This is a genomic window from Kribbella sp. C-35 (genome assembly GCF_046549195.1).
Classification (GTDB): domain Bacteria; phylum Actinomycetota; class Actinomycetes; order Propionibacteriales; family Kribbellaceae; genus Kribbella.
Genome location: NZ_JAJPWG010000003.1, coordinates 1 through 52,944 on the forward strand (window position 1 = coordinate 1; position 52,944 = coordinate 52,944).

65 protein-coding genes and 1 pseudogene (1 of these 66 only partly in view) are annotated in these 52,944 nt (G+C 68.3%); 34 read left to right on the forward strand and 32 right to left on the reverse strand.

Annotated elements, in window-relative coordinates:
• Positions 1-204 precede the first annotated feature (204 nt).
• From ACLJOO_RS19885 to ACLJOO_RS19895, 3 genes are read right to left on the reverse strand one after another with little or no spacing between them, the layout of a single operon-like run.
• Positions 205-726 (reverse strand): nucleotidyltransferase domain-containing protein, encoded by a 522-nt coding sequence (locus ACLJOO_RS19885; RefSeq protein ID WP_410788696.1) that lies wholly within the window; start codon positions 724-726, stop codon positions 205-207.
• A 4-nt stretch (positions 727-730) separates the two neighbouring features.
• A complete protein-coding gene (locus ACLJOO_RS19890) occupies positions 731-1,762 on the reverse strand; it encodes a hypothetical protein (RefSeq protein WP_410788697.1) in 1,032 nt (343 codons plus the stop codon).
• A gap of 9 nt (positions 1,763-1,771) precedes the next feature.
• The gene (locus ACLJOO_RS19895) at positions 1,772-2,314 is read right to left on the reverse strand and encodes a GNAT family N-acetyltransferase (RefSeq protein ID WP_410788698.1); all 543 of its coding nucleotides are present in this window, start codon (positions 2,312-2,314) and stop codon (positions 1,772-1,774) included.
• Between the two features lie 113 nt (positions 2,315-2,427).
• Here ACLJOO_RS19895 and ACLJOO_RS19900 point away from each other — a divergent pair, with 113 nt between their 5' ends.
• Both ACLJOO_RS19900 and ACLJOO_RS19905 read left to right on the forward strand, forming a co-directional pair.
• A complete protein-coding gene (locus tag ACLJOO_RS19900; protein ID WP_410788699.1) occupies positions 2,428-3,093 on the forward strand; it encodes a Type 1 glutamine amidotransferase-like domain-containing protein in 666 nt (221 codons plus the stop codon).
• Between the two features lie 36 nt (positions 3,094-3,129).
• Positions 3,130-3,255, forward strand: a complete 126-nt coding sequence (locus ACLJOO_RS19905) for a hypothetical protein (RefSeq protein ID WP_410788700.1) — start codon at positions 3,130-3,132, stop codon at positions 3,253-3,255.
• Here ACLJOO_RS19905 and ACLJOO_RS19910 read toward each other — a convergent pair.
• Both ACLJOO_RS19910 and ACLJOO_RS19915 read right to left on the reverse strand, forming a co-directional pair.
• Positions 3,252-3,917 (reverse strand): DUF6036 family nucleotidyltransferase, encoded by a 666-nt coding sequence (locus tag ACLJOO_RS19910; protein ID WP_410788701.1) that lies wholly within the window; start codon positions 3,915-3,917, stop codon positions 3,252-3,254. The two genes, ACLJOO_RS19905 and ACLJOO_RS19910, sit on opposite strands and share 4 nt — an antisense overlap.
• Positions 3,914-4,495, reverse strand: coding sequence for a helix-turn-helix domain-containing protein (locus tag ACLJOO_RS19915; protein ID WP_410788702.1), 582 nt, complete (start codon positions 4,493-4,495; stop codon positions 3,914-3,916). The genes ACLJOO_RS19910 and ACLJOO_RS19915 overlap by 4 nt, the downstream gene beginning before the upstream one ends.
• 117 nt (positions 4,496-4,612) lie before the next feature.
• Here ACLJOO_RS19915 and ACLJOO_RS19920 point away from each other — a divergent pair, with 117 nt between their 5' ends.
• Positions 4,613-4,747 carry a hypothetical protein gene (locus ACLJOO_RS19920; protein WP_410788703.1) on the forward strand — a complete coding sequence of 45 codons (135 nt, stop codon included), beginning with the start codon at positions 4,613-4,615 and terminating at the stop codon, positions 4,745-4,747.
• A gap of 563 nt (positions 4,748-5,310) precedes the next feature.
• Here ACLJOO_RS19920 and ACLJOO_RS19925 read toward each other — a convergent pair.
• Entirely contained in the window at positions 5,311-5,745 is a 435-nt protein-coding gene (locus ACLJOO_RS19925; RefSeq protein ID WP_410788704.1) for a VOC family protein, read from the reverse strand.
• A 72-nt stretch (positions 5,746-5,817) separates the two neighbouring features.
• Here ACLJOO_RS19925 and ACLJOO_RS19930 point away from each other — a divergent pair, with 72 nt between their 5' ends.
• Complete coding sequence (locus ACLJOO_RS19930; RefSeq protein WP_410788705.1) at positions 5,818-6,567, forward strand: phosphotransferase; 750 nt, start codon at positions 5,818-5,820, stop codon at positions 6,565-6,567.
• Between the two features lie 364 nt (positions 6,568-6,931).
• Positions 6,932-7,576: a nucleotidyltransferase domain-containing protein gene (locus ACLJOO_RS19935; RefSeq protein WP_410788706.1), complete on the forward strand. Its 645-nt coding sequence runs from the start codon at positions 6,932-6,934 to the stop codon at positions 7,574-7,576.
• On the opposite strand, the gene ACLJOO_RS19940 is transcribed toward ACLJOO_RS19935, so the two are convergent.
• Positions 7,562-7,960, reverse strand: a complete 399-nt coding sequence (locus ACLJOO_RS19940; protein WP_410788707.1) for a cytidine deaminase family protein — start codon at positions 7,958-7,960, stop codon at positions 7,562-7,564. The two genes, ACLJOO_RS19935 and ACLJOO_RS19940, sit on opposite strands and share 15 nt — an antisense overlap.
• 55 nt (positions 7,961-8,015) lie before the next feature.
• Between ACLJOO_RS19940 and ACLJOO_RS19945 the strand changes: the two genes are divergently transcribed.
• Positions 8,016-8,870, forward strand: a complete 855-nt coding sequence (locus ACLJOO_RS19945; protein ID WP_410788708.1) for an alpha/beta fold hydrolase — start codon at positions 8,016-8,018, stop codon at positions 8,868-8,870.
• Here the strand turns inward: ACLJOO_RS19945 and ACLJOO_RS19950 are convergent.
• Both ACLJOO_RS19950 and ACLJOO_RS19955 read right to left on the reverse strand, forming a co-directional pair.
• Positions 8,858-9,442, reverse strand: coding sequence for a histidine phosphatase family protein (locus tag ACLJOO_RS19950; RefSeq protein WP_410788709.1), 585 nt, complete (start codon positions 9,440-9,442; stop codon positions 8,858-8,860). The two genes, ACLJOO_RS19945 and ACLJOO_RS19950, sit on opposite strands and share 13 nt — an antisense overlap.
• A gap of 4 nt (positions 9,443-9,446) precedes the next feature.
• A complete protein-coding gene (locus tag ACLJOO_RS19955; protein ID WP_410788710.1) occupies positions 9,447-9,791 on the reverse strand; it encodes a ClpX C4-type zinc finger protein in 345 nt (114 codons plus the stop codon).
• Positions 9,792-9,887: 96 nt separating this feature from the next.
• Between ACLJOO_RS19955 and ACLJOO_RS19960 the strand changes: the two genes are divergently transcribed.
• Positions 9,888-10,307 carry a hypothetical protein gene (locus ACLJOO_RS19960; RefSeq protein WP_410788711.1) on the forward strand — a complete coding sequence of 140 codons (420 nt, stop codon included), beginning with the start codon at positions 9,888-9,890 and terminating at the stop codon, positions 10,305-10,307.
• A complete protein-coding gene (locus ACLJOO_RS19965) occupies positions 10,304-10,816 on the forward strand; it encodes an AAA family ATPase (RefSeq protein WP_410788712.1) in 513 nt (170 codons plus the stop codon). Before ACLJOO_RS19960 ends, ACLJOO_RS19965 begins: the two co-directional genes overlap by 4 nt.
• Positions 10,817-10,833: 17 nt before the next feature.
• On the opposite strand, the gene ACLJOO_RS19970 is transcribed toward ACLJOO_RS19965, so the two are convergent.
• Positions 10,834-11,214 carry a VOC family protein gene (locus ACLJOO_RS19970; protein ID WP_410788713.1) on the reverse strand — a complete coding sequence of 127 codons (381 nt, stop codon included), beginning with the start codon at positions 11,212-11,214 and terminating at the stop codon, positions 10,834-10,836.
• 66 nt (positions 11,215-11,280) lie between these two features.
• Here ACLJOO_RS19970 and ACLJOO_RS19975 point away from each other — a divergent pair, with 66 nt between their 5' ends.
• On the forward strand, positions 11,281-11,655 hold the full coding sequence (locus tag ACLJOO_RS19975) for a hypothetical protein (RefSeq protein WP_410788714.1): 375 nt from the start codon (positions 11,281-11,283) through the stop codon (positions 11,653-11,655).
• Positions 11,656-11,738: 83 nt separating this feature from the next.
• Here the strand turns inward: ACLJOO_RS19975 and ACLJOO_RS19980 are convergent, their stop codons facing one another.
• A complete protein-coding gene (locus ACLJOO_RS19980) occupies positions 11,739-12,677 on the reverse strand; it encodes a phosphotransferase (protein WP_410788715.1) in 939 nt (312 codons plus the stop codon).
• Positions 12,678-12,697: 20 nt separating this feature from the next.
• Here ACLJOO_RS19980 and ACLJOO_RS19985 point away from each other — a divergent pair, with 20 nt between their 5' ends.
• Together ACLJOO_RS19985 and ACLJOO_RS19990 are read left to right on the forward strand one after the other, a co-directional pair.
• Positions 12,698-13,540 carry a DUF72 domain-containing protein gene (locus ACLJOO_RS19985; RefSeq protein ID WP_410788716.1) on the forward strand — a complete coding sequence of 281 codons (843 nt, stop codon included), beginning with the start codon at positions 12,698-12,700 and terminating at the stop codon, positions 13,538-13,540.
• Between the two features lie 19 nt (positions 13,541-13,559).
• Positions 13,560-14,015 carry a hypothetical protein gene (locus tag ACLJOO_RS19990; protein ID WP_410788717.1) on the forward strand — a complete coding sequence of 152 codons (456 nt, stop codon included), beginning with the start codon at positions 13,560-13,562 and terminating at the stop codon, positions 14,013-14,015.
• A gap of 11 nt (positions 14,016-14,026) precedes the next feature.
• On the opposite strand, the gene ACLJOO_RS19995 is transcribed toward ACLJOO_RS19990, so the two are convergent.
• From ACLJOO_RS19995 to ACLJOO_RS20005, 3 genes are all read right to left on the reverse strand, one after another.
• The gene (locus tag ACLJOO_RS19995) at positions 14,027-14,527 is read right to left on the reverse strand and encodes a methylated-DNA--[protein]-cysteine S-methyltransferase (RefSeq protein ID WP_410788718.1); all 501 of its coding nucleotides are present in this window, start codon (positions 14,525-14,527) and stop codon (positions 14,027-14,029) included.
• A gap of 37 nt (positions 14,528-14,564) precedes the next feature.
• Positions 14,565-15,404 (reverse strand): carbon-nitrogen hydrolase family protein, encoded by an 840-nt coding sequence (locus ACLJOO_RS20000; protein WP_410788719.1) that lies wholly within the window; start codon positions 15,402-15,404, stop codon positions 14,565-14,567.
• 325 nt (positions 15,405-15,729) lie between these two features.
• On the reverse strand, positions 15,730-16,053 hold the full coding sequence (locus ACLJOO_RS20005; protein WP_410788720.1) for a hypothetical protein: 324 nt from the start codon (positions 16,051-16,053) through the stop codon (positions 15,730-15,732).
• Between the two features lie 94 nt (positions 16,054-16,147).
• Between ACLJOO_RS20005 and fgd the strand changes: the two genes are divergently transcribed.
• From fgd to ACLJOO_RS20030, 5 genes and pseudogenes are all read left to right on the forward strand, one after another.
• Positions 16,148-17,152, forward strand: a complete 1,005-nt coding sequence (fgd, locus tag ACLJOO_RS20010) for a glucose-6-phosphate dehydrogenase (coenzyme-F420) (protein ID WP_410788721.1) — start codon at positions 16,148-16,150, stop codon at positions 17,150-17,152.
• A gap of 10 nt (positions 17,153-17,162) precedes the next feature.
• Positions 17,163-17,738 (forward strand): GNAT family N-acetyltransferase, encoded by a 576-nt coding sequence (locus ACLJOO_RS20015; protein ID WP_410788722.1) that lies wholly within the window; start codon positions 17,163-17,165, stop codon positions 17,736-17,738.
• A gap of 53 nt (positions 17,739-17,791) precedes the next feature.
• Positions 17,792-18,373 carry a GNAT family N-acetyltransferase gene (locus ACLJOO_RS20020; RefSeq protein WP_410788723.1) on the forward strand — a complete coding sequence of 194 codons (582 nt, stop codon included), beginning with the start codon at positions 17,792-17,794 and terminating at the stop codon, positions 18,371-18,373.
• A gap of 140 nt (positions 18,374-18,513) precedes the next feature.
• Positions 18,514-18,642 (forward strand): annotated as a pseudogene (locus ACLJOO_RS20025) (VOC family protein); the annotation flags it as partial.
• A 22-nt stretch (positions 18,643-18,664) separates the two neighbouring features.
• Complete coding sequence (locus ACLJOO_RS20030) at positions 18,665-18,805, forward strand: VOC family protein (protein ID WP_410788724.1); 141 nt, start codon at positions 18,665-18,667, stop codon at positions 18,803-18,805.
• 118 nt (positions 18,806-18,923) lie between these two features.
• On the opposite strand, the gene ACLJOO_RS20035 is transcribed toward ACLJOO_RS20030, so the two are convergent.
• The gene (locus ACLJOO_RS20035; protein ID WP_410788725.1) at positions 18,924-19,685 is read right to left on the reverse strand and encodes an IclR family transcriptional regulator; all 762 of its coding nucleotides are present in this window, start codon (positions 19,683-19,685) and stop codon (positions 18,924-18,926) included.
• 112 nt (positions 19,686-19,797) lie between these two features.
• Here ACLJOO_RS20035 and ACLJOO_RS20040 point away from each other — a divergent pair, with 112 nt between their 5' ends.
• The 8 genes from ACLJOO_RS20040 (at position 19,798) to ACLJOO_RS20075 (ending at position 25,872) form a co-directional block, all read left to right on the forward strand.
• A complete protein-coding gene (locus tag ACLJOO_RS20040; protein WP_410788726.1) occupies positions 19,798-20,997 on the forward strand; it encodes a DUF6986 family protein in 1,200 nt (399 codons plus the stop codon).
• Positions 20,998-21,006: 9 nt separating this feature from the next.
• Positions 21,007-21,246 (forward strand): thiamine-binding protein, encoded by a 240-nt coding sequence (locus tag ACLJOO_RS20045; protein ID WP_130386770.1) that lies wholly within the window; start codon positions 21,007-21,009, stop codon positions 21,244-21,246.
• Positions 21,239-21,625, forward strand: coding sequence for a helix-turn-helix domain-containing protein (locus ACLJOO_RS20050; RefSeq protein ID WP_410788727.1), 387 nt, complete (start codon positions 21,239-21,241; stop codon positions 21,623-21,625). Before ACLJOO_RS20045 ends, ACLJOO_RS20050 begins: the two co-directional genes overlap by 8 nt.
• Positions 21,626-21,712: 87 nt before the next feature.
• A complete protein-coding gene (gene uraD, locus ACLJOO_RS20055) occupies positions 21,713-22,198 on the forward strand; it encodes a 2-oxo-4-hydroxy-4-carboxy-5-ureidoimidazoline decarboxylase (protein WP_410788728.1) in 486 nt (161 codons plus the stop codon).
• Positions 22,195-22,512 (forward strand): hydroxyisourate hydrolase, encoded by a 318-nt coding sequence (gene uraH / locus ACLJOO_RS20060; RefSeq protein ID WP_410788729.1) that lies wholly within the window; start codon positions 22,195-22,197, stop codon positions 22,510-22,512. Before uraD (ACLJOO_RS20055) ends, uraH begins: the two co-directional genes overlap by 4 nt.
• A 6-nt stretch (positions 22,513-22,518) precedes the next feature.
• Positions 22,519-23,424, forward strand: a complete 906-nt coding sequence (gene pucL / locus ACLJOO_RS20065) for a factor-independent urate hydroxylase (RefSeq protein WP_410788730.1) — start codon at positions 22,519-22,521, stop codon at positions 23,422-23,424.
• A 2-nt stretch (positions 23,425-23,426) separates the two neighbouring features.
• Positions 23,427-24,770 carry an 8-oxoguanine deaminase gene (locus tag ACLJOO_RS20070; protein ID WP_410788731.1) on the forward strand — a complete coding sequence of 448 codons (1,344 nt, stop codon included), beginning with the start codon at positions 23,427-23,429 and terminating at the stop codon, positions 24,768-24,770.
• 118 nt (positions 24,771-24,888) lie between these two features.
• A complete protein-coding gene (locus ACLJOO_RS20075; protein WP_410788732.1) occupies positions 24,889-25,872 on the forward strand; it encodes a type IV toxin-antitoxin system AbiEi family antitoxin domain-containing protein in 984 nt (327 codons plus the stop codon).
• Here ACLJOO_RS20075 and guaD read toward each other — a convergent pair whose 3' ends face one another.
• The 6 genes from guaD to ACLJOO_RS20105 form a co-directional block, all read right to left on the reverse strand.
• Positions 25,873-27,150, reverse strand: a complete 1,278-nt coding sequence (gene guaD, locus ACLJOO_RS20080; RefSeq protein WP_410788733.1) for a guanine deaminase — start codon at positions 27,148-27,150, stop codon at positions 25,873-25,875. It abuts the gene before it with no gap.
• A complete protein-coding gene (gene xdhC / locus ACLJOO_RS20085; RefSeq protein WP_410788734.1) occupies positions 27,147-28,070 on the reverse strand; it encodes a xanthine dehydrogenase accessory protein XdhC in 924 nt (307 codons plus the stop codon). Before xdhC ends, guaD begins: the two co-directional genes overlap by 4 nt.
• Positions 28,058-30,397, reverse strand: a complete 2,340-nt coding sequence (gene xdhB, locus ACLJOO_RS20090) for a xanthine dehydrogenase molybdopterin binding subunit (protein WP_410788735.1) — start codon at positions 30,395-30,397, stop codon at positions 28,058-28,060. Before xdhB ends, xdhC begins: the two co-directional genes overlap by 13 nt.
• Entirely contained in the window at positions 30,394-31,830 is a 1,437-nt protein-coding gene (locus ACLJOO_RS20095) for a xanthine dehydrogenase small subunit (protein WP_410788736.1), read from the reverse strand. The genes xdhB and ACLJOO_RS20095 overlap by 4 nt, the downstream gene beginning before the upstream one ends.
• Positions 31,827-33,752: a 2-oxo-4-hydroxy-4-carboxy-5-ureidoimidazoline decarboxylase gene (gene uraD / locus ACLJOO_RS20100; protein WP_410788737.1), complete on the reverse strand. Its 1,926-nt coding sequence runs from the start codon at positions 33,750-33,752 to the stop codon at positions 31,827-31,829. The genes ACLJOO_RS20095 and uraD (ACLJOO_RS20100) overlap by 4 nt, the downstream gene beginning before the upstream one ends.
• A 140-nt stretch (positions 33,753-33,892) precedes the next feature.
• Positions 33,893-35,425, reverse strand: coding sequence for a PucR family transcriptional regulator (locus tag ACLJOO_RS20105; protein WP_410788738.1), 1,533 nt, complete (start codon positions 35,423-35,425; stop codon positions 33,893-33,895).
• Between the two features lie 163 nt (positions 35,426-35,588).
• On the opposite strand from ACLJOO_RS20105, the gene ACLJOO_RS20110 reads away from it, so the two are divergent.
• The 6 genes from ACLJOO_RS20110 to ACLJOO_RS20135 are packed head-to-tail and all read left to right on the forward strand — an operon-like array spanning position 35,589 to position 42,290.
• On the forward strand, positions 35,589-36,401 hold the full coding sequence (locus ACLJOO_RS20110) for a hydroxypyruvate isomerase family protein (RefSeq protein WP_410788739.1): 813 nt from the start codon (positions 35,589-35,591) through the stop codon (positions 36,399-36,401).
• 19 nt (positions 36,402-36,420) lie between these two features.
• Complete coding sequence (locus tag ACLJOO_RS20115) at positions 36,421-37,305, forward strand: 2-hydroxy-3-oxopropionate reductase (RefSeq protein ID WP_410788740.1); 885 nt, start codon at positions 36,421-36,423, stop codon at positions 37,303-37,305.
• Entirely contained in the window at positions 37,305-39,080 is a 1,776-nt protein-coding gene (gcl, locus tag ACLJOO_RS20120; RefSeq protein WP_410788741.1) for a glyoxylate carboligase, read from the forward strand. Before ACLJOO_RS20115 ends, gcl begins: the two co-directional genes overlap by 1 nt.
• Positions 39,080-40,141, forward strand: coding sequence for a glycerate kinase (locus tag ACLJOO_RS20125; RefSeq protein WP_410788742.1), 1,062 nt, complete (start codon positions 39,080-39,082; stop codon positions 40,139-40,141). Before gcl ends, ACLJOO_RS20125 begins: the two co-directional genes overlap by 1 nt.
• A complete protein-coding gene (gene allB / locus ACLJOO_RS20130; RefSeq protein ID WP_410788743.1) occupies positions 40,138-41,478 on the forward strand; it encodes an allantoinase AllB in 1,341 nt (446 codons plus the stop codon). Before ACLJOO_RS20125 ends, allB begins: the two co-directional genes overlap by 4 nt.
• Positions 41,475-42,290: a bifunctional allantoicase/(S)-ureidoglycine aminohydrolase gene (locus tag ACLJOO_RS20135; protein ID WP_410788744.1), complete on the forward strand. Its 816-nt coding sequence runs from the start codon at positions 41,475-41,477 to the stop codon at positions 42,288-42,290. Before allB ends, ACLJOO_RS20135 begins: the two co-directional genes overlap by 4 nt.
• On the opposite strand, the gene ACLJOO_RS20140 is transcribed toward ACLJOO_RS20135, so the two are convergent.
• From ACLJOO_RS20140 to ACLJOO_RS20150, 3 genes are read right to left on the reverse strand one after another with little or no spacing between them, the layout of a single operon-like run.
• A complete protein-coding gene (locus ACLJOO_RS20140; RefSeq protein WP_410788745.1) occupies positions 42,280-42,705 on the reverse strand; it encodes a GNAT family N-acetyltransferase in 426 nt (141 codons plus the stop codon). The two genes, ACLJOO_RS20135 and ACLJOO_RS20140, sit on opposite strands and share 11 nt — an antisense overlap.
• Before the next feature lie 53 nt (positions 42,706-42,758).
• The gene (locus ACLJOO_RS20145) at positions 42,759-43,298 is read right to left on the reverse strand and encodes a GNAT family N-acetyltransferase (protein ID WP_410788746.1); all 540 of its coding nucleotides are present in this window, start codon (positions 43,296-43,298) and stop codon (positions 42,759-42,761) included.
• A 50-nt stretch (positions 43,299-43,348) separates the two neighbouring features.
• Entirely contained in the window at positions 43,349-43,708 is a 360-nt protein-coding gene (locus tag ACLJOO_RS20150; RefSeq protein ID WP_410788747.1) for a hypothetical protein, read from the reverse strand.
• Between the two features lie 18 nt (positions 43,709-43,726).
• On the opposite strand from ACLJOO_RS20150, the gene ACLJOO_RS20155 reads away from it, so the two are divergent.
• Entirely contained in the window at positions 43,727-44,494 is a 768-nt protein-coding gene (locus tag ACLJOO_RS20155) for an SDR family NAD(P)-dependent oxidoreductase (protein ID WP_410788748.1), read from the forward strand.
• On the opposite strand, the gene ACLJOO_RS20160 is transcribed toward ACLJOO_RS20155, so the two are convergent.
• Positions 44,484-45,278, reverse strand: a complete 795-nt coding sequence (locus tag ACLJOO_RS20160; protein WP_410788749.1) for an FkbM family methyltransferase — start codon at positions 45,276-45,278, stop codon at positions 44,484-44,486. The genes ACLJOO_RS20155 and ACLJOO_RS20160 overlap by 11 nt on opposite strands.
• Before the next feature lie 147 nt (positions 45,279-45,425).
• Here ACLJOO_RS20160 and ACLJOO_RS20165 point away from each other — a divergent pair, with 147 nt between their 5' ends.
• Positions 45,426-45,746, forward strand: coding sequence for a hypothetical protein (locus ACLJOO_RS20165; protein WP_410788750.1), 321 nt, complete (start codon positions 45,426-45,428; stop codon positions 45,744-45,746).
• Here ACLJOO_RS20165 and ACLJOO_RS20170 read toward each other — a convergent pair whose 3' ends face one another.
• Together ACLJOO_RS20170 and ACLJOO_RS20175 are read right to left on the reverse strand one after the other, a co-directional pair.
• Positions 45,747-46,541 (reverse strand): ABC transporter permease, encoded by a 795-nt coding sequence (locus tag ACLJOO_RS20170; protein ID WP_410788751.1) that lies wholly within the window; start codon positions 46,539-46,541, stop codon positions 45,747-45,749. It lies immediately after the preceding gene.
• On the reverse strand, positions 46,538-47,485 hold the full coding sequence (locus ACLJOO_RS20175) for an ATP-binding cassette domain-containing protein (protein ID WP_410788752.1): 948 nt from the start codon (positions 47,483-47,485) through the stop codon (positions 46,538-46,540). Before ACLJOO_RS20175 ends, ACLJOO_RS20170 begins: the two co-directional genes overlap by 4 nt.
• 96 nt (positions 47,486-47,581) lie before the next feature.
• On the opposite strand from ACLJOO_RS20175, the gene ACLJOO_RS20180 reads away from it, so the two are divergent.
• Positions 47,582-48,355 (forward strand): TetR/AcrR family transcriptional regulator, encoded by a 774-nt coding sequence (locus ACLJOO_RS20180; protein WP_410788753.1) that lies wholly within the window; start codon positions 47,582-47,584, stop codon positions 48,353-48,355.
• On the opposite strand, the gene ACLJOO_RS20185 is transcribed toward ACLJOO_RS20180, so the two are convergent.
• The 5 genes from ACLJOO_RS20185 to ACLJOO_RS20205 form a co-directional block, all read right to left on the reverse strand.
• On the reverse strand, positions 48,341-48,943 hold the full coding sequence (locus ACLJOO_RS20185; RefSeq protein ID WP_410788754.1) for an FMN reductase: 603 nt from the start codon (positions 48,941-48,943) through the stop codon (positions 48,341-48,343). The genes ACLJOO_RS20180 and ACLJOO_RS20185 overlap by 15 nt on opposite strands.
• Positions 48,940-50,070 carry an LLM class flavin-dependent oxidoreductase gene (locus ACLJOO_RS20190; protein WP_410788755.1) on the reverse strand — a complete coding sequence of 377 codons (1,131 nt, stop codon included), beginning with the start codon at positions 50,068-50,070 and terminating at the stop codon, positions 48,940-48,942. Before ACLJOO_RS20190 ends, ACLJOO_RS20185 begins: the two co-directional genes overlap by 4 nt.
• A 118-nt stretch (positions 50,071-50,188) precedes the next feature.
• Complete coding sequence (locus ACLJOO_RS20195) at positions 50,189-50,524, reverse strand: tetratricopeptide repeat protein (protein ID WP_410788756.1); 336 nt, start codon at positions 50,522-50,524, stop codon at positions 50,189-50,191.
• Positions 50,525-50,575: 51 nt separating this feature from the next.
• The gene (locus ACLJOO_RS20200) at positions 50,576-51,451 is read right to left on the reverse strand and encodes an aldo/keto reductase (RefSeq protein WP_410788757.1); all 876 of its coding nucleotides are present in this window, start codon (positions 51,449-51,451) and stop codon (positions 50,576-50,578) included.
• Between the two features lie 445 nt (positions 51,452-51,896).
• A complete protein-coding gene (locus tag ACLJOO_RS20205; RefSeq protein ID WP_410788758.1) occupies positions 51,897-52,739 on the reverse strand; it encodes a helix-turn-helix transcriptional regulator in 843 nt (280 codons plus the stop codon).
• 86 nt (positions 52,740-52,825) lie between these two features.
• On the opposite strand from ACLJOO_RS20205, the gene ACLJOO_RS20210 reads away from it, so the two are divergent.
• Positions 52,826-52,944, forward strand: partial view of an SDR family NAD(P)-dependent oxidoreductase gene (locus ACLJOO_RS20210; RefSeq protein ID WP_410788759.1) — the 5' end (the start) only. 628 nt of this gene lie beyond the right edge of the window; the window shows 119 of its 747 coding nt (coding positions 1-119); the start codon lies at positions 52,826-52,828; the stop codon falls past the right edge of the window.

Genomic DNA, 52,944 nt, shown 5'->3' on the forward strand with positions numbered 1-52,944 from the left:
CAGTCCGAACAAGCTGCGCGTGGCGGCACCAATGAGACCATGAGTGCGTGAGGCGGTGAGGGCGTGACTGAGTTGTGCAGGCTCCTACGGATCAGAAGGTTGGGGGTTCGAATCCCTCCGAGCGCGCTTCGTAAAAGCCCAGGATCAGTCCGCTGACCTGGGCTTTTGTGTTCTTCGCGACGTGCTTGGCCGGCCGGCAGGTCGCTAACTGAGGTTCTCGGGCGGTTGGAGTCCGAAGCGCTCGCAGAGCACAGCGATATCGTGTCGGTCGACCTCGCGCAACTCGTAGCCGGTGTGGTTCTGCAGCGCGAACTCAAGACGTTCGCATCGAACCGAGACGCCGGCAATCTCACCCGCACCCGAGAGGTCCTCGGGGGTGAACATGAACGGCGCGTTGAGACTGCCGTAGTGGAGCCGGCCGTCGCCCAGGGTCTCGTAGAGGTGGAGATCTACGCGACGACTGTGGCCGTCATGCAGGACGAAGTTCCACGGACGGTCGCCGGGCCACGAGTAGAGCCGATCGACTCCCTGGTCGGCGAAGGCTGCGACGAGACCTTCGAACTCAACCGCGTCGACCCAGATGTCGAGATCCAGATGTTCCCGAGTCTGTTTGCCCACCAGTGCATCGACAGCCCATCCTCCGCCGACACATGCTGCGACTCCATGCACCTGTAGGGCCGCAATCAATGTGCACGCCGCTTCCGGCGGCATAGCGTATTCCGTCACGCCCTCAGACTCTCAGTGCGACGGTGGTCAGGTAGTGGCGGGGGATCTCGGCGCGGGCCTGGAGCTCAAGGGGATCGGCGTACGGGATGAGGCGTAGCCAGGAGACGAGTCTGTGTACGCCGACCAGTGCCTCGGTCGCGGCGAGGTCGTGCCGGAGGAGGTGCGGGTCGGCGTCGAGGTGGTCGCGCCATACGGCCAGATAGGCGTCGAACAGTGCGTCTCGGTGTGCGGGCGACAGCGGCGCGTTGGTCCACTCCACGACCGAGTCGAGGAAGCCGTGCAGCGAGACGAACGGATGGCCCCAGAGCGCGTTGCCGAAGTCGAAGAACCGTGGGCGCAGTACGCCGGTTGAACGGTCGGCGAAGATGTTCGCGGGGTACACGTCGTTGATCTCCAGGTCGAGCGGAACGACCTCGCTGAGGGACGCGGTTCGTCGATCGAGTACGTCGGCAGCCCGAGCAGCTCGTATGAGCAGCTCCCGCTCGGCACGCAGCGGATGCCCGGGCTGCAGGTCCGCCCACTCCTGCGCCACGGCGCGCACTCGATCGCCGGCCATGGTGGGTGCCAGCTCGATGATGCCCGGATGTTCGGTCGCATCGAGGCGGCCGAGGAGAGTGCACTGAAGACGGGCCAGGGCTCGTACGACGGTGCATCGGGTGGACTGATCGGCGACGTCCGGATGCGTCAACGTCGAACCTTGATCATTGGTGAGCAGCCGGCTGCGTTCGCGGTCCACGGCGATCGGCACGATCACGTCATCCGGCGCGACCTGTGCCAACGCCGCGACGAGACCCGCCTCGAACCGATGCCCCGGATTGTTTTCCTTGAACCACACCAGGCCCTCGGCGGTCGGATAGCAGCGGACGACAGACCAGAACCGGGCCCGGTAGGTGACCGGTACGCCGCAGATCCGGCGACCGTACTCCGCGAGTCGGGCACCCACCCAGGTATCCGCGGTCTCCGTCCACTCCGCCGACATCCAACGCCGAACCCACTGACCCTCGGCATCCGGGCCTGGTGGTCTCGCAAGCAGCATCCGGCGACGCTAACGCCCGGCTCCGACAGTTCTGGAGGAACGCATGCCGAGCCATTGCTCGGCGCCCCAGGCCTCGAATCGCTCTACCTCGGTGAAACCCAGCTTGGCCGCGAGGCGCATCGAGCCGACGTTGGCGGTCTGGGTGGCGAGCACCACCGGCTCGCCCGGAAGTACGCCGTCGAACCAGTCGAGGGCCGCCGCGCACGCCTCGGCGGCGTACCCGAACCCCCACGCCCGCGGCAGGAACAGGTAGCCGAGATCGGCCTTCCCCACGGCCGCCGGGCGATGCCTGGCTGCTCTCCTGAGCAGGATCTGGCCGATCATCGTCCCGTCGAGTTCAACGACGAAACTCCCGGGCCACCGCTCGGGCACCGCCGGCGTCCCGCGCTCGACCTCGTCACGTGGGCGGGGACCACCGAGGTACGTGTTCACTTCCGGCGAGGCGAGCAGTTCGACGAACGCCGTACGGTCCCTCGCCTCGGATTCGCGGAGCACGAGCCGCTCGGTCTTGATCGGCTCCGGCGGCCACGTCACGAATCCCAGGGGTTCCATCCGCGCACGCTAACAGGGTCCGTACTTCTGGCAGAGTGTCGGATCTGGAACGCGGCGTTCGTAGAACAGGTGAACGACGGCCGGTCGAGGTCGCCAAGACAAGGAGTCAGGGTATGCGTCTTCTTCTTACCTCCGGGGGCATTACGAACCCGAGCATCAGCGACGCGCTCGTCGAGCTGCTGGGCAAGCCGATCGCCGAGTCCCGAGCGCTGCTCATCCCGACGGCGATGTGGGGCCATCCGAAATGCGGGCCTACCTTTGTACGAGGCTCCGTCACCGGCGCACCTCCCTGGCACATGCCCAGCCTGGGTTGGGAATCCGTCGGCGTCCTCGAACTCACCGCGTTGCCCAGCGTCGGCGAGGAGCGGTGGGTGCCGTGGGTACGTGAGGCCGACGTACTGCTGGTGGACGGCGGCGACGCGACGTACCTCTGCCACTGGATGCGGGAGTCAGGCCTGTCCGACCTCATGCCGTCGCTGCCCGACACGGTGTGGGTGGGGGTGAGCGCCGGAAGCATGGTGATGACACCGCGGATCGGCGACGACTTCGTCTCGTGGCCGTCGGCGCCGGACGACCGCACGCTCGGGGTCGTCGACTTCTCGATCTTCCCGCACCTGGACCACGAGAGCATGCCGGAGAACACCCTGGCCGACGCGGAGCGCTGGGCGGCCGGCATCGACGGTCCGTCGTACGCGATCGACGATCAGACCGCGATCAAGGTGGCCAACGGCAGCACGGAAGTGATCTCCGAAGGTCACTGGAAGGCCTTCCCCGCCTAGCCCTCAGACGTGCAGGGTGGGCCGATAGGTGAGTTCTTGGGTACGGCCGTCGAACGTCCGGCTCTCGATCAACTCGAGGTCGAAGTCCGCCGCGCCCTGGAGCGCAACGGTACGCCGGACTCCTCCTTGAGCCGGGCGATCACGTCGACAGCTCTCCCCTAACCCCGCTCGCGGGAGGTCGGGCGATCCAGGCGACGTACGGCTGGAGTTTCCGCACGACCAGTGGGTGTCGCGGGTGACGAGTCTGCCTGGCTATTTGCCAGCAGCCGCTCCGCCCTGACTGCGAGCAGATGGATCTCGCGCTCGATGTCATTGCCGCCGAGGATGAATTCGAGCGAATCCTTGTCGGTGTAGTAGCGGTGGATCACCTGTTCGAGGTCGGCAGCCGACGCGTTCTCCAGGTCGAGGCGCCTGGCGAGAGTGACGATGTCGGCAGCGTCCTTGCGGCGCTGGGCAACCAACTTGGTAGCCAAGAGGAACTCGTCGGTGGCGTACGTAATGTGCAGACCGGGCGCATCGCCGCGTTGCAACGCGTCTTCCGGCAGCGGCGGCATCCACGGGCCGGCTCGGGTGTTGAGCCAGTCTTCGGGGAGCTTGCGTTGGCTTGCCATCGCGCGGGCTTCGTCGACTACAGCCTGGTCGCGGGTGATGGCGTCGACATCTTCCGTACGGCGTGGATCGTCGTTCGAGGTGACGGCAATCGCGGCGCCTCCCACGACGAAGATCGATGCAGAGATGCCACGCGTTTTCAGGCGCTTGTCGAGTTCGGAGAGGAGGTCGACGATTTCGCTGCGTCTGAATTCGTTGCGGGCGTCGTTCGTCATGCGGTTGCCAGGTCGCGGGCGGGGACGAAGATATTGGCCTGCGCCAAGTACTCCGGGGTTTGCTCGATGATCTCGTCGCGGTCCAGGAACGGATGTTCAGGAATCCAGCGGTCGGGGAGCGGCTCGACCTTGGTCCACTCGGGTGGGTCCTCGCCGGCTGCCTCGAACTCGTGCGCGGTCAGGACGGCGAGGAGTGCGTCGAAGCCTGCATCGCCGGTCGTGCCCGGCGCTGCCTCCCAGGCTGCTTCGGAGCCATCGTGACGGCGTAGCAGCAAGCGCAGGTGGTCACGGCCCTGAAGCAGCATTCGCCACGCCCACTCCTCATCGCTCGCCTCACGGATAGCCGTCGCGGTAGCCGGGGCTGTCATGATCCGGTACTCCCGCGCCGCGTGCAGGGCATGCGCAATCCGCCCAGCCCGCAGGAAGAACTGCGCCGTCGGCTTGGTCCTGCCAGAACGGTAAGTGGAGAAGCGTGAAGCGGAAGTGCCGAGGGCAGTGGCGAACGCAGCCTGAGACAGCCCGCTCTCGGCGAGGGCGCGGTTGAGCAGTTCGCTGACCGCCTGGCTGTCCTTGTCCATGTCAGCACCTCTCGAGGCTGTTATCTAATCAGATAATAGCTCCGCTGGGTCGCTGAGCCAACGTCAGGAATTCTAGTCGCCGTCGGAGCGGCCCGGGGGTGATTTACGGTTCGGGGCATGGCTGGTCTCAACGACTGGCCCGCGGACGTGTTCGACGTCGAAGCCGACGGTGTCCGAGTGGCCAGCGCAGCGGCCGTCACTGGCTATCGGGCGGGTTGGGAGGAGCTGCAGGCGAAACTGCAGGGCCGGTGACGGCGTTTGGCTAGCGGTCGTACGGAAAGCTGGCCGGCCAGTTCTCGGGTGCGATTGAGAGTAGCTGCAGGGGCCTGCCGACGGAGGTGTTCGTCGAGCAGGCGGGCCGTCCGGCGCCGCGGTGTTTCCCACGATCGGTCGCTGGTGACGCGGCGTACCTCTGAGAGGTATTGCCCCCGGTCGAAATGGATGTCCGGTAGGTCCCAGGGCCGACCTTCGTGATCGGCGGCCGTCAGCGAGACGGGATGCATGAAGACGCCGGTGTAGTCGCGGAAGTCGACCCAGGAGATGCTTGTGCGGTCCGGGGAAGGGACGACGTACGGCGCGATGACGCCGCAGCCTGCCTCGCCGCAGGAGCACCGGTAGACGGCCACGCGGCGGCCGCCGTCGTCGGGAACGAGCGGCGAACCCGCCCCGAGAATCTCGCCGGGATCAAACCCTCGCCATTCCTTCGCGACCTGCTCGAAAGGGTTCTTGCCGTCGACCGAGATGCTGACAACCGGCCAGTCAGGCCTGTTGTCGACGACCTCGAGTCCCAACGTGAGAACAGAGACGCGCATCGGTCAGTCGAGGCAGAATTCGTTGCCTTCGACGTCTTGCATGTTGAGGCAGGACTCGTTTTCTTCGTCGGCCAGGAGTAGTTGGCCGCGGGTTGCGCCGAGGGGGAGTAGGCGGGCGCATTCGGCTTCGAGGGCTGCCAGGCGCTCTTCGCCGACGAGGCCGGTGCCGACGCGTACGTCGAGGTGTACGCGGTTCTTGACGACCTTGCCTTCGGGGACGCGCTGGAAGAACAGTCGCGGGCCGACGCCGGTGGGATCGACGCAGGCGAACGCGGAGCCCTGACGCTCGGGTGGCTGCGCGCGGTCGAACTCATCCCAGTTCTCGAACCCGGGCGGTGGCGGCGGTACGACGTACCCCAGCACCTCGCACCAGAAACGAGCGACGCGCTCAGGATTCGCGCAGTCGAAGGTGACCTGAACCTGCCTGACCGTTGCCATGCGACCACCGTAAAGGGTGTGGCGGGCAAATGTCTGTCGAGAAAACGCGACCGGCCGGGCATCATGTCGGGCGTGGAAGCCGAAGAGGTGCTGACCGGAGGAAACGTCGCGGATCGGGTTGTGCGGGTCGGTGCGACGGTGCGGAAACCTGCGCTCGTTCAGACGGCCGGGGTCGAGGCGGTGCTCACTCACCTCGCCGACTTCGACGGAGCGCCGCGCACGTTAGGCCGGGACGAGGAGGGGCGCCACGTCCTCGAATTCATCCCGGGCGCGTTGGCCGACACGCTGCCGCCGTTCTCGCTGGATGAACTGGCTCGTATCGGTCGGCTGATTCGTGAACTCCACGACGCGATGGAGAGCTTTCAACCGCCGGCCGACACGGTGTGGGACGTGGTGGTCCCCGACCCGAGCGGCGGCGAGCTGATCTGCCACAACGATCTCGCTCCGTGGAATCTGGTGCGCGACGGTGAACGCTGGGTGTTCATCGACTGGGACAACGCGGGGCCTGCGTCGCGGTTGTGGGATCTCGGGTACGCCGCTCACGGGTTCGTACCGTTTGTGGCGCGAGGCAACGTCGACGTAGACGGACCGCGGTTGCGTGCGCTCGCGGACGGGTACGGGCTCGACCCGGAGCAGCGCCGCGCCTTCCCGGCGCAGATCGCGGCCCACACGCGAGGCATGTACGACCTGTTGGTCCACGGCCACCGCACGGGCGAGCAGCCCTGGGCCCGCCTGTACGACGAGGGCCACGCCGATCACTGGGGCCCGACGGCCGAATACATCGAGGCCCACCACGACGACTGGGTCAAGGCGCTGCTGTAGGCGGACCTCCACCACTCACCAACCCTGCTCCGAGCCCACCGGCCCCGCGTGAACCTGCACCGCGGACCGGGGTTGATGAGTGGCGCACGTCCGCCGTAACGCTCGACGGGCGCCTGCCGATCTAGCGGGTAGGGGGTGGGGGAATGACTGTCATGCGAACGTTGCTTGCTGTGTTCTTCGTTCTCGCCGGACTAGGAGGCACCGTCTCGGCGGTTCGCCGGGGCAATCTGTTCGACCTGGTCGCAGCCGTGGCACTCTTCGCGATCGCCGCCGCACTGTGGCCACGAAGAGACCGAAGCCGCATTTAGAGCACTCCCCGAAAATGCATTTGCCGCGCTGGGTGCACCCCGGGATCGTTGCGAGCATGACTCCTGAGCCGGTGATGCGGTCGGCAGCCGAAGCCGAGGAGGCCCGGTACTGGGCTCGCCTCTACGGGCGTTGGGAGCCGTTCGATCTGGCTCAAGCGGCGGCGTTCATGGACGGGTTCGATCGGCCGTGGTGGGTGGTCGGCGGGTGGGCCGTGGATGCGTTCACCGGCGTACGTCGTGAGCACGATGACGTCGACGTGTCGATCCTCGCGTCCGACGTACCTGCGCTGCGGGACCATGTCGGCGACCGGTGGCATCTGTGGAATCTGGCCGGCGGTGACATGCGGCCGTTGACGCGACAGCACCCGGACGTGTTCAGCCCGGCGAGTCAGCTGTGGGTTCGCGCGCACGGCGATGCTCCGTGGGTACTCGATCTGCCGCTGACCCCGGATCGCGACGGGCTGTGGACGAACAAGTTCGTGCCGGATCACATCGGCCCGCTCGACGAAGTCACGTGGGTGGCGGACGATCACATCCGCTACCTGAATCCCGAGATCGTCCTGCTGTTCAAGGCGCGGAAACGGCGTACGAAGGATGAGCAGGACTTTGCTTGCGTGTGGCCGATGCTTGCGGAGGGCAAGCAGATCTGGCTGCGGAAGATGATCCCCGGGCACCCTTGGTTGCGTTCAGTCGACGGGTGACGGCCATTCGGTTTCGGGGAGGAGGGTGCGGAGCGGCGCCGTACGGCGTTTGCCCAGGATCACCTCGGTGTCGAGGTTCGACGGGTCGATCTGGCGGATGAACTCCCGGCAGCGGCCGCACGGGGCGACGACGTGCAGCGGGCCGTCGCCGCGCCAGACGGCGACGATCTTCGCGATCTTGTACTCGCGCGCCGTCACCATCGCGGCGATCGCGGCGTGCTCGGCGCAGAAGCCCGTACCGGACGCGGTGTCGATGCACACGCCGACGTACACGTTGCCGGCGTCGGTGACCAGCGCCGACGCCACGTCGCCGAAGATCCGATCGTCGACGTGATACGGATGCAGGACGGCCGCGGCCGCCTCGATGAGCTCGTCGTTGATCACCCACGCGAACCTAGCAACGTCGTACGGGGTGAACCACCAGATTTAGACTGCGGTGATGGCCGAGTCGTATGTGGTGCTCAACGGGGTGCGGCATTGGGTGCGCGTGGTCGGTGATCCACAGGCGGGTACGCCGATTGTCGTCGTACATGGCGGGCCCGGCGGCTTCATCTACGACTTCGAACGGTTGACGGGCCCGCTGCTCGAGGAGCTCGGACCGGTTGTGTACTACGAGCAGCGCGGCTCCGGTCGCAGCGATCAGGACGGGCGGTACGCCGTACCACTGCTGGTCGACGATCTGGAACAGCTGCGGCGGCATCTCGAGCTACCGCGGATCACGCTGCTCGGCATCTCGTTCGGTGGAGACCTCGCGGCCGAGTACACCGTTGCGTATCCGGACCGCGTCGAGAGGCTGATCCTCCAAGGCACCGCGCTGGCTGGCCCGCTCACCCCGTCGCCATGGGGATCCGGTTTCGAGACGGTCGCCACCAGCGACGAGATGCGGGCCGCGATCCGTACGGCGGTTGCGGAATCGGGGCCGCGCGCCGTCTGGGACGTCGTCGACCGGCCGACCATCGATCGCTTCCTCTTCCACCAGCCCGCGGCCGCCGAGCGGGTCCGCGACCTGTGGGCGGCGAGCGGGCTGACCAACACCGGCGACATGGCGGCCGCGCTGGCGAAGGAACCTCCCCGACCGGTGCCGCTCGTCGACGAGCTCGCCGCGCTCGACGTACCGGTCCTGGTGCTGATCGGATTCTGGGATCGCAACGCGGGCGTCGACGCATGCCGCGATCTCGCCACCCGCCTCCCGCACGCGCAACTTCGTGTCTTCGACGAGAGCGCCCACTTCCCGAACGTCGAGGAGCCCGAGCGGTACGTCGCCGAGCTCGCCGCCTTCCTTCACGCGGACTGACGCGGCAGGAACGGCTCCGCAGAGTCATGCTGTACGACGTCGCTCAGGTCGATCTCGTGTACGCCGCAGAACTCCACGCGGTGCGCGTCCGTGAGCGCCTCGATCACCATGCTGTGGCACACGGCAACGAACGGTTCGTCGTCGACGGCGGCCTGTCGACGGAGCGCTCCGAGTGCGCGTCGACGTACCGAGGACTTCGGCTCCCACGTACGCGTCTCGCCCGGCGGCCACTCGCCCCCGTGGCGGTGGAAGTCCTCGGTCGCCGTGATCGCCTCCGCCGAACGCCACGAGAGCGTCGCATCCGGAAGCCACTCGCGAAGATCGAACTCGACCGCCGTCAACGGAAGCCGCGTCTCCGCCGCGATCAGGCTCGCGGTCTGCATCGCCCGCGTCATCGGCGAGGCGACGATGCGCCGCGCCCCGCAATCCCGAAGCCGGCGCCCAGCCTCCTTCGCCTGCTCGATCCCTCGTGCGGACAACGGCGAGAGATCGCGCGCCGGCCCCCACCAGCCCTCCGCGTTCAGCTGACTGCCGTCGACCTCCCCGTGCCGAACGAGCAACACTCGAGTCACTCGCCTACTCCTCGCCCGAGAAGCGTTCCCAGGCCGACTGCCGGCTGATGCCGAGCGCCTCACCGATCCGGGCCCAGGTGACCGACCGGGAGCGCAGACGCAGTACCCGATCCTGTACGGCAGCCTCGACCTGCCCGCGCGACTTGTCGAGCCGAACCATGTCCGCCAGCAACTCCTCGTCACTCTTCCCGTCCAACGGCGGAAACGACGGAATCGGCTGCTCGTTCATCACCCGCACCGACAGATCCACGCACTCGTTACAGATGAACACCCCCGGCCCCGCGATCATCCGCTCGATCTCATCCTTGGCCTTCCCACAAAACGAGCACCGCAACACGTTGTCCGGCATCTCCGAACCTCCGCATCTGTCAGGCTCACCCTGACACATCTGTCAGGCTAAACCTGACAGTCCGAGCGGGTCAACGGGCGAGGCAGAATCTGCGGGGTGGATTTGTTTGTGCGGTATCAGAGTCCGGTGCCGGATCGGCGGGGGCGGCGGATCGGGATCTTCGGGTTGGTGAACATGCTCGGGAACCGGGGGTATCTGAGTGCGGAGGAGGAACGGTTCCGGCGTACGACGAACGACTGGTACGACGCGACGTACGTGAATCCGGCTAGCGTCGACCCGACTGTCTATGAGGACAATCTGCTGGCGGCGGCGTGGTTCAAGACGTCGGCGGCGTTTCTGATGGAGCCGATCCCTGGGTACCTGGCGATCCTTGCCTCGCACAACCTTCCGTGCGAGCGGTACGAGTCGGCCGCGCCGGGCCGGGTGCTGTATGAGGACGAGCATCAGGTGGTCGTCGTACCGGACGAGGACCTCGACTTCGCCTCGATGATGTGGCTCCGCCCCAAGCTGCCATGAGGTTGGTGTATCTGACGGGGTCCTCCGGGGTGGGGAAGACGTCCGTGGGTGAGGAGCTGCGACGGCGAGGGTTTGCCGTGTACGACGTTGACGCGGACGGGCTGGCGCGATGGTTCGAGAACGGGACGGGGACCGAGGTGCGGATGCCGACGTACCGCGACGACACCTGGTTCGCCGAGAACACGTACCGCCTGCCGGTCGAGACCGTGCAGCGCATCGCCGGCGAGGCTGAGGGCGTGGCGTTCATCTGCGGGACGGTCGGCAACGACAACGAGATCTGGGATCTGTTCGACACCGTGATCAGCCTCAGCGTCGACACCGCGACATTACGTCGCCGACTCGTGGGGCGTGGTGCATTCGGATCGAGCAGGCCCGAGTTGGAGCGCGTGCTCGCGTGGCACGCGCAGGTCGACGCCGACAACAGCCGGTACGGCGCTCTCCTGGTCAACGCGGACGCCCCGATCCCCGAGGTCGCCAACCGCCTACTCGACGCGCTCGGCATTCGCTGAGTTCTCCCCCTGGACGACTACCCCGGGACCCAGCAGAGGCAGAACGGGTGGCCGGCTGGGTCGGCGTAGACCTGTACGCCGCGGGCTGCCGAGGGATCGTCGGCGGGTTTCAGGAGGCGGGCGCCGAGGGCGAGCGCTCGATCGTGGGCGGTGGCGTGGGCCTCGACGCCTTCGAAGTAGAAGTCGAGGTGGATCTGCTGCGGCGTACCGTCCGGCCAGTCCGGCGGTACGTGGTCCGGGGCGTGCTGAACCCCGAGCGCCCACCCGCCGTCGACCCAGATCGCGTGCCAGCGGTCGCTCCACCTGTCGACCGTGCCGTCGAGGAACATGGCCCAGAAGCTGCTCTCGGCCTCGATGTCGGCGGCGTCGAAGACGATCATCCGGTGCTTGATGTCCATCCGCGCAGTCTGGTGTACCCGCCGGGTGAGGTGAAGTGGGCTGGTGGATCACTTACCGTGATCCTCATGGCGTTTGCTGCGAAGGGGAGCAAGGGGGAGTCGTTCCTTGCGGTGGTGGTTGGTGGTGGGGCGGCGTTCGGGCTGGTGGTGCTCACGTCGCGGGCCTGGAAGGCGTGTCACGTCGACATCACCGGGAGCATCCCGAACGGGCTGACGCTGCTGTTCCTCGGCGTACCGATCGCACTGATCGTCAACCTGGTGCTGTTCAACGTCGTGTTCCGGTACGCCGGGAAGGCGTTCCTGTTCTCGCTGATCGCCGCCTCCATCGCGATCGCGATCGCCGACCTCGCGCTCTTCTCCTGGCAAGGTACGCCGGCCGCCTCACCCGGCACCTGCCCGGGCAACGTCCCGCCGTGGTGGCCGACCTGGATCCCGACCTGATCGCCAGGCCATCACAATCGCGCCGTCGCCGGCGCAGTCAGGCGTGAGCGCGCGGGATCGCGGCAATTGTGATGGCCTGGAGATCAGAGCAACCGGAGTAGCGCGGCGGCGCGTTCCGGGTCGCCGAGGTGGGCCGACGTGGGGAACAGGCGGGCCCAGGAGCCGGCGCGCGTCAGCTGACTGAGTCGGCGGGCGAGCTCGGCCGCGCGGCGGAGGTCGGCCAACGTGTGACCCGTCCATCCTTCGAGGTACGCGTCCTCCAGCCGCGCGACCACGTCCGAACCGTGCTCCTCCGCGACCCGCTCGAGCGCCACGAGCAGGCTGCAGAACGGATGCCCGACGTTCGCGTCACCCGAATCGAAGAACGTGTACCGCCCAGCCCCAGCGACCAGGATCTGACCGTCATGCAGATCGGCATGGTCCAGCGAATCCGGTACGCCGATCGCAGCCAGCTCCTCGCACCACGCGACCAATCGCGGCCGGAACAACCGCAACCGTTCACGATCCGCCGCGTCCAACGTCCCGTTCCCAGCGACCGCATCGTCGAAGACCACCGGCAGCCCCGCAACCCGAGCATCAGGTACGCCGAGACGCAGCAGCTCCTCCGCCCGCGGTACGAGCGCCCGCTGCAAGTCGGCGTACTGCGTCAACGCCGCCTCCCACTCACGCGGCCCAGCTCCCAGACCGCGCAGCACCGGCCCGCCGGACGGCAGCAGCGACCAGCCGCGGCCGGCGTCGACGGCGTACGGCGTGAGGACGTGTCGGGGCGTCCACCGCGACAGCGCCTCGCCCAGCCCGGCCTCGAACGCGCTTCCGGGCGAGGCCGCCTTGAACCACACGGGGTCCGCCGCCTCGACCCGGACGAGCACCGACCACGGCCGGACCCGTACCTGCCGCGGTCCGGTCTCGCGGACGCCGAGCTCGTCGAGCCGCGCATCCAGCCAACCGAGCGCCGCCGTACGCCAGGACGGATCCTCCCAAGGCGTCAACGCGTCCGGGTACGCGCCGCGGTTGATGTCCATGCCGGGACCATAATCGAGGGATGACGCGCTGGCCGGACTCCCCGTACCGAGTAGGGATCTCGGGCTGGCGCTACCCGCCGTGGCGGAAGGTCTACTACCCCGACGGGCTGCCGCAACGGGCCGAACTCGAGTACGCGTCGTCCCGGCTGAACTCGATCGAACTGAACGGCTCGTTCTACGCCCTCCAGCGTCCCGAGTCGTACCAGCGTTGGTACGCCGAGACGCCCGACGGCTTCGTCTTCTCAGTCAAGGGGCCGCGGTTCGTCACTCATCTCAAGCGACTGGCCGACGTGGACGCGCCGCTGGCGAACTTCTTCGCATCCGGAGTTCTTGCGCTAGGCAACAAGCTCGGCCCGGTGCTGTGGCAACTGCCGCCGAATTTCCAGTACGACGCGGAACGCTGCGCGAACTTCTTCGCCCAGTTGCCGCGGACAACAGCCGCGGCGGCCGAACACGCCAAGCGTCACGACGAACGGATGGAAGGCCGGGCGCTGCTCGAGCCTGCCGTCGACGGGCCGCTCCGGTACGCGATCGAAGTACGGCACGACAGCTTCAAGACCGAAGGATTCGTCGAGCTCGCCCGGGAGCACGACATCGCGGTGGTCTGCGCGGACACCGCGGGCAAGTGGCCGATGTTCGACGACGTCACGGCGGACTTCGCCTACGTCCGGTTGCACGGCGCCGACGAGCTCTACGTGAGCGGGTATGACGACAAGTCGCTCGACCGCTGGGCGGGCAAGATCCGCTCCTGGAACTGCGACGCGTTCGTGTACTTCGACAACGACGCCAAGGTGCATGCGCCGTACGACGCCGAGCGGCTGTCCGAACGCCTCGGCATCAGTTCGCCCGCGGCCGAAGTGTGACGGCCTTAGCGTCGGCCACATGACACAGAACCCCGGAGAACTCGTCGAGCAAGCCGTCGAGCGGTGCCTCAAACTGATCGTCACCTGGCCGGCCTGGGACGGCGTACCGCGGACGTCCGACGACGACCGCATCTTCACGCCGCACAAGGCGGTTCGCCGGATCGCCGACCATCTGATCGATCACCTGGCCGAGGTCGAGGCGCTGCTGGCCGGCGTACCGACGCAGCCCGACGAGTGGCGCGCGAGCGCACTCACGTCCGCCGCGGACCTCGCGCCGTTCACCGAGGAGGACGTCCGCGAGGCCGAGCAGCGACTGCGACGGCTCGGGCGGACCTTCGCCCTGCGGTACGCCGCCCTCGACCCGGCGGAGTGGGACCAGGACCGTGCCCCGAACTGGACCCTCCGCCAGATCGCCGAACACCTCACCGAACTCGACTGGTACGCCGAGCAGGTCGGCCGGTTACAACCGAACTAGTTACAATGTAACTAGAAGAGGCGGGCTCCGACCGGCTCCTCCAGGTCGAGCAGGAACTGCTTGCGCTTCAACCCGCCGGCGTACCCGGTGAGCGACCCGTTCTTCCCGATCACCCGATGGCACGGGACGACGATCGACAACGGGTTCTGCCCGACCGCCTTACCGACGGCCTGTGCGACGTGGGCGGGTTCGCCGAGCCGCGCCGCGATCTCGCTGTACGTCGTCGTCTCGCCGTACGGGATCTCCTCGAGTACCGACCAGACCCGCCGCTGGAACTCCTCGCCCTCCAGCCGGGTCGGCAGGTCGAACGTGTGCCGCGAACCGTCGAAGTACTCCTCCAACTGCGCGACGACGACCGCGATGAGCGGGTCGGACGCCTCGACCCGCTCACCCAGCGTCTCCGCCGTCGGCTTCACCCAGTGGTGCGGGAAGTAGACGCCGACCAGCACGTCCTCCGACACCACCACCGTGAGCTCCCCGATCCGAGTGCTGACCACCGCATGCCTGTTCATACAGATAGAACGCGCCAGCACCCGAACCTGTGAGGGCTTACGAGGAGATCCGCTCCCGCGTCCGACGACGGAACTCACGGCCAACCTGCGTCGTCTCGGCGTGGTGCACGTCGGTCACCACAAGTGCCGGCGATCCATCCAGTGGGGCCTGCGCTACCCACTCGCCCCGGGGATCGGCGACACCTGCAGCCAGCCCAGCCTCGGGGTTCGCCGGTACGGCGAGGCTGATCCAGGACGTGTTGTTCACCGCGCACCCACGCGCCTGCACCGCGATGTGCTCATGTCCCGAGACGCGGTGCGTCGCGTAGGACACCAGGACGCCGTCGGCGCCGAGCCCGTCGTACTCCACGAACAGCTCCGGGAACAGCACGTCCAGTCCGAGCGCGAGCCCGAAACGGAATCCGTCCACGTCGAACGTCACCGGCTGCTTCCCCGGCGTGTACATCCAGGTCACCTTGGAGGTCGACAGCGTGCGCTCGTCGTACCGGGCGACAACTTTCCCCTGGTCGGACACGACGTACATGCTGTTGTGCGGGCGCCCCTCCGGCAGTTGGTGCACCGAGGGGATCACCACCCAGATCCCGAGCTCTCGCGCGAGTGCGTTGATCTGGTCGAGCTCGGACTGCAACACCGACCACTGCGCCTTGGTCCAGTCGGACGGGCCCACCTCGCCCGGGCCGAGCGACGACAGCACCCGCTTACTCGGGAAGCAGAGCGCGCCCTCGGTGAAGTGCACCAGGCGGGCACCAGCCGCGGCCGCCTGCCTGATGAAGTCGCGGAGTTCGGCACCGCCCGCGCGCAGCTCGTCGGCGTTCGTCGGATCGTGGCGCATCGTCGACTGGACGACGGCGAACAGCAGTGTGGTTTCTTCCGGCATGTCTGGTTCTCCTTGTGGAGTCGGACGGAAGTGCCGGAGGGCAGCCGTGTAGGACTCGCCGGTTTTCGCGGCGCGGGCTCGTACCCGTTGCTTGAAGTTCCTGTGCGCTGTCATCTGGCCTTCCACGCACTCGCACGCGATCCCCCAGCGATCCCGTCGAGGCGGATGACCAGGACGAGCGGCCCGAGACAGGAAGTCCCTTTGCCTTCTCGTAGGTGACCGCGCTGGGGCCGGTCGACGAAGGTGAGGCGCGGGCCGCGCCGGACCAACATCCTCTCCGAGCCCCGCGACCGGAGTCAATCAGACTCTCCGAGGCAGCCCAGAGTCAGCGCAGATGTACGTCGTCGGCCGCGTCCATCGCGACCCCGACCAGCTCCGGGTTGAGGTCGACGACGGTGTTCCCGTCGGCGTCCAGCTGCCCGCGTTTGGCGATCGTGAGACCGATCAGCGCGAGCGTCCCGGCGCGCTGGCGACGTACCCGATCTTCCGGGCGCTCCAGCTCAGGTACGGCGTCCTCGGCGTCCCGCTGCCACGCGGCGACAGCCCGCTCGGCGAGCGCGGCCGGCACCGTGACACGGATCGTCGGCAGCTGCGCCGCGCGGAACGTCGTACCGATCAGACCTAGCACTCGGGCTTCACTTGCATTCACGACTCTGGATGCTAGCGCGACCACGGGCGGCATAAAGTCGGACCTGGGCGCGGTTGTCCTTCGGAGTACGCGCAGACGACGTTTGGAGCAGAGGGTGAGCATTCGGGTCGGGTACAAGGCTTCGGCGGAGCAGTTCGGGCCGCGGGATCTCGTGGAGTACTCCGTTCGGGCCGAGGAGCTCGGGCTCGACAGTGTGACCGTTTCGGACCACTTCCTGCCGTGGCGGCACGAGGGCGGCCACGCGCCGTTCGCGCTCGCCTGGCTGGCGGCGGTCGGCGAGCGGACCAACCGGGTGCTGCTCGGTACGTCGGTTTTGACGCCGACGTTCCGGTACAACCCGGCGGTGATCGCGCAGGCGTTCGCGACGCTCGGTGAGCTGTACCCGGGGCGCGTGATGCTCGGCGTCGGCACCGGCGAGGCGCTCAACGAGATCGCGGTGTCGGGGCGCGAGTGGCCCGAGTTCAAGGAGCGGTTCGCCCGGCTGCGGGAGGCTGTCCAGCTGATCCGCGACCTGTGGACGAAGGACGGCGTCAGCTCCGAGGGGCCGTACTACAAGACCGTGGACGCGTTCATCTACGACCGTCCGGAGACCCCGCTGAAGGTGTACGTCGCCGCGGGCGGGCCGCTCGTCGCGCGGTACGCCGGGCGCGCCGGTGACGGGTTCATCGCGACGTCCGGGAAGGGCATGGAGCTCTACACGGAGCAGCTGATGCCCGCCGTACGCGAAGGGGCCGAGAAGGCTGGGAAGAAGTTCGAGGACGTCGACCGGATGCTCGAGGTCAAGCTCTCGTACGACCGCGACCCGGCGCTCGCGCTGGAGAACACCCGGTTCTGGGCTCCGCTGTCGCTGACCGCGGAGCAGAAGCACAGCGTCACCAGCGCGACCGAGATGGAGCGGCTCGCCGACGAGCTGCCGATCGAGCAGGTCGCGAAGCGGTGGATCGTGGCGTCGGACCCGGAGGAGGTCGTGAAGCAGTTCCAGCCGTACCTGGACGCCGGCTTCAACCACTTCGTCGTACACGGTCCGGGGAACGACCAGGAGCGGTTCCTCACCCAGTTCACGGAGGATGTCCTTCCGCTGCTGCGCAAACTGGGCTGACAATCAGCCCGTGGCCGAATACGAGATCGTTCAGGAAGGTGACCCGCGGTGCGCCGAGCTGGAAGCAGCCGGGTATCGCGTGGTCGCCGAGTCCTGGGCGGTGCGGCTGTTCGACCCGGACCGTGAGCTGCTGGAGACCGCCGTACGCCGGGCTACCGCCGGCGGACTGACGCTCCGCGAACTCGGGTCCGAGTCTGCCGCGGACCTGTACGCGCTGGAGAAGACGAACGAGGCGGACTATCCCTACACGCCCGCGACCCACCGCGTGGTCGGCGAGCTCGCCGACGTCGCGGGGCTGTGGCCGGAGTACCGGGTCTTCGGCGCCTTCGACGGCAACCGCTTGGTCGGTGCGACAGTGATGCGCGAGAAGGACGGCTACGGCGACACCGCCTTCACCTCGGTCCTGGCCACCCACCGCCGCCGCGGCGTCGCCCAGGCCGTCAAGGCCGCCTCCATCCTCGCGTTCCTCGACATCGGCATCACCCGCTTCAGCACCGGCGGAGCCGCCGCCAACCAAGCCAGCCTCCAAGCCAACCAGTCCCTCGGCTACCAACTAACCGAACAATGGCGAACCTACGCCCCCTGAACCCGGCCGGCGCGATGCACTTGGGAGTCTTGATCGCGCATTAGCATCGCGGCATGCCTTTGCTTGTGGGTGCGGTTTTGGCTCGGGGTGTGTTGCGGGATGCGGCTCAGCCGCGGTTGGCGACGTACGACGGGCTGGTGCTTCGACCGTGGCAGGCGCGGGATGCTGCCGCGGTGCGGACTGCGTTCGGGTGTCCTGACATTCAGCGCTGGCATGTTCGGCGGCTCGACACTCTCGAGGAGACGGGCGAGTGGGTCGCGCAGTGGGTCGACCGGTGGGACGCCGAGACCGCGGCGAGCTGGGCGGTCGTCGATGGAGATGACCAGCCGCTCGGCCAGGTCGGGCTGCGCGACATCTCTCTGGCCCAAGGGTCGGCCGCGCTCTCGTACTGGGTGACCCCGGCGGCCCGCGGGCAAGCGATCGCCGCCAGGTCTGTCGAGGCCCTGTCCACCTGGGCCTTCGGGTCGATCGGGTTCAACCGGCTGAACATCCACCACTCCACCACCAACACCGCGTCGTGCCGAGTCGCCGGGCGCACCGGATTCCAGCACGAGGGCACGCTGCGACAGGCGATCATGCACGCCGACGGCTGGCACGACTGGCACATCCACGGCCGCCTCCGCACCGACACCTGAGCACTTGGTCGCGTACGACGCCGCCGCAGCAAGACGTCGTACGGTCGGGGGATGCGGATGCCTCAGCGGTATGTGGGGGCGAGTTGGTTGTGGTGGTTGATGTGGGGGATTTGGAGCGGGCGGCGGAGTTCTGGGGTGGGGTGCTTGGGTATGTGCGGGTCGGTGAGCCGGATGTGTACCTGAGTCTCGTGCCGACTGACGGGGTTGGCGTCGAGGTGCTGTTGCAGAAGGTGGCTGATCGGAAGCGGGGGAAGAACCGCGTGCACCTGGATCTGCGGACGGCCGACCTGGATGCCGAGGTCGCGCGAGTGCGGGAGTTGGGGGGCCCGGCTGGTCACCGAGGAGCCGGTCGTCGAGGCGGGTTGGGTGTGGCACGTGCTGGCCGACCCGGACGGGAACGAGTTCTGCGTCCTCCAACCACCACCCGACTAGCGCGCGGAGGTGCATCTGAGGGGTTAACCACCGAGATGGAGGGTTGCCCACTGAGAATCTCAGGGGGCAACCATGCAGCTCAGGAGGCAACCCGGGCGCGCACCGACCGCGACCTGCCCTAGTGGAGGTCGTCCGAGAGGGACTTGGCGGCTTGGGTTAGGAGGGGGATGGCTTGTTCTACGAGGGATTCGGTCATGCGGCCGGCGGGGCCGGAGATGGAGATGGCGAGGGGGGTGGGGGCGTCGGGGACGGCTACTGCGACGCAGCGGACGCCGACCTCCTGTTCGCCTTCGTCCGTCGCGTAGCCGGCGTCGGCGGCGTGGTGGAGCTGGGTGGTGAAGGCGTCGGGGGTGACGATCGTGTTGTCGGTGTGTTTCGGCATGCCGGTGCGGTGCAGGAGGTCGCGGACCTGGGCGTCGGGGAACTGGGCGAGGATCGCCTTGCCGACCGCGGTGCAGTGCGGCAGGACGCGGCGGCCGACCTCGGTGAACATGCGCATCGAGTGCCGCGACGGGACCTGCGCGAGGTACACGATCTGGTCGCCGTCGAGCATCGCCATGTTGGCGGACTCGCCGAGTTCGTCGACGAGCCGGGCGAGATGCGGCCGGGCGAACACACTCAGCATGTGCGACGAACTCTCCCCGAGCCGGATCAGCTTCGGTCCGAGCACGTACTGCCGGGACGGCTCTTGACGCAGGTAGCCGAGGTCGACCAGGGTGCGAACCAGCCGGTGGATCGTCGGCAGCGGCAGGCCCGAGGCGGCGGCCAGCTGGGACAGGCCCATCATCCCGCCTGCGTCGGCCATCGTCTCGAGCAGCCCGAAGGCGCGCTCGATGGACTGCACGCTGCCGGTGCGTCCCTTGCCGTTCGTCTCCGCCATGACAACCACCTTTCCGGATCACGGAAGTTTAGCGCCAGATCCCGGAAGCGCGAATGCTTGTATCTTCCGCAGGGTAGATATTAGTCTCCACAATACGGAAAAGGAGGCCGCAGTGAGCCTGGATGATCTGGTGACCGAGCTTGACCGGCGGCTGGCGGCCGCGGACGCGGCGCTGACCGCGGACTATCGCGGCGATCGCGGGGTCCGCCAGCCGGTCCACACCGTGTACGTTCCGGCGGACCGGTACGACGTACGCACCGTGGAGGACTGGGGTGCGCAGGCGCGCGCGGCTATGGATGAGTACGCCGGATCGGCGGCGGATCTCGCGAAGATCCTGAACGTCGAACTCGCGGACGACGTGTACGACCGCGTGCGGGCCAAGCTCGAGCGCGAGCCGATCGAGGACCTCCGCATCGACTTCGAGGACGGCTACGGCAACCGGCCCGACGAGGAGGAGGATGCCGCGGCGATCGCGGCCGCTGAGATCTTCGCGGCCGGCGAGCAGACGCCGTACCAAGGCCTGCGGATCAAGTCGCTCGAAGCGCCGACGAGACGTCGCGCTGTGCGGACGCTCGACCTCTTTCTCAAGCATCTGGGTGCGATCGGCGACGGCTTCGTCATCACGCTCCCGAAGGTGACGTCGGTCGAGCAGGTCGAGGCGATGGTGCACGTGCTCGAGACGCTCGAGCGCCAACGTTCGTTGCCGCCGTTGAAGTTCGAGATCCAGGTCGAGACCCCGCAGGCGATCCTCGGCGCGGACGGCACCGCGCTGATCGCCCGGATGATCAAGGCCGGCGGCGAGCGCGTCACGGGTCTGCACTACGGCACCTACGACTACTCCGCCTCGCTCGGCGTCGCGGCGGCGTACCAGAGCATGGAGCATCCGGTCGCCGACCACGCCAAGGACGTCATGCAGCTGGCCGCGGCCGGCACCGGCGTGTTCGTATCCGATGGTTCGACCAACGTTCTCCCAGTCGGCGACGCGGTCCGCGACGCCTGGCGCCTGCATTTCCGGCTGGTACGTCGTTCGCTCGCGCGCGGCATCTACCAGGGCTGGGACATGCACCCTGCCCAACTCCCGACCCGCTTCGCGGCGACGTACCTGTTCTACCGGGAAGGCTTCGACCAGGCCGCTCAACGCCTCCGCGCGTACCTCGGCGACGGCGAGTCCGGCTACCTCGACGAGCCCGCAACGGCCGCCGCGCTCGCCGGTTTCGTACTACGCGGCATCGAATGCGGCGCGATCGAGACGTCCGAGTTCGACGACCACGACCTCGCCAGGCTGGCGCGCCGAGCAGCCCCCATGCCCTAGCCTCGCGGCATGCGACTGGTTGCGGAGTTCACCACGGAACCCTTCGACGTGGAGGGGGCGCCGCCCGCGCACGCCACTGAGGCGTTGCGTGCGGCGGAGGCGGCCGGGCTCGACTGCGAGTTCGGCCCGCTCGGTACTCAGGTCAGCGGCGAGCAGCACCTCCTGCTGCCCGCGCTCCCGAAGGTCCTCGAGGCGGCCTTCGCCGGCGGCGCGAGTCAGGTGACCTTGCAGGTACGGCGCGATGCCTGAACAGCACCCGCTGGTGCAGGCGATCGCACCGCTCGTCGAGCGGCTGAACGCCGAACTCGTCGACGCAGCAGACGCCCGCGCGGACGACGTGACCCTCGCCTGGGACGGCAAGCCCGTGGTCGCCGTACGCCTGCCCTCTCAAACCCCGGCCCCGGCTAAGGCGTCCGAGAAGGACGGGGGCGTGCAAAGCCTGCTCGCTGACGTCGCGGAGGAGCTGGGTGGTCCGCTGCGCGACCTGTCGCGGCACGACAAGCAGCAGGCCGTCCTGCTGCTGGAGGCGCGCGGAGCCTTCGAGTACCGCAAGTCCGCCGAGATCGTCGCCGAGGCGCTCGGCGTCACGCGCTTCACCGTCTACAACTACCTGAACCGCGCTCGCTGATTTTCAACAAACTGTTGACGACGAGCCTGCCGCCTGCCACTCTCGTCATACGGAAAGTCGATTTCGGGATTCGAGAAGGTGTGATCCGTGGACCTGGAGGAGTTCAACTCCGCTCCGACCGACCGGCTCCGGCCGGCACTGGCGGCCTGCTGCGACGTGCCCCGCTGGGTCGACGCGATCCTGGCCAAGCGGCCGTACGGCGATCTCGCCGCGCTGACCGCGGTCGCGGACCAGTCGCTGCGGGAGCTCGACGACAACGAGGTCGATCGTGCGCTGCAGGCGCACCCGCGGATCGGTGACCGGCCGCAGGGCGCGAGTACCGAGGCCGCCTGGTCGCGGAACGAACAGTCGGGTGTCGGCGACGACGCCCGGCAAGAGCTTGCCGACGGCAACCGTCAGTACGAAGAACGGTTCGGCCGGGTGTTCCTGATCTGCGCCACGGGGTTGTCGGCGGCGCAGATGCTGGACAGTCTGCGGACCCGCCTCACGCACGACGACGCGACCGAGGCAATCGTCGTCCACGAGGAACTGCGCAAGATCGCGCTGCTCCGGCTGAGCAAGGTGGTGGCATGAGTTCCCTGTCCACGCACGTCCTCGACACCGCGCTGGGGCGACCGGCGCAGAACGTCCAGGTCCGGCTCTACCGGGGTGACGCGCTCGAAGCCACGGGTACGACGGACCAGGACGGCCGGGTCGCCGAGCTCGCACCCAAGCTCGAGCACGGCACCTACCGGCTCTGGTTCGACGTGGCGGCGTACGCGGAATCAACCGGCCAGGACATCTTCTTTCCCGAGGTCTCCGTGACCTTCACGGTCGCCGACGAGCGGCACTACCACGTCCCGTTGCTGCTCAGCCCGTTCGCGTTTTCCACCTACCGAGGGAGCTGATCTCAGATGGCCATCCACCTGGGAGCCAACCAGTACGGCAAAGCCGAGAACCGCGTCGTCCGCATCTACCGCGACACGCCCCGCCACCAGATCCGCGACCTGAACGTGTCGACCGCGCTCCGGGGCAACTTCGAGGACGCGCACACTACCGGCGACCAGTCCGACGTACTGCCGACCGACACGCAGAAGAACACCGCGTTCGCCTTCGCCAAGGAGAAGGGGGTCGGGGCGATCGAGGACTACGCGCTGACGCTCGGCGCGCACTTCCTGGAGGCGTCGCCGGCCGCGCAGGGCGCGCGGGTCGAGGTCGAGGAGTACGCCTGGGAGCGGATCCAGGTCGACGGCCAGGGGCACGACCACTCGTTCGTCCGGACCGGCGGCGGCGTGCGGAACACGGTCGTCAACGTGGAGGGCCGGGGCGCGGAGCGTAAGTCGTACGTCGTGTCAGGGATCAGCGATCTCGTCGTACTGAAGTCGACCGGGTCGGAGTTCCACGGGTTCCTGAAGGACGAGTACACGACGCTGCCGGAGACGAACGACCGGATCCTGGCGACCTCGCTTGTCGCCCGCTGGCGCTACGACCACACCGAGGTCGACTGGGACAAGTCGTACGACGAGATCAAGGGACTGCTGCTCTCGCGGTTCGCCACGATCCACAGTCTTGCGTTGCAGCAGACGCTGTACGGCATGGGCGAGGCGGTCCTGGAGCAGCACCCGGAGGTCGCCGAGATCAAGTTCTCGGCCCCGAACAAGCACCATTTCCTGGTCGACCTGTCGCCGTTCGGCGTGGAGAACCCGGGTGAGGTGTTCATCGCCGCCGATCGCCCGTACGGCCTGATCGAGGCGACTGTCACGCGCGACGACGCCAGCGACGCCGGCAGCGCCTGGCACGCGACGCCCGGATTCTGCTGATCATGTCGAGGATCGTGATCGAGGGCGCCTACGTGGCGACCCTCGATCCGGCCCGACGGGAGTTCGTCGGCCATGTGGTTGCCGAGGGCAATCGCCTGGTAGCGGTCAGGCCCGGTCCCGCTCCGGCGTACGACGATGCTCGCGTCGTGGACGGACGCGGTTGCCTGGTCACGCCGGGGTTCGTGAACACGCACCAGCACCTGTACCAATGGGTCACGCGCGGCCTCGCCGCGGACGCGACCCTCTTCGAATGGCTGACGACGCTGTACCCGGTCTGGGCGCGGATCTCCGAGGAGACCGTGTACGTCGCGGCGCGGGCGGCGCTCGCCCAACTCGCGCGTACGGGATGTACGACTGTTGCCGATCATCACTATGTCTTCCCACGTGACGGTGGCGATCTGCTCGCGGCCGAAATCGCCGCGGCGAGTGAGATCGGGCTGCGGTTTCATCCGGCCCGTGGGTCGATGGACCGCGGGCAGAAGGACGGCGGGTTGCCGCCCGACTCCGTGGTCGAGAACCGCGACGAGATCCTCGCCGCGACCGAAGCCGCGATCGACCGCTGGCACGACCCGGCACCCGACTCGATGCTGCAGATCGTGGTCGCGCCGTGCTCGCCGTTCAGCGTGAGCGGCGAGCTGATGCGCGAGTCCGCGGAGCTGGCGCGACGCCGCGGGGTGCGGATGCACACCCATCTCGCCGAGACCACGGACGAGACGGACTGGTGCCGGGAGACGTTCAACTGCACGCCTCTCGAGTACGCCGACCGCCTCGGGTGGACCGGTCCGGACGTGTGGTTCGCGCACGGTATCCACTTCGATGACGCGGAGATCAAGCACCTGGGCGGCACCGGCACCGGCGTCGCTCACTGCCCCAGCTCGAACGCCCGCCTCGGCGCCGGCATCGCCCGTACTGCGGACCTCCGCGCAGCCGGGTCTCCTGTCGGCCTGGGCGTAGACGGTGCCGCGAGCAACGAATCCGGCAGCCTGGTGGAAGAACTCCGCCACGCCCTCCTCTTCGCCCGCGCCCGCGGCGGCCCACAAGCCCTGACCGTCCGCGCCGCCCTGGAAATGGCCACCCTCGACGGAGCCCGCATCCTCGGCCGCTCCGACGACATCGGCTCCCTCGAACCCGGCAAACAAGCCGATCTAGCGGTGTGGAATCTGGACACCCTCCCGCACGCCGGCATCCCCGACCCAGTAGCAGCCCTAGCCCTCTCCACACCCCCACCCCTCAAGCTCCTCCTCGCCAACGGCCGGCCGGTCGTCGAACACGACGTACTCCAAACCGCCGACGAGGATGCCCTCGCCACCCAGGTCGCGCGCACCCAAGCCGCCCTCGTCGGCTGACCCGCGATAACCCCCGGGGACTGGGAACTAGCAATAGCCTGTCCCCAGTCCCCAGGGGTTATCCACAGTTGTGCGATCGCCGGTCCACGCGTCGCGCGAGACGTGCACCTTCTTGGGCATGAACAGGAGATTGGAAGTGATCGCGGCGGGGCGGGGCGGGTGGTTCACCCGCCCGGACGCGCTCGCCGCCGGCTACAGCGACAGCGAGCTGCGGCAACGCGTGCGCAGCGGGCAGTGGCTCAGGTTGAGTTTCAACTCGTACGTCGACCCGCGGGCCTGGCCGACCGACGAACCGCGGTGGGAACGCGCGACGAGACTCCACCTCCTGAACGTGCGGATGGCGAGTGAACGGCTCGGCGACGTCGTCGTGAGTCATCAGTCCGCGACCATGCTCCACGGGTTGCCCGTCTGGGGGACCGATCTGTCGAGGGCGCACTTCACGCGCGTGGCGTCCGGTGGGGCTCGCACCGGGCGAGGGGTTCGGGTGCATCGCGGTACGACGTCCGCTGACGACATCGTCGAGTTGGGCGGCCTGAAGGTCACGAGTGTCGAGAGAGCGATCGTGGAGACCGCCTGTACGACGTCGTACGAGGTCGGTGTAGTCCTGGCCGACGCCGCCCTCCGCGAGCCGCTGACGACGCGTGATCTGTTGGTTGATGCTGTACGGCGGCACCGGCACTGGCGTGGGGTGCCGGCTGCGCAGGCTGCTGTGCTGTTTGCGGACGGGCGGAGTGAGTCGGTCGGCGAGTCGCGGCTCCGCGTTCTGATGGCCAACCACGGTCTACCCGAACCAGAACTGCAGGTGGAGATCCGGGACACGGACGGCCGCTTGATCGGAAGGGTCGACTTCCTGCTCGCAGGCGTCCTGATCGTCGAGTTCGACGGCGCGAAGAAGTACGGCGACAACGCGGCAGACGCCGTACTGGCGGAGAAATGGCGCGAGGACCGCCTCCGCGAGCGCGGCTACGGCGTACTCCGAGTCAGCTGGGCCGACCTGAACAACCCCCACGAAACCGCTGCCCGCCTGTGGCGCGCGTTGTCGGCACATGCGCCGGGGACCGGGAATAGGCAATTGCTAGTTCCCAGTCCCCGGCGGGGGTGATCAGTGGAGGAGGTCGCCGTTGATCCAGACGGCTTGGACGTCGGCGGGGGTGCCCAGGGTGAAGATTCGGGCGAGGGCTTCCTCGGTGTCTTCGGCGTGGGTGATGCCTACGGCCAGGGGGGAACCTTCGGACGGGCGGAGGAGCTGGGCGTCGAAGTAGTGGCCTACCGAGAGGTGGCCGACCTGGGGCAGGTCCAGGGCCTCGGCGCCGGCCGTGGTGGCGAGGTAGAGCAGGTGGGCTGCCGAAAGCGGGCGGCCCTGGTCGCCTTGGAGTTGCTGGCAGAAGTACGCCTGCAGACCTTCCTTCAGGAGCGAGAAGCCGGTGCCCGCGCCGACATCCGATCCGAGTGCCACGCGTACGCCGAACTGCAGGTGTCGCGTCAGCGGGAACAACCCACTGCCGAGGGCCGCGTTGCTCGTGGGGCAGTGGGCAACCGTCGCGCCACTTGTAGCCAAGGTCTTCAGCTCCACGTCCGTCGGATGCACGTTGTGAGCGAGCACGGTACGTCGGTCCACCAGGCCGTGCCGGTCGTACGTCGTCACGTAGTCGCAGCCCCCGAAGAGGTCGGCGACGCTCGCGATCTCGGCCTCGTTCTCGTTCACGTGCGAGGTGAACAGTGCGCCGGGGATCGCGTCCATCAGTTCACGGCACGTCGCGAGCAGCTCGTCCGTGCAGGAGAGCGAGAAGCGCGGCGTCACGGCGTACCGGTTGCGGCCGACGCCGTGCCAGCGGTTCGCGAGGGCGAGCGACTCGGCGTACGCGCGGACCGGGGTGGTGAGCAGCTCCGGCCGGAGCAGGCGGTCGCTCAGCACGAGCCCGGAGGTGATGCGGAGGCCGACCTTGGATGCGGCGTCGAAGAGCGTGTCGACGGCGTCGGAGTAGTGCGCGCCGAAGACGAGCGCCGACGTCGTACCGGCCGCCGCCAGTCCGCGGACGAACTCGTTCGCCACGCCGGACGCGTAGTCGGCATCGGCCATCCGCGCCTCCTCGGGCAGGGCGTAGCGGTCGAGCCATTCGAGCAACGGCAGTCCGAGGCCGCCGACGGCACGGATCTGCGGGAAGTGCACGTGGGTGTCGACGAATCCGGGCAGTACGACGCCGTCGCGCAGATCCACGACCTGCTCGGCGGGGTGCGCCTGGCGGATCTCCGTGAACGGGCCGCGGGCAACGATCATCCCGTCCTCGACCAGCAGTCCCGCGTCGCTGTCGACCCGCAGGCCGCCGCCGTCGAACGGGTTCTCCGGCGTGTCGATGAACGTGCCACGATAAAGAGTCATGCCTTCGCCTCACGATGAGCCGAGGCGGGGCGACCTTCGGCAGGATGGGCCGACACGGGATGCCGCTCGGCGGTCTGGGGCCGAGCGGACCGCTCGGCGGATCGAGATGGGGCAGCCGGTCGATCGGCCGCGAACTGCTGCAGGAGCCAGGCCGCGACGCTGACCGCGATCACGGCCGGCTCCTTGCCGGGTAGATCGGACAGGCCGATCGGCGTGGTGATCCGCGCGATCGCCTCCACCGAATTGCCGTCCTCAGCGAGCTTGCGCTGGAACCGCGTCCACTTCGCACTGGAGCCGATCAGCCCGATGGTCGCGAGGTCTTCGTTGCGGATCGCGGCGTCACAGAGCGCCGCATCCTCGGCGTGGTCGTGCGTCATGATCAAAACGTGCGTACCGGGCGGCAGCTCACCGACAACGAGCTCCGGCAGCACCGGCACGTTGTGGACATGGACGTGCGCGACCGCGTCTTCTAGCACTGCTAGCCGATCATCCGTCAACTGATCGGCGCGCGAGTCGATGAGATGCAGCTCGAGATCGTGCCGCGCGAGTACCCGCGCCAGCTCCAGCCCCACATGCCCGACCCCGAAGATCGCCACTGACGGCACCACAGGCAACGGTTCCAGCAACAACTTCACCTCACCACCACAACACTGAACTCCGTGCTGGTACGGCGCTTTGTCGGACAACGCCGCCGTCAACACCTCAGGCGCCGTCACGTCGTCGGCGATCATCGCCCGCGACCGCTCGACGCCCAGCGCTTCCAGGTTCCCGCCGCCCACCGTCCCCCAGACGTTGTCAGCAGCAACAACCATCTTCGCCCCAGCCTCCCGAGGCGCATGCCCGCGAACGGACATCACGGTGACAAGCACGCCAGCCTGGCGCCGCGAGCGCAACCGCTGAACCGCCTTCACCCACTCCACGAGACACCTCCCCGAGCCCGATCGACCGCCCAGTAGACGGCCTCCGGTGTGGCCGGGGACGGGAGATCGACGCTGGTGCCGGCCGGGCCGAAGGCGGCCGCTGCTTGACGGAGCGCCTCTCGGACGGAGAACGCGAGCATGAGTGGCGGTTCGCCTACAGCCTTGGAGCCGTAGACGGCGCCTTCCTCGTGGGCCTTCTCCAGTAGCGTGACGTTGAAGACCTCAGGCATCTCGGAGAAGCTCGGCAGCTTGTACGTGCTCGCCGCCTGTGTGGACAACCGACCGCGACGATCACCGGAACTCTCGTCCCAGCGCAGGTCCTCGAGCGTCAACCAACCGGCGCCCTGCACGAAGCCGCCCTCGATCTGGCCGATGTCGATCAACGGGCTGAGACTGTCGCCGACGTCGTGCACGATGTCGACGCGGCGCAGGGTGTACGACCCGGTGAACCCGTCGACCTCGACCTCGGACGCCGCAACGCCGTACGCGAAGTACTTGAACGGCTCGCCCCGCATCGCGTTGGCGTCCCAGTGCAGGCCCTCGGTCCGGTAGAACCCGGCCGCCCAGAGCTGCACCCGCTGGTGATAGGCGAGGTTCACCAGTTCGTTCCACTCCACACTGTCCCCGGACAGTCCGCGGACGACGCCGTCGACGAAGCGCACGTCATGTGGGCTGATTCCGAGCCGTCCGCCGGCGACCTGTGCCAGCCGTTCCCGGATCTGCTCGCACGCGTTCTTGATCGCCGCGCCGTTCAGATCAGCACCCGAGGACGCCGCGGTCGCCGACGTGTTCGGCACCTTGTCGGTCCGCGTCGGCGCCAGCCGTACCCGCTCCAACGGCAGCCCGAGCGTGGTCGCCGCGACCTGCAGCATCTTCGTGTGCAGGCCCTGCCCCATCTCGGTGCCGCCGTGGTTGATCAGCACCGAGCCGTCCTTGTAGACGTGCACCAGCGCCCCGGCCTGGTTGAACGCGGTCAGGTTGAACGAGATCCCGAACTTCACCGGCGTCATCGCCAGCCCGCGCTTCACATGCTCGTGCGACGCGTTGAACGCCTCCAGCGACGCCTGCCGCGCGGCAACGTCCCCAGCAGCGATGACCTGACTCCAGCACGACTCCAGCCGATCCGCGTGCCGCACCGGTTGGCCGTACGGCGTGGAGTCGCCCGGCTGGTAGAAGTTCCGCCGACGCAGCTCCAACGCGTCGTACCCGAGCAGCGGGGCGCACCGTCCGAGGATGTCCTCGATCACGAGCATCCCCTGCGGCCCACCGAACCCGCGGAACGCGGTCTGCGACGTCTTGTTCGTCTGGGCGATCCGCCCGTCCACGCGGACATGGGGAATCTCGTACGCGTTGTCGATATGGCACATCGCCCGCGCCAGCACCGGTTCCGACAGGTCGAGGCTCCACCCGCCGTCGGACGTCAACGTCGCATCCAGCGCGACGAGCTTGCCGTCCGCCCCGAACCCGACGGTCCACGAGCTGTGGAACCCGTGCCGCTTGCCCGACATCGTCATGTCCTGGGTCCGGTTCAGCCGCAACCGCACCGGCCGCCCGGTCAACGTCGCACCCAGCGCGGCGATCGCGGCGAACCCGTGCGGCTGCATCTCCTTGCCGCCGAAGCCCCCGCCCATCCGCAGGCACTGCACCGTCACCGAGTGACTGGCCAGTCCGAGCACATGCGCAACGATTTCCTGCGTTTCCGACGGGTGCTGCGTACTCGACTGCACGAAGATCTGCCCGTACTCGTCCACCAGCGCCAACGCCGCATGCGTCTCGAGGTAGAAATGCTCCTGCCCAGCGAACTCGAACTCCCCGCTGAACACATGCGATGCCCCCGCCAACGCCGCCTCGACATCGCCGCGCTCCAGGTGCCGCCCGATGCCCTGGAAGCTGCCCGCCTCGATCGCCTCGCGCACGCTCACCAACGACGGCAGTGGCTCGTACTCGACCTCCACCGCCAACGACCCGAGCCGCGCAGCCTCCAACGTCTCCCCGAGCACCCAGCACACCGCGTGCCCGTTGAACATCACCTCACCCGGGAACAGCGGCTCGTCGTGCTTAACGCCGGCGTCGTTCACGCCCGGTACGTCGTCCGCCGTCAACACCCGCACCACACCGGGCACGTCATACGCCGGCTTCACCCGGAGCGCGGTCACCCGCGCGTGCGCGTGCGGCGACTGCACCGGCCAAGCGTGCAGTACGTCGTGGGTGCGCATCACCAGATCGTCTGTATATAAGGCGGCTCCGGTCACATGCAGCGCGGCGCTCTCATGTGGCATCGGTACGCCGACGACCGCTGCAGCAGGCCGTTCCGACAACGAGCTCATGCGCCGACCCCCTGAAAATAGAAACGCAGCAACGACTGGCCGAGCATCGCGGAGCGGTACGACGCGCTAGCGCGGTGATCGTCCATCGGCGTACCCTCCGCGGCCATCACCCCCGCCGCGATCCGCACGGTCTCCTCGGTCCACGGGCGACCGACCAACGCGGCCTCGGTCTCGCGGGCGCGCAGCGGGGTCGCCGCGATGCCGCCGAGGCCGATGCGGGCCTCGCGCACCACGCCGTCCGTCACGTCGACGGCGTACCCGATCGCGACGCTCGAGATGTCGTCGAAGCGCCGCTTGGCGATCTTGTGGAACGCGGTCATCGGTGCCAACGGCAACGGAATCACGATCGTCTTGATCAGCTCGTCAGGTGCCTTCAAAGTCTGCCGATACCCAGTGAAGTACTCGGCGAGCGCCACGGTCCGCTCCCCACGGCGAGATGCCAGCACCAACGAAGCATCCAGCGCCAGGAGTGGGGGTGGTGTATCTCCGATCGGTGATCCGGTCCCCAGGTTCCCGCCGATCGTCGCGCCGTTCCGGATCAGCCGCGAGGCGAACTGCGGGAACATCTCTGCGAGCAACGGCACCCGGCCGGCCAGCCGGCGCTCGATCTCGGTCAGCGTCAGCGCAGCACCCAACCGAACGTCGTCAGCACCGAAGCTGAACTCCCGGAGCTCTTCCAGGCGGTCGATCGCGATGGTCAGCTGGGGGCGGGAACCGAAGATGTTCACCTGTACGCCGAGGTCGGTCGAACCGGCGACCACCACCGCATCGTCCCGCTCGCCCAGGACTGTGAGGACTTCGCTGAGTGATGCGGGCCGGATGAACTCGCCCTCGGGCGAGACCATCCCGGTCGCAGCCGGGGCGGGTGGGGCCTCGTCCCCGCGTACGGCGAGCGCGTCGTTCTCGGCGGGGGTGTCCAACGCGTAGGCGGCGTCCCGGATCGGCCGGTAGCCCGTGCACCGGCACAGGTTCCCGCTCAACGCATGCAGGTCGAACCCGTTCGGCCCGTGCTCGTGATCGCCCTCGCCACAAGCACGTCCTGGCCGGTAGTACTCGGCCGCCATACTGCAGATGAATCCTGGCGTGCAGTAGCCGCACTGGGAGCCCCCACGCACTGCCATCTCTTGCTGCACCGGGTGCAGCTCAGTCGGAGAACCCAGGCCCTCTGACGTAACCAGCTCCTGACCGTCCAGCGATGCGACCGGCAGCAGGCACGCGTTCACCGCGGTCCACTCGGTCTGCGAGTCGGTGCCCGGGCGGGCGACCATCACCGAGCAGGCACCGCACTCGCCTTCCGCACACCCCTCCTTGGCGCCGGTCAGGCCGCGGTCCCGCAGCCAGTCCAGCACGGTGGTGTGCACAGAGATGTCGCCAAGAGCGGTGAGCTCACCGTTCACGGTCAAGGCTGGGGCGCGGAGGGCTTGCGTAGTCATCGGTTCGTGCTCCATCGGGTGCGCGCACTGTGGATCGGGTTGGCGTCGGAGACGAAGTCGTCGAACCGGTAGCCGGCGATCTTCGCGATCTCGAGCAGCGCCGCGGCGTGCTCCTGGTTCTCGCAGTTGCCGAGCCGCTCCCGCCCCTGCTCGACGATCCGTTCGTACGACTCAGCGTCGCGCACCGAGATCACCAAGGGGAAGCCAAAACGCACTTCGTATGCCGAGGTGATCGCGGTCAGCTCGTCCCGCTCCGGGTCGCCGAGGAACGTCAGGCCCTTGTCCGACTGGTCGCGCAGGGACGCTTCCCCGCTGAGACCGTCGGCGACGAACTGCGATCCGAGCTGCGGGTACGCCTGGATCAGCTGGACCTGCTCCTCACGGGAGCCGGAGAACAGCGCCTCCTGGAAGGAGCGCCGGAGCGCGTGCGTGTCGGCGTACGGCCGCATCTCCCAGGCCCGCTCGACGGCCCAGCGCGGACCCTGGAACAGGGCGCCGAAGGTCTCGACGAACTCCTCGCGGGTCATCTCGTTCACCTGGTCCAGCCGCACCGTGTCACCGGGCTGACCCGCCACTGCCGGGCCGAAGCTCTTGCCGACGTGGTGGAACAGGATGTTCAGGCCGATCGCGGTCAGGCTGCCGAGCGTGATGCCGCTGCCGAAGATGATCTCGGCCCAGCCCGGCACAGCCTGCGCGACCTGCGGCTGCGCGGTCACGTACATCGCCAGACCGACGCTGGTCGCCACGATCACGACGTTGCGGTGGTCGTGGAAGTCCACCTTCGCGAGGGTCTGGAACCCGACCACGGCCACGGTCGCGAACATCGCCAGCGCCGCGCCGCCGAGCACCGGATGCGGTACGCCGGCCACGATCGCACCGGCCTTGGGCACCAGCCCGATCAGGATCATGATCGCGCCCGCGGTCGCGACCACCCACCGGCTGCGGATCCGGGTCAGCCGGACCAGGCCGACGTTCTCGGCGAAACAGGTGTACGGGAACGAGTTGAAGACGCCGCCGATCGTGGTCGCCAGGCCGTCGGCCCGCAGCGCCCGGGCGATGTCCTCGCGGCCGATCCGCTTCTCGACGATCTCACCGGTCGCGAACACGTCACCGGTGGTCTCCACCGCGGTGATCAGCATGACCACGATCATCGAGATGATCGCCGCGATCGAGAACTTCGGCCAGCCGAAGTAGAACGGTGTCGTCACGCCGGCCCAGGCCGCGTCGCCGACAGCGCCGAAGTGCGCGTCGCCGAGCACCCAGGCGACCAGCGTCCCGACGACCAGGCCGACCAGGACCGCGATGGTCGCCATGAAGCCCTTGAAGACGCGCTGGATCAGGACGATCAGCGCGAGCGTGCCGAGTGCGTACGCCATGTTCTTACCGCTGGTCGGTGCGGCGGTCGGGCCGGCGCCGCCGACCGCGTCCCCGGCCGCGACCGGCAGCAGCGCCAAACCGATGATCGTGATCACCGAGCCGGTCACCACTGGCGGGAAGAACCGGATCAGCTTGCTGAAGAACGGTGCGATGAAGAACGTGGCCAGCCCGGCGACCAGCACGGCGCCGTAGATCACCAGCAGACCGTTGGTGCCGCCACCGGCTGCGAGACCGATCGCGATCATCGGCGACACCGCAGTGAACGTCACGCCCTGCAGCAGCGGCAGCCGTACGCCGACCTTCCAGAAGCCGACCGACTGGATGATCGACGCGATCCCGCAGGTGAAGAGGTCGGCGTTGATCAGGTGGATGAGCTGCTCGGTGTTCAGCCCGATCGCACTGGCGAGCAGGATCGGTACGATCACCGCCCCGGCGTAGAACGCCAGTACGTGCTGAGCGCCGTACACCGCGAGCTTCCCAGGTGGCAGCACCTGGTCGACAGGATGGCGGTTGGTATGGCGGCTCGGTCGCAGGACTGCCTTCATCGGGACACGCTCCTCGGCTGCGTGGGGCGGCGGGGATTTTGACCTGCACCCGAGCTTGGGCTCACCGAGCTGTGGATTGCACCCCGTGAACCTCCGAAGATGAACGGCCGGAGAACGCTCCGTTTTGTGTGATCACACAACTACAGCGACTTGCAGGCGAGAAACACGTCCACCCGGTCCTCGAGGGTCGACAGATCGCGTCCGGTCAGTTGCTCAACGCGTTCGATCCGGTAGCGAACGGTGTTGACGTGCAGATGCAGGTACTCCGCCGTACGCGTCCAGGAGCACGAGCAGGCGAGGAAGGCCTGCAGCGTCATGAGCAGGTCGGCATGGGTACGGCGGTCGTGGTCGAGGACCGCACCGAGGACGCGGTTGCTGTACGTACGCCGTACGTCGTCGGGGAGCGTGCCGAGGAGGAGGACGTGCGAGGCGACCTCGTCCGAGGTCACCACCGAAACCGGCGCCCGCGCCGCCCGGGCCGCACGCTGCGCGAACCGGGCCTCCTCGAGCGCGCCGGCGAGCGCGTCGATCGACGTCTCCCCGCTGACCCCGACCGTGAGACGGGCCCGGTTGAGGCCTGGGGCGAGGCGTCCGAAAGCCCGTCGCAGATGCTCGGGAAGCTCAGGCGTGTAGGGCAGGAGCGCGACGAGCAGATCGTCTCGGCCAGGGGCGACAACGGCCGGCCCGACCATGAGGGCGACGTCCTCGAGCATACTCATCGCGACCTCGCCCGGGCCGTCCTCGCGCAGCTCGACGACCGCGACGACCATCGGCCGCTCCGCATGCGCGCCCGCCTGCCGGAGCCGCGCGGCGACCTCGGTCTGCGGGGCACCGGACTCGACCAGCGCGAGGGCGTCGGCGACCAACGGACGCAGTGCACGACGGCCCTCGTCGCGGCGGGCGCGGTCCAGGGCCGCGATCGCGCTCAGCTCGTGCACCGCCTCGACGTGATCGCGGGACCAGGTTGCGTGGTCGCCGTCGATGACCAGCACCCACGCGGTCAGCCGGTTGCCGAACCCCGATCCGACCGGGAACAGGCTGTACTGCGCCCCCGACTGCTTCGCCACGGCGGGCATCCGATCCGCGGTCAGGAATCGTCGCGTGACTGCGTCGACCGTCTCGGCGTCGAGCTCGCTAGGCCCCGGTACGACGTGGCGCCCGGTCGGGGTCAGCACGCGGCAGTCGTGCCCGATCTCCGCGGAGATCCGCGCCGCGAGCTCGTCGAGACTGCGCCCCGCCGCGATCGACGACAACAGTTGCCGCTGGCGCACCAGGCTCGCCGACAACCGCGCGCCCGTCTCGGCCGATCCCGCCGCCGCGACGTACTCCGTCACGTCAGCGAACGCGACCTCGATCGGCACCTCGACCAGCGTCACGTCATGCCGCCGGCACGCCTCCAGGAGATCCGCCGGTACGTCGCCGAGCAGAGCCTTCCCCGCCAGGATCGTGGTCGCGCCGCGGCCGGCCATCGACGCCACGAACACCTCGCTGTCGGCGGCCTGCCGCCGCCAGACCAGCCCGGTCAGCACGACTTCGCCGCCGCTCAGGTACCGCCCTGGCTCCAGTAGGTCGGTGGTGATCAGTCGCCCGATCGGCCTGTCCAGCAGCGCGCCGCCCGAGTAGAGCAATCGCAACCCGAGCTCCGGCGCATCCAGCAGTTCAGCCAGCAACACGACGTACCTCCGGCCCGGATCCCCTTTAGAGGAACGTACAACGCGCGCGTACGCGTAGGACAGCCCTCCATCTCCTTCAGCGCCTTGACGACCATCGACTCCGAGTTTATGGTCATTTCACAGAGCAGAAATCAAGTTCCACAATGCGGAAAATGGAGTCGGGATGAGTCACCAGCTGAAGTACACGGTGAACTGTTCTTTGCTCTTCACCGAGTTGCCTCTGCTCGAGCGGCCGGCGGCTGCTCGGCGGGCGGGGTTCAGCGCGGTGGAGTTCTGGTGGCCGTTCGTGGAAGCCGTCCCGCCGGAGCGGCAGGTCGACGCCTTCGTGAACGCGGTCACCGACGCCGGCGTGCAGCTCACCGGCCTGAACTTCTTCGCCGGTGACATGCCGGGCGGCGACCGCGGCCTGGTGTCCTGGCCGAAGCGGTCGAGCGAGTTCCGCGACAACGTCGACGTCACCGTCGGCATCGGCGAGCGGCTCGGCACCCGGGGCTTCAACGCCCTGTACGGGAACCGCGTCGACGGCAGCACCGAGCAGGAGCAGGACGACGTAGCCGTCGAGAACCTCGCCCTGGCCGCCAAGGCCGCCGCGCGGATCGGCGCCACCGTCCTCGTCGAGCCGGTCAGTGGCGCCGAGCGCTACCCGCTCAAGATCGCATCCGACGCGCTCGCGGTGATCGATCGCGTCCAGGCGGCGTACGACGTACCGAACGTCGGACTGCTCGCGGACCTGTATCACCTCGCGGTCAACGGCGACGACGTCGACCGCGTGATCGCCGAGCACACCGACCGGGTCGCCCACGTGCAGATCGCCGACAACCCGGGCCGCAACGAGCCCGGCACCGGCACGCTCCCGCTCGACCAGCAGCTCACCGCTCTCGGGGCGAACGGCTACGCCGGCTGGGTCGGGCTCGAGTACAAGCCGTCCACCACCTCAGAAGCAAGCTTCGGCTGGCTGCCGTACGAGCGCCGCTGACTTCCCTCAGGAGAACGAAATGACGAACATCGCCTTCATCGGTCTCGGCATCATGGGCAACCCGATGGCCGTCCACCTCGCCAACGCCGGCCACACCGTCGCCGGCCTCGACCGTACGCCGGAGCGCGCCGAAGCACTGATCGCCGCCGGCGGCCGGGCCGCGACCTCGATCGGTGACGCGGTCAAGGGCGCCGACGTGATCTGCGTGATGGTGCCGGACTCGCCCGACGTCCAGGACGTCCTCGAAGGCGAGAACGGGGTCTTCCAGAACGCCGAGACCGGCGCGCTGATCATCGACTTCTCCAGCATCCGGCCGGACGTCACGCAGCAGCTCGCCGAGCAGGCCCGCGCCATCGGTTTCCGGCTGCTCGACGCCCCGGTCTCCGGTGGCGAGGCGGGTGCCAAGAACGCCGCGCTGTCGATCATGGTCGGCGGCTCGGCGGACGACTTCGCCGAGGCCAAGCCGCTGTTCGACGTGGTCGGCAAGACCGTCGTCCACGTCGGACCGAGCGGCTCCGGCCAGACGGTCAAGGCGGCCAACCAGCTGATCGTCGCCGCGAACATCCAGGCCGTCTCCGAGGCGGTCGTCTTCCTGGAGGCGTACGGCGTCGACACCAAGGCGGCCCTCGAAGTCCTGGGCGGCGGCCTGGCCGGCTCCACCGTGCTGAACCAGAAGAAGGAGAACATGCTGTCCCGCTCCTTCGAGCCCGGGTTCCGGATCGACCTGCACCACAAGGACATGGGCATCGTCACCGCGGCCGCGCGCGAGGCGGGCGTCGTCGTACCGCTGGGCGCCCTGGTGGCGCAGCTGGTCGCGTCGGCCCGGGCGAACGGCGACGGCGGCCTCGACCACTCCGCTCTCCTCCGCGGTGTGGAGCGTCTGTCCGGCAAGGCGGTCGGCTGATGGCCCGCATGCGCGCGGTCGATGCCGCCGTACTGATCCTGGAGAAGGAAGGGGCGACGCAGGCGTTCGGGCTGCCCGGCGCCGCGATCAACCCGTTCTACAGCGCGATCCGCGCCCACGGCGGGATCAAACACGTGCTCGCCCGGCACGTCGAGGCCGCGTCGCACATGGCCGAGGGGTACACCCGGGCCAAGGCCGGCAACATCGGCGTCTGCATCGGTACGTCGGGACCGGCCGGCACCGACATGATCACCGGCCTGTACTCCGCCTCCGCGGACTCGATCCCTATCCTGTGCATCACCGGCCAGGCGCCGGTCGCGAAGCTGCACAAGGAGGACTTCCAGGCCGTCGACATCTCCTCGATCGCCAAGCCGGTCGCCAAGTGGGCGGTCACGGTGATGGAGGCCGCGCAGGTCCCGGGCACCTTCCAGAAGGCGTTCCAGGTGATGCGCGAAGGACGGCCGGGTCCGGTGCTGATCGACCTGCCGATCGACGTACAGCTCACTGAGATCGACTTCGACATCGACACCTACGAGCCGCTTCCGGTCTCGCGTCCTGCGGCCACCCGGGCGCAGGCCGAGAAGGTGCTGTCTCTTTTGGCCGACGCTGAGCACCCGCTGATCGTGGCGGGCGGCGGAATCATCAACGCTGACGCGGCGGAACTGTTGGTCTCATTTGCGGAGATCACCGGGATTCCCGTCGTGCCGACGCTGATGGGCTGGGGCGCGATCGCGGACGACCACCCGTTGAGCGCGGGCATGGTCGGCCTGCAGACCTCGCACCGGTACGGGAACGCGACGATGCTGGCCTCCGACGTGGTCCTGGGGATCGGCAACCGGTGGGCGAACCGCCACACCGGCGGACTGGATGTGTATCGGGGCTCTCGCAAGTTCATTCACGTCGACATCGAGCCGACCCAGATCGGGCGGGTGTTCGCTCCGGACTATGGAGTCGTGTCGGACGCGCGGGCCGCCCTGGAGGTCTTCGTCGAGGTGGCCCGCGAGTGGGCCGCCGCCGGCAAGCTGGCCGACCGTACGGCGTGGGCCGCGGAGTGCCGCGAACGCCGTACGACGCTGCAGCGGAAGACGCACTTCGACGCGGTGCCGATCAAACCGCAGCGCGTGTACGAGGAGATGAACCGGGCGTTCGGGCCGGAGGTCCGCTACGTCAGCACGATCGGGCTGTCGCAGATCCAGGCGGCGCAGATGCTGCACGTGTACCGTCCGCGGCACTGGATCAACGCCGGCCAGGCCGGGCCGCTCGGCTGGACCGTCCCGGCGACGCTGGGCGTCGCGGTCGCGGATCCGGACAGCACGGTGGTGGCGTTGTCGGGCGACTACGACTTCCAGTTCCTGATCGAGGAGCTGGCGGTCGGGGCGCAGTTCAACATCCCGTACATCCACGTGGTGGTGAACAACTCGTACCTCGGCCTGATCCGCCAGGCGCAGCGGAACTTCGACATGGACTACTGCGTGCAGCTGTCGTTCGAGAACATCAACAGCCCCGAGGTCAACGGGTACGGCGTCGACCACGTGAAGGTCGTGGAAGGCCTTGGCTGCAAGGCGTTGCGGGTCTCCGAGCCGGACGGGATCCTGCCGGCGCTCGAGCAGGCGAAGAAGCTGATGGTCGAGTACCAGGTCCCGGTCGTCGTCGAGGTCATCCTCGAGCGGGTCACGAACGTGTCGATGGGCGTCGAGATCGACAACGTCATCGAGTTCGAGGACCTGGCGATCTCACCGGAGGACGCGCCCACCGCCCTCGCGTTGCTGGACTGATGGTGCGCGTAGTTGTTGCCTCCGACAAGTTCAAGGGCAGCCTGACGAGCGCGGAGGTCGCGGCCGCGGTCGGCGCCGGGGTACGACGAGTCCACCCCGACGCCGACGTGGTCGCAGTCCCGGTGGCCGACGGCGGCGACGGCACCCTCACCGCCGCCGTCGCCGCCGGCTACACCCACGTCCCGACCGTCGCCTCCGGCCCCACCGGAGAGCCGGTGCGCAGTGGGTACGCCCGCCTGGGTGACACCGCGGTCGTCGAACTCGCGGACGTTTCGGGTCTCGTCCGCCTCCCCGGCAGCACCCCAGCACCCCTCACCGCCACGTCGTACGGCACCGGCGAACTGATCGCCGCAGCCCTCGACGCCGGCTGCACCCGGATCATCCTCGGCATCGGCGGCAGCGCGTCCACGGACGGAGGCCGAGGCCTGATCGACGCTCTCGAGGGCCGGCGGCTCGAGGGCGTGCAGGTGGTGGTCGCGTGCGATGTGGACAACCCATTGACCGGGCCCCGGGGCGCTGCGGCTGTGTACGGTCCGCAGAAGGGTGCTGACCCACGGCAGGTGGCGCAGCTCGACGCCGCGCTCACCGAGTGGGCCGATGCCGTCGCGCGCGCGACCGGCCGCGACCTCCGCGACGCACCGGGCGCGGGGGCTGCCGGCGGGGTCGGGTTTGCGGCGCTAGCACTCCTAGGCGCCGAACTCAGGCCCGGGATCGACCTGGTCCTGGACCTCGTCCGATTCCGCGAACAACTAGCCGGCGCCGACCTCGTCATCACCGGCGAAGGCGCCCTCGACGAACAAACTCTCTACGGGAAAGCCGTGGCAGGCGTCGCAGCAGCAGCCCAGCCAGCTACCGTCCCGGTGGTTGCGGTGTGTGGGGTCAATCGGTTGGAGCCGCATCAGCTGCAGGTGATCGGTGTGGCGGCGGCGTATGCGCTCACCGACCTGGAACCCGACGTACGGCGCTGTATCGCCGACCCACATCCCTTGCTCGAACGGCTCGGCGAACGGATCGCGGTGGATCACCTTACGATGGCACGAACTGAGAAAGGGATCGCATGAGCGCTCTGGATCTCGTGGTTCGGGCCCGCCGGGTCGTGCGGGCGGACGGGGAGCAGCCGGCCGCGGTCGGCGTGCGGGACGGGCGGATCGTCGCGATCTCGCCGTACGACGTCGAGCTAGACGCCGCGACCGAACTACGGCTCGGTGACGACGAAGTACTACTGCCCGGCCTCGTCGACTCCCACGTGCACGTCAACGACCCCGGCCGCACCGAGTGGGAGGGCTTCACCTCCGCGACCAAGGCTGCGGCGGCAGGCGGCGTCACCACGATCGTCGACATGCCGCTGAACAGCATCCCACCGACCTGCGACGTACCGGCGCTCACGCTCAAACGCAAGACCGCCGAGACCCAGTCGTACGTCGACGTCGGCTTCTGGGGCGGCGCGATCCCGGGCAACGTCCCCGACCTCCGCCCGCTGCACGACGCCGGCGTGTTCGGCTACAAGTGCTTCCTCCTGCACTCCGGCGTCGACGAGTTCCCGCCATTGGACGCCGACCAGCTCGCGGCCGCGATGCGCGAAATCAGCACCTTCGACGGCCTGCTGATCGTGCACGCCGAGGACGCGCACCGCATCGACGAGGCAACCGCACCGAACGGCGCGAGCTACGAGGCGTTCCTCAACTCCCGCCCGCGCGTCGCCGAGAACGAGGCGGTCGCCCAGGTCATCGATCTCGCCCGCGAGACCGGCTGCCGTGTACACATCCTGCACCTGTCGAGCGCGGAGATCCTCCCGCTGCTCGCACAGGCCCGCGACGACGGCGTACGGATCAGCGCGGAGACCTGCCCGCACTACCTGAGCTTCACGGCCGAGGACATTCCCGACGGCGCCACGCAGTACAAGTGCTGTCCGCCGATCCGCGAGGCCGCGAACCGTGAGCTGCTCTGGGAGGGTCTGCGCGACGGCACGATCGACCAGGTCGTATCCGACCACTCGCCGTCCACGATCGACCTGAAGCACCTCGACACCGGCGACTTCGGCACCGCCTGGGGCGGGATCGCGTCGCTCCAGCTCGGCCTGCCCGCCGTCTGGACCGAGGCGCGCCGCCGCGGCTTCACCCTGTCCGACGTCGTCCGCTGGATGGCCGCCGCCCCGGCCGCGCAGACCGGGCTCGCCACGAAGGGCGGGATCGAGGTCGGGTACGACGCCGACTTCTGCGTCCTCGCCCCCGACGAGACCTTCACCGTCGACGCGCAGCAGCTCCAGCACAAGAACGCCATCACGCCGTACGACGGACGCACGTTGACCGGCATCGTCCGGAGCACCTGGCTCCGCGGCGTACCCGTCGACATCGCCGCCGACCCACGCGGCCGTCTGCTGACCCGAGGAGAACGATGAGCTACTACGCGCCGAAGGGCGGACTGCCCCCGCAGACCGATCTCACCACCGACCGCGCGGTCTTCACCGAGGCGTACGCCGTCCTGCCGCGCGGCACCATGCGCGACATCGTCACCAGCCGGCTGCCGTTCTGGGACGACACCCGGTTGTGGGTGATCGCGCGGCCGCTGTCCGGGTTCGCGGAGACGTTCTCGCAGTACATCGTCGAGGTCGGGCCGGGCGGCGGGAGCGACAAGCCGGAAACGGATCCGGCCGCCGAGGCCGTGCTGTTCGTTGTCGCCGGCAACCTTGTGCTGACGGTCGCGGGGGAGAAGCACACGCTGGTCGAGGGCGGGTACGCGTACCTGCCGCCGGGCGGCGACTGGACGGTGCGGAACACGAGCGACGCGGTCGCGACGTTCCACCTGGTGCGGAAGGCGTACGAGCAGATCGACGGGATCGACGTACCGCCGGCGCTCGTCACCAACGAGGCGGACGTCGAGGGCCGGGAGATGCCTGGCACCGAGGGCCGCTGGAAGACGCAACGGTTCGTGGACCCCGACGACGTACGGCATGACATGCACGTCAACATCGTGTCGTTCGAGCCGGGCGGGGTGATCCCGTTCCCGGAGACGCACGTGATGGAGCACGGCCTGTACGTCCTCGAAGGCAAGGCCGTTTACCTGCTGAACAAAGACTGGGTAGAGGTCCAGGAAGGCGACTTCATGTGGCTCCGAGCCTTCTGCCCCCAGGCTTGCTACGCGGGAGGCCCCGGCCCCTTCCGCTACCTCCTCTACAAAGACGTAAACCGCCACCCGAAACTCACGCTCTGAGCTCCTTCCGAAAGAAGATCCGGCTGCGTCCACCGCTGATCGGGATCCGGCCGAACTCGGTCCAGCCGTGCCGCGCGTAGAACTCGGGCGCCTGGAACTGGATCGTGTACACGACGCCGCTCACACACCCGCGCCGACGGGCCTCGGCTTCGGCCTCCGCGAGGATCCTGGTGCCGAGACCGGACCCGCGGAGCTTCTCCGGCAGGTAGAGCAGATCGACGAACCACAGCCCGAGCGAGGTCCGCCCGGTGAGCCCACCGAGCGTCTCGCCGGTGTCCGGGTCTTTGATCAGGACCGCAAGTGGTTGCCGATCCTGCACACCGGCGGCGGCGAAGTTGAACTCGTCCAGCCCGTCCGAGACGAACGCCTCGTCCACGGCCGTGGGCTCGTCAGTCAGCACGACATCGAACGTCATACCCCGGACGCTAACCGCCGCCACCGACAGGTGGTGTGCGAACGAACTCTTGGTCAGTCGGTGATGTGGACGGGGCGTTGGGGGGTGGGGAGGGGGTCGGTGATCAGGCGGGCGTGGCGTTCTACGTCGTAGCGGGTGCCGTCGTAGGTGAGGCGTTGGCGTTCGACGCCTTCGGAGAGGAAGCCGGCGCCGGCTGCGACCGCGCAGGAGGCCGGGTTGTTGAGGCGGTGGCCGAGTTCGAGGCGGTACAGGCCGGCGTCGTGGTGGGCCCAGCCCGCGAGGGCGCGGAGCGAGTCCCGCGCGACGCCCTGGCCGCGGACGTCGGCGAGCGTCCAGTACCAGGTCCAGCCGACCCGGTGCCGGTCGATGTTCGTCACCCCCACGCACCCGATCGGATGATCGTCCGCGTCCGCCACGGCGTACACGTGCCCGTTGTCCAGGTCCGCGACCCGCCCGATCCAGTCGACGGCGGACGCCCGATCCACGATCCCGCCCTGATTCACCATCTCCGGATCGTCATGAGCCGTCACCAGCCGCAGCGCATCACCAGTCCGCCACCGCCGGAGCCCCAGCTCCCCGAGCGCGTATCCCATCCCTCGAAAATACTCCGCCCCCGCCGCGCGCAGGCCGCCGTACGGCGCGTTCAGCTCAACGGCAGTGCCACGACTCCGAGGATCGCGACCAGTGCGCCCAGGATCTCGACCAGGCGGTCGCCCACCGGGATCTTCCCGTCGTACTCCCAGTAGGTCGTGTCCTGGTCGAAGGTGAACGTCACCCCACGCCCCGTCGCCAGGCAACCGATCACCGCGGCGACCCCTCCGACGAACAGGCCCAACGGCACCGCAACCGTCGTCGGCGTCGCAGTCGTCGCAAGCACGAGCGCAACCAGGTAGCCGAGCCCGGTGCCGAGCAGGCATCGCGCGCGGGTGCGTGCTACCAGGCGCAGCACCACCGCGCCGGCGGGCCGGGCGACATACGCGGCGAGCAGAACGGAACGCGGCACTAGGAGAGGATAGGCCGTATGGCATATCTGGATTTCAGGGATCAGGTTGTGGTGGTGACCGGGGCGAGTAGCGGGATCGGGGCTGCGGCGGCGGTCGGTTTCGCGGAGACCGGGGCGACGGTCGCGCTGCACTACCACCGGAACGAAGAGGGCGCGAAGCACACTGTGGGCGCGGTGCAGACGGCTGGCGGTACGGCGTCCTTGCATCAGGCGGATCTCGCCGACTCGAAGGCGGCGGACGCGTTCATCGACGAGGTGCTCGCGCAGCACGGGCGGATCGACGTACTCGTGAACAACGCCGGCGACCTGGTCAACCGCTCCCCGATCGCCGACGTACCGGACGAGGAGTTCCACCGGATCCTGGACGTCAACCTGACCTCCGTGTTCGCGCTCTCCCGGCGGATCGTGCCGGTGTTCCGGACGCAGGGCGGCGGCTCGATCATCAACGTCACGTCGATCGCCGGGCGCACCGGCGGGGCCGGCGGGTCGGTGGTCTACGCGACGTCCAAGGGCGCGGTCAGCACGTTCACCCGCGGTCTCGCCAAGGAACTCGCGCCGGAAGGTATCCGGGTGAACGCGATCGCCCCCGGCGTGATCAAGACCCCGTTCCACGACCGCCATACCGCCGACGCGCAGATGCAGGCCATGCTCGGCACGATCCCGATGGGCCGCACCGGCACCCCGCACGAGTGCGTCGGCACCATCCTGTTCTTGGCCTCCGACCGGATGTCCTCCTACGTCACCGGCCAGATCATCGAGGTCAACGGCGGCCAACTCACCCCGTGAGCTCCGGCCTGAAGACTGCGTTGTGGTCCAGCACGGCCCCGGTCGGCAGGTAGCCGAGCTCGTCCAGTACGGCGTGCATCCGCCCGCTCGACTCGGGGCGCTTGTCCTCCACGAGGACCGCGCGCGGCCGCAACCGCTTGATCGTCCGCGACGCACCGGCGAGCGCGGCGAGCTCAGCTCCCTCGATATCGAGCTTCACCACATCGAGCCGATCGAGCTCGTGCTCCCGCGCCCAGTCGTCGAGCCGGAGGACCGGCACCTCCTGCACCACCTCGCCGTCGCCGTACAGCGAACGCACACCCGCATCCGCCTCGTCGTACCGACTGTCCGCCCGCAGCGTCGCCAACTCCCGCCGCTCACCCAGCGCCGCCGGCACGACCTCCAGCTGTACGTCGTTGCGTGCCGCGCCGGCGCCCAACTTCGCCGCACTGTCCGCGGCCGGCTCGAACGCGATCACCCGCCCGCCACCCAGCTCCCGCAACCGCTTCGCCGCGGTCAACGCATGTGCCCCGATGTTCGCCCCCACATCGAGCACGACGTCACCGCACCGCAGTTCGTCGCGCAGAAACCGCCGTACCGCAGGCTCGTACCGACCCGCGTAGTACAAGACCGCCTGCAAGTTGTCGCGCAGATCGAGCTCCAGCCGCACCCCCTGCCGCCGTACCCGCACAGTCGCGGCCCAGCGCGGAGATATCTTCACCAGCCCCGGATTCGACCCCGCCAACCGCGGCGACACCCGCAGCGCAACCCGATGCACCCCCGCGTCGGTCGCCCCCTCCACCATCCCCACCACCCGAGCAACACGACGCGCGCCCCCGGACCCCAGCCTGCACTCCACTGCGTAGGCCATTTCCCAAGCCAGCCGCCGCACAGCCCTGTCTCGCACGTCCATTCTCAGCCGTTACCCAGAATCGCTCGGCATACTCGGTCCATGGGGGATGTCAACATCGAACTACGCCGCTCAGGCTTCGTGGACTGGATCTGGGAGAACGCCTTCGACCACTGGATCGGCATCGTCGTGCTGGTGCCCCTGGCCGTCCTCGGCAACCTCCTGACTCACGTGCTCGTGTTCCGGTGCGGCTGGACGCTGCACGTCTCCGCCGGCGACTACTACTACAAGAAAGTGCGCTACCGCTCGAAGGCGGCGGCCCAGGCCGACCTCGAGCGGCAGCGGGAGCTGGCGGCGGCTTTCCCGCCACCGGCTCCCGTGATGCTGCCTACCCGAGGCGGCTCGCTCCGCCGGCCTTGGTGATCACCGCGACAACGTACGGAAGCGGTGCGCCGACAGCGGTAGGAAGATCGCGGTCAGTAGTACCGGCGCGATCACCGCGGCGAGGCCGGCGTGGGTCCCGATCCAGGTGGCGGTCGCCGACGGATCGGGGTTGCCGAACAACGCACGTGAGGCCGTGGCGGTGGCGGACAGCGGGTTCCACTGGGCGATCGTGCCCAGCCAGTCCGGCATCGTCGACGTCGCGACGAACGTGCTGGACAGGAACCCGACCGGCCACACCAGCACCTGCACCATCGTCACGCTCTGCGCGTTCTTCACCGTGAGACCGATGAAGATCCCGACCCACAGCAACGCGAACCGCAGCAGCAACAGCAGCCCGAACGCGGCCACCGCCGACGGCAACCCCTCGTGCCACCGCCAGCCGAGCGCCAGCCCCGTCGCGGCCAGTACGACGAGCGTGACGACCGAGTCGAGCATGTCCGCGATACACCGCCCGAGCACGACCGCCGCCGAACTCATGGGCAGCGACCGGAACCGGTCCGTCACCCCTTTCGAGACGTCGGTCGTGACCGCGGTCATCGTGCCCTCCAGCCCGAAGAGCATCGACAGCGCGAAGATCCCGGGCACGAGCAGTTCGTAGTACGACGAACCATCCGGGAACTCCATCGCGCCGCCGAGCAGCCCGCCGAACATCAGCAGCATCAGCACGGGGAAGAACCACGTGAACAACATCAGGCCCGGCTGCATCCGCCAGTGCATCAACGTCCGCCGCGCGATCGTCCAGCTGTCCGCGAGCGCCCACCCGAGGCCGGTCATGCTGCGGCTCCGGTCAGGTGCAGGAAGACCTCGTCCAGCGTCGGCCGCCGCAACGTGAGGTCCTCCGGTTCGATCTTTGCCTCGTGCAACGAGTTCGCCATCGCCACCAGCGCCTTCGTCCGATCCTTTACCGGCACACTCACCCGGACGTCCTGCACCCGGATCTCCCCGTCCGCGAACGGGCCTGCCAACTCCACAACACGCGGCACGTCGGCTGGATCCGTGAGCACCAGATCCAGCCAGTCCGACCCCAACTGCGTCTTCAACTCGTCCGGTGTCCCTTCCGCGACGACCTTCCCGTCCTTCAGCATCGAGATCCGGTTCGCCAGCTGATCCGCCTCCTCCAGGTACTGCGTCGTCAGCAACACCGTCGTACCGCCGTCGACCAGCTGCCGTACGGCGGACCACACCTCGATCCGCCCGGCCGGGTCGAGGCCCGTCGTCGGCTCGTCCACGAACAGCACTCGCGGCGCCACGATCAGACTCGCGGCCAGATCGAGCCGCCGTCGCATCCCGCCGGAGTACTTGCTCACCGTCTGCCCCGCCGCCTCGGTCAGGCTGAACCGCTCGAGCAGCTCGTCCGCCCTGCTCACAGCCTTGGCCTGCCCCAGGTGGTTCAGCCGCCCGAACATCACCAGGTTCTGCCGCCCGGTGAGTACCTCGTCCACCGCGGCGTATTGCCCGACCAGGCCGATCCGCCGCCGCACCTCGCCACCCTGCTGTCGGACGTCGTGCCCTGCGATCGTCGCTGTGCCGGAATCCATCTCCAGCAGCGTGGACAGAATCCGCACCGCTGTCGTCTTACCGGCGCCGTTCGGGCCGAGCAGGCCCGTCACCGTGCCGGCGGTGACCTCCAGGTCGAAGCCGTTCAGCCCCGCACCCTCCGTACCGCCCTTGTAGTGCTTCCGTACGCCGGCGGCCTCGATCACTCGCTCCGTTGTCACTTCCCACCTCTCGGGTCGTTGAACCGTAGAGTGTACCGTACATTGTACGGCTCAGGTACGATGCATCCAACGACGAGCGGCGGAGGAAGGTTCCGGGTGGCGGGAAGGAAGGCGGCTGCGCCCGATCCGGCGCGCAGTCTGGCGCTGCTCTGGGGGAGTCACACCAAGCCCGGCCGCTCCGGCCTGACGGTGCGCGCGATCGTCGACGCGGCGATCGCGCTCGCGGACGTGTCCGGGCTCGAGGCGCTCTCGATGCGGACCGTCGCCGAGCGGCTCAAGGTCGGCACGATGTCGCTCTACACCCACGTCCCTGGCAAGGGCGAGCTGACCGACCTGATGTTCGACCAGGTGTACGGCGACCTGTATGCGGACCCCGACGAGCCTTTGAATCAGCCCGGCGGCTGGCGCGGTGCGCTCGAGTTCATCGCCCTCCGCAACTGGGAGGTGCTGACCGCGCACCCGTGGATCCACGAGGTCCCGACGATGCGGACGGCGCTCGGGCCGAACATCACGCGCAAGTACGAGACCGAGCTACGTCCCCTGGACGGCCTCGGCCTGACCGACGTCGAGATGGACTCGGCCCTGACCCTCGTCCTCACCCACGTCCAGGGCACCGCCCGCGCCGGCGCCGAACAACTCCGCACCCAACGCGACTCCGGCCTCTCGGACGAGGAATGGTGGCGTCAGATCTCCCCGACGCTCACCACAGTCATGTCCGGCACCCACTTCCCGACGGCCGGCCGAGTAGGCACGTCAGTAGGCGAACACTTCAACTCAGTCATAGACCCCGCCCACGCCCTCACCTTCGGCCTCACCACAATCCTCGACGGCCTCACTCAGCTGATCACTTCGCGATCAGCTGTTCAGTAGGTCCTCGAACGGGGTGGGGTTGTCGAACGGGTCGGTCGCGGTGGGGGTCTCGTGGTGAAGCGCGGCGACGAGTTCGCCGGCCGCTTGGGCGATCCGGGGGCGGAGGCTGGCGGCGTTCGGGCCCCAGTCGGTGGAGGCGGCGTACACGCCGGTCGGAACTGGGAGTGCCTTGAGGTAGGCGAACAGCGGGCGTAGGGCGAACTCCAGGACCAGCGAGTGGCGTTCGGTGCCGCCGGTTGCGGCGAGGAGGACGGGTTTGCCCGCGATGGCCTGGTCGTCGAGTACGTCGAAGAACATCTTGAACAGGCCGGAGTACGACGCGCTGAACGTCGGGCTGACCACGATCAGGGCGTCGGCGGTGGTGACCGTGTCGAGCACCTCGCGCAGCGCGGCCGACGGGAAGCCGGTGAGGAGGTTGTTGGTCAGGTCGTGGGCGTGATCGCGGACCTCGATCAGCTCGATCCGCGATCCGATGCCGCGTCCGGACAGCTCGTCCCGGACGGCTTCCGCCAACTGGTCGGCGAGCAGCCGGGACGACGACGGCGTCGTCAGCCCGGCCGTCACCACGGCGATGACCTTGTCCTTCATCGGGTCGGCTCCTCAACTGCTGCAGGCTCTTGGATCGTCTCCAGGTCGCGCGCCCGCTCCGCCGCGGCCTTCAGGGAAGCATGTGTCGGTGCGTCCGGAACATGCGCCGGCTTCAGCGCCGCGAACTCCTTCCGCAGCACCGGAACCACCTCTTCACCGAGGATGTCCAGCTGCTCCAGCACGGTCTTCAGCGGCAACCCGGCGTGGTCCATCAGGAACAGCTGCCGCTGGTAGTCACCGACGTGCTCGCGGAACGTCAGCGTCCGCTCGATCACTTCCTGCGGGCTGCCGACCGTCAGCGGCGTCTCCCGGCTGAAGTCCTCCAGCGACGGGCCGTGCCCGTACACCGGCGCGTTGTCGAAGTACGGCCGGAACTCGCGGACGGCGTCCTGCGAGTTCTTCCGCATGAACACCTGACCACCGAGTCCGACGATCGCCTGGTCCGCCGCGCCGTGCCCGTAGTGCTCGAAGCGCGTGCGGTAGAGCTCGATCATGCGCTTGGTGTGGGACATCGGCCAGAAGATGTTGTTGTGGAAGAAGCCGTCACCGTAGTACGCCGCCTGCTCGGCGATCTCGGGTGACCGGATCGAACCGTGCCAGACGAACGGCGGTACGTCGTCGAGCGGCCGGGGCGTCGACGTGAAGCCCTGCAACGGCGTACGGAACTTGCCTTCCCAGTCCACGACGTCCTCGCGCCAGAGCCGGCGGAGCAGTGCGTAGTTCTCGACGGCGAGCTGGATGCCGTTGCGGATGTCCTGCCCGAACCACGGGTACACCGGGCCGGTGTTGCCGCGCCCCATCATCAGGTCCACCCGGCCGTCGGCCAGGTGCTGCAGCATCGCGTAGTCCTCGGCGATCTTCACCGGGTCGTTGGTGGTGATCAGCGTCGTCGAGGTGGACAGGATGATCTTCGACGTCTGCGCCGCGATGAACCCGAGCTGGGTCGTCGGCGACGACGGCACGAACGGCGGGTTGTGGTGCTCGCCCTGCGCGAACACGTCCAGCCCGACCTCTTCGGCCTTCAGCGCGATCCGGACCATCGCCTTGATCCGCTCGCCCTCGCTGACCGTGGTTCCCGTGGTCGGGTCCTCAGTCACGTCACCGACGCTGAATACGCCGAACTGCATCCGTCCTCCTCGATAGGTAGTTCACTATTAAACTACCAGAACGCCGGCAGGCCGCAACTCATTCCAGACGTACCGAAGGCCCGTGATCGGGCGATCACGGGCCTTCGAAGGGTGCAGATCAGAGCGCATGTGGCTTGAGTAGCTCGTCGTCACCGGTCAGGGCGGCGGCGATGCGGCGGTGCTTGCCGGCCTCGTCGCGGCGGGAGAGCCGTTCGAGGGTGCGGGCCAGCATCAGGTGCGCGTAGTACTCCGTCGGGTCGCGTTCGATGACCTCGAGGAGATGCTCCTCAGCAGGCTTCAGCAGGGCCGCGTGGTAGTACGCCCGCGCCAGCAGCAGGCGCGGGCCGACCTCGCCGGGGGTCTCGTCGACCACCGGCTTCAGCGCCCGGATCGCACCTCGATAGTCCCGCTCCTCGAAGTACTGCTGTGCCAATCCGTAGCTCAGTGCTCGCATGTCTTCCACAGGCCGCGCAACGTCGTACGCCGGAACCGTATTCCTGACGGATCAGGCGGCGTCGAGCGTCGCGACCTGCTCGGCCGTGAGCTGCAGATCGACCGCGGAGTACGAGTCGCGGACGGTCTCCGGGCGGCTGGAGCCGGGGATCGGGATGACCACCGGGGACTTGGCGAGCATCCAGGCGAGGGTGAGCTTCTGCGGGCTGACGCCGAGCTCGGCCGCGAGGGTCTGGAAGGCCGGGTACTTCGCGCCGAGCTCGCTCGCGCTGGTGATGCCGCCGAGCGGGGACCACGGCAGGAACGCGATGCCCAGCTCGTCGCACAGCTCCAGCTCGGGCTCGCTCGAGCGGAACTTCGGGGAGAACTGGTTCTGGACCGAGACCAGCCGGCCGCCGAGGATCTCCTGAGCCTGCTTGATCTGCGCGGGGTTCGCGTTCGAGATGCCGGCCATCCGGATCTTGCCGGCGTCCAGCAGGTCGCGGATCGCGCCGATCGAGTCCTCGTACGGCGTCTTCGGGTCGGGCCGGTGGAACTGGTACAGCCCGATCGCCTCGACACCGAGCCGCTTCAGTGACGCCTCGGCCGCCTCGGCGAGGTACTTCGGGGACCCGTCCAGCGTCCAGCTCCCGTCGCCGGGCCGGAGGTGGCCGCCCTTCGTCGCCACCAGGACGTCCGAGGTGTCGCCGCCGTACGACGCCAGCGCTTTGGCGATCAGGCTCTCGTTGTGGCCGTCGTCGGTCGCGGTCAGGTGGTACGCGTCGGCGGTGTCGATCAGCGTGATCCCGGTGTCCAGCGCGGCGTGGATGGTCGCGATCGACCGGTCCTCGTCGGGACGCCCCTCGATCGACATCGGCATCGCGCCGAGCCCGATCGCGGATACCTCGACGTCACCGATCCGGCGGGTCTTGTTCGTGTCAGCTGCCATACGTCCAATCTCCCGCGCCCCGATCGCGAACTCCAACAGGAATCTCCGCAGGGATTCAGCACTCCGAGTGGTCAATCACCTGTCAAGGGGTTACAAATCGTAGAGTGGTTACGTAAGAATATGGCGGAATCTCGCCTCCTGGATCGGAGCCCGCCCGTGCCGCCCCCTCCCTCCCGCCGGACCTTCCTCCAGTCACGCCAGCCTCGCGGCGTCGGCGCTCCTGACGATCAACGGTGCCGAGGCCGGACGCCTCACCTTCGCGAACGGCGCCACCAAAGGTTCGACCATTGCCGACAGCACCTACCCGGGATCGCCGCTCAAACCGTCGTACGTGGAGATTCCGTTGCCGAAGGCCCTCTTCCGTGCCGGTCAGAACGTCCTGGAACTCTTCAAAGATCAAGGCTCCTGGGTCGCCTATGACGCGCTCGGTATCTTTGCCCGGTGATCAACCAGGAAGGTCCAGGCGTTGGGTGCCGACCACGGACAGCAACTGGAGCGCCTCCTCCGACGGGGAGCCGGGAGTCGCGGTGTAGATGATGACCTGCTGGTCGCAGTCCGGGATGGCGAGCGCGTCGCAGTTCACCGTCACCAGTCCGACCACCGGGTGCTGGAACGATTTGCACAGCGTCGGTTCGGCCGCGATCTCGCGGGCCTCCCACAGTTCGGCGAACGCCGTACTCCCGGCCAGCAGGTCGGCGATCAGTTCCTTGATCTCCGGGTCGTCGGGGTAGCGGGCCGCGGTCGCGCGCAGTTGGTTGACCGAGCTCCGCGCGAAGCGGCGGCCGTCGACCACGGAGTACACGTGCTGTTGGTTGTCGAGGAACGCCCGCCGGATCAGGTTCCGATCGCGGCGGGAGCGGACCGAGAAATCCTCCATCAGGGCGGTGGCCAGGTGGTTCCAGGCGATCACCTCGTAGGAGGCCGACAGGACGATGGCGGCCGCGTTCGGCAGCCGGTCGAGGAGGTCGAGGATGCTCTGCCGCACCTCCCGCGGCGGTCCGATCGGCCGCACCGGCGGCACCCCGGCCAGGTGGTGCAGATAGTTGCGCTCGGCATCGGTCATCCGGAGCGCCCGGGCCAGCCCGGCCAGCACCTCGCTCGACGGATGCGGTGCGCGGGCCTGCTCGAGCCGGGTGTAGTACTCGGTGGAGATGTACGCCAGTTGCGCGACCTCCTCGCGGCGCAGACCCGGCGTACGGCGTCGTCGCCCGGCGGGCAGGCCGACGTCCGACGGGGTCACTCGCTCCCGTCGGCTGCGCAGGAATGCCGCCAGTTCCGCCTTGTCCACGGCATCCAGTCTGCCTCGCTGCGCCGGGTTAACCAGGTACTACCGATGCCTGGTTACCGATCCGCGCGGCGCCAAAGCTCGAAGACATGGACAAACTGCTCGAGAACAAGGTCATCTTCATCACCGGTGCGGGTCGCGGGATCGGCGCCGCAGCGGCGCGGCTGTTCGCCGCCGAGGGCGCTCAGCTGATGCTCACCGCCCGCAC

Coding starts and splice junctions, on each gene's coding strand:
- ACLJOO_RS20045 (WP_130386770.1), top strand. CDS start 21,007: ATGCGACTGGTTGCGGAGTTCACCACGGAACCCTTCGACGTGGAGGGG.
- ACLJOO_RS20070 (WP_410788731.1), top strand. CDS start 23,427: ATGTCGAGGATCGTGATCGAGGGCGCCTACGTGGCGACCCTCGATCCG.
- gcl (WP_410788741.1), top strand. CDS start 37,305: ATGGCCCGCATGCGCGCGGTCGATGCCGCCGTACTGATCCTGGAGAAG.
- ACLJOO_RS20190 (WP_410788755.1), bottom strand. CDS start 50,070: ATGCAGTTCGGCGTATTCAGCGTCGGTGACGTGACTGAGGACCCGACC.
- ACLJOO_RS20140 (WP_410788745.1), bottom strand. CDS start 42,705: ATGACGTTCGATGTCGTGCTGACTGACGAGCCCACGGCCGTGGACGAG.
- ACLJOO_RS19980 (WP_410788715.1), bottom strand. CDS start 12,677: ATGGACATCAACCGCGGCGCGTACCCGGACGCGTTGACGCCTTGGGAG.
- ACLJOO_RS19935 (WP_410788706.1), top strand. CDS start 6,932: ATGACTCCTGAGCCGGTGATGCGGTCGGCAGCCGAAGCCGAGGAGGCC.
- ACLJOO_RS20125 (WP_410788742.1), top strand. CDS start 39,080: ATGGTGCGCGTAGTTGTTGCCTCCGACAAGTTCAAGGGCAGCCTGACG.
- ACLJOO_RS20155 (WP_410788748.1), top strand. CDS start 43,727: ATGGCATATCTGGATTTCAGGGATCAGGTTGTGGTGGTGACCGGGGCG.
- ACLJOO_RS20145 (WP_410788746.1), bottom strand. CDS start 43,298: ATGGGATACGCGCTCGGGGAGCTGGGGCTCCGGCGGTGGCGGACTGGT.
- ACLJOO_RS20135 (WP_410788744.1), top strand. CDS start 41,475: ATGAGCTACTACGCGCCGAAGGGCGGACTGCCCCCGCAGACCGATCTC.
- ACLJOO_RS19910 (WP_410788701.1), bottom strand. CDS start 3,917: ATGACGAACGACGCCCGCAACGAATTCAGACGCAGCGAAATCGTCGAC.
- ACLJOO_RS20035 (WP_410788725.1), bottom strand. CDS start 19,685: ATGGCGGAGACGAACGGCAAGGGACGCACCGGCAGCGTGCAGTCCATC.
- xdhB (WP_410788735.1), bottom strand. CDS start 30,397: ATGAGCTCGTTGTCGGAACGGCCTGCTGCAGCGGTCGTCGGCGTACCG.
- uraH (WP_410788729.1), top strand. CDS start 22,195: ATGAGTTCCCTGTCCACGCACGTCCTCGACACCGCGCTGGGGCGACCG.
- ACLJOO_RS19900 (WP_410788699.1), top strand. CDS start 2,428: ATGCGTCTTCTTCTTACCTCCGGGGGCATTACGAACCCGAGCATCAGC.
- ACLJOO_RS20075 (WP_410788732.1), top strand. CDS start 24,889: ATGAACAGGAGATTGGAAGTGATCGCGGCGGGGCGGGGCGGGTGGTTC.
- ACLJOO_RS19985 (WP_410788716.1), top strand. CDS start 12,698: ATGACGCGCTGGCCGGACTCCCCGTACCGAGTAGGGATCTCGGGCTGG.
- ACLJOO_RS19920 (WP_410788703.1), top strand. CDS start 4,613: ATGGCTGGTCTCAACGACTGGCCCGCGGACGTGTTCGACGTCGAAGCC.
- ACLJOO_RS20170 (WP_410788751.1), bottom strand. CDS start 46,541: ATGACCGGCCTCGGGTGGGCGCTCGCGGACAGCTGGACGATCGCGCGG.
- ACLJOO_RS20160 (WP_410788749.1), bottom strand. CDS start 45,278: ATGGTGGAGGGGGCGACCGACGCGGGGGTGCATCGGGTTGCGCTGCGG.
- ACLJOO_RS19975 (WP_410788714.1), top strand. CDS start 11,281: ATGGCGTTTGCTGCGAAGGGGAGCAAGGGGGAGTCGTTCCTTGCGGTG.
- guaD (WP_410788733.1), bottom strand. CDS start 27,150: ATGACTCTTTATCGTGGCACGTTCATCGACACGCCGGAGAACCCGTTC.
- ACLJOO_RS19965 (WP_410788712.1), top strand. CDS start 10,304: ATGAGGTTGGTGTATCTGACGGGGTCCTCCGGGGTGGGGAAGACGTCC.
- allB (WP_410788743.1), top strand. CDS start 40,138: ATGAGCGCTCTGGATCTCGTGGTTCGGGCCCGCCGGGTCGTGCGGGCG.
- uraD (WP_410788737.1), bottom strand. CDS start 33,752: ATGAAGGCAGTCCTGCGACCGAGCCGCCATACCAACCGCCATCCTGTC.
- ACLJOO_RS19945 (WP_410788708.1), top strand. CDS start 8,016: ATGGCCGAGTCGTATGTGGTGCTCAACGGGGTGCGGCATTGGGTGCGC.
- ACLJOO_RS19990 (WP_410788717.1), top strand. CDS start 13,560: ATGACACAGAACCCCGGAGAACTCGTCGAGCAAGCCGTCGAGCGGTGC.
- ACLJOO_RS20115 (WP_410788740.1), top strand. CDS start 36,421: ATGACGAACATCGCCTTCATCGGTCTCGGCATCATGGGCAACCCGATG.
- ACLJOO_RS20000 (WP_410788719.1), bottom strand. CDS start 15,404: ATGCCGGAAGAAACCACACTGCTGTTCGCCGTCGTCCAGTCGACGATG.
- ACLJOO_RS19995 (WP_410788718.1), bottom strand. CDS start 14,527: ATGAACAGGCATGCGGTGGTCAGCACTCGGATCGGGGAGCTCACGGTG.
- ACLJOO_RS20165 (WP_410788750.1), top strand. CDS start 45,426: ATGGGGGATGTCAACATCGAACTACGCCGCTCAGGCTTCGTGGACTGG.
- ACLJOO_RS20030 (WP_410788724.1), top strand. CDS start 18,665: ATGCCGAGGTCGCGCGAGTGCGGGAGTTGGGGGGCCCGGCTGGTCACC.
- ACLJOO_RS20050 (WP_410788727.1), top strand. CDS start 21,239: ATGCCTGAACAGCACCCGCTGGTGCAGGCGATCGCACCGCTCGTCGAG.
- ACLJOO_RS19890 (WP_410788697.1), bottom strand. CDS start 1,762: ATGCTGCTTGCGAGACCACCAGGCCCGGATGCCGAGGGTCAGTGGGTT.
- ACLJOO_RS19970 (WP_410788713.1), bottom strand. CDS start 11,214: ATGGACATCAAGCACCGGATGATCGTCTTCGACGCCGCCGACATCGAG.
- ACLJOO_RS19925 (WP_410788704.1), bottom strand. CDS start 5,745: ATGGCAACGGTCAGGCAGGTTCAGGTCACCTTCGACTGCGCGAATCCT.
- ACLJOO_RS19895 (WP_410788698.1), bottom strand. CDS start 2,314: ATGGAACCCCTGGGATTCGTGACGTGGCCGCCGGAGCCGATCAAGACC.
- ACLJOO_RS20020 (WP_410788723.1), top strand. CDS start 17,792: ATGCCTTTGCTTGTGGGTGCGGTTTTGGCTCGGGGTGTGTTGCGGGAT.
- ACLJOO_RS20110 (WP_410788739.1), top strand. CDS start 35,589: ATGAGTCACCAGCTGAAGTACACGGTGAACTGTTCTTTGCTCTTCACC.
- pucL (WP_410788730.1), top strand. CDS start 22,519: ATGGCCATCCACCTGGGAGCCAACCAGTACGGCAAAGCCGAGAACCGC.
- ACLJOO_RS20095 (WP_410788736.1), bottom strand. CDS start 31,830: ATGACTACGCAAGCCCTCCGCGCCCCAGCCTTGACCGTGAACGGTGAG.
- ACLJOO_RS19915 (WP_410788702.1), bottom strand. CDS start 4,495: ATGGACAAGGACAGCCAGGCGGTCAGCGAACTGCTCAACCGCGCCCTC.
- ACLJOO_RS19955 (WP_410788710.1), bottom strand. CDS start 9,791: ATGCCGGACAACGTGTTGCGGTGCTCGTTTTGTGGGAAGGCCAAGGAT.
- ACLJOO_RS20195 (WP_410788756.1), bottom strand. CDS start 50,524: ATGCGAGCACTGAGCTACGGATTGGCACAGCAGTACTTCGAGGAGCGG.
- ACLJOO_RS20200 (WP_410788757.1), bottom strand. CDS start 51,451: ATGGCAGCTGACACGAACAAGACCCGCCGGATCGGTGACGTCGAGGTA.
- ACLJOO_RS20185 (WP_410788754.1), bottom strand. CDS start 48,943: ATGAAGGACAAGGTCATCGCCGTGGTGACGGCCGGGCTGACGACGCCG.